Here is a 57,671-nt window from a genome sequence, read left to right on the forward strand (position 1 = left end):
CCCCAAACCCCAAACCCCCAAACCCCAAACCCCCAAACCCGTCCACCGGCGCGAGCGAACTAAACCACTCCGATACTCGCCCGCCGCGCCCGGCGATCCAACGACGCCGACAGCAACGTCAATCCAAACGCGCCACAGGCCATCACCACGCCAACCCACGGCAACATACTGAGCGAGGCACCCGCGCCAATCGTCATCCCGCCAAGCCACGCGCCCGTCGCATTGCCGAGATTGAATGCACCCTGATTCAACGTAGACGCAAGATTCGGCGCATCGCTCGCGCGATTCACGATCAACATCTGCAACGGCGGAACGATCGCGAAAGCGAGCACGCCCCATACAAAAATGGTGATCATTGCGGGAATGGCAGCGTGCATCGTAGCGGCGAAAATGGCCTGGACCAGGATGATCAATACCAGAAACGTCAGCAGCGAGCGCAGTAGCTTCCAGTCAGCGAGCTTGCCGCCGAGCGTGCTCCCAACAGTCAATCCAAGCCCGAACAACAGCAGCACCAACGTGACCGCGTGCGGTGAAAAACCGGTGACGTCCTCAAGGATCGGCGTGATGTACGTGAACACGGAAAAGAGACTCGCCGATGCCAGCACGCTGACGCCCAGCACCATCAGCACTTGCGGATTCTTGAGCACGTTGAATTCGCGCAGGATGCTCGATTCCCGCATCTCGATGTGCTTCGGCAGGCACACGGCGAGCGCACCCGCCGCACCCAAGCCGATCAGTGTCACCACCCAGAACGTCGCGCGCCAACCGGCCACTTGACCGAGCGCGGTGCCGAGCGGAACGCCGAGCACGTTCGCAAGCGTGAGGCCGGTGAACATCAGCGCAATAGCTTGCGCGCGACGGTTGGGCGCAACCAGGTCCGCCGCGACCACCGAGCCGATGCCGAAGAACGCGCCATGACAGAACGCGGTCAGGATGCGCGCGGCCATCAGCATCCAATAACCCGGCGCAACGGCGCACAGCAGATTGCCGACGATGAACACGCCCATCAGGCTCATCAGCGCTTTCTTGCGCGGCATTTTCGCGGTGACGATAGCGAGAATGGGGGCGCCAATCGTCACGCCCAGCGCATAACCCGACACCAGCATGCCGGCTGCGGGGATGGATACCCCGAGATCCCGCGCGACGTTGGGCAACAAGCCCATGATGACGAATTCGGTCGTGCCGATACCGAACGCGGCAATGGCGAGGGCTAGAAGGGGCAGAGGCATGGGGTAAGCGGTAACTGATGCTGGCCGGTCGCGCGTTATCGGGGTGAAGAACGCAGGCTCGGGCGAGCTGAAGGAATCAAATTGTACCGAACGTTGTCGGGTTTGCTTGGTGAAAACCCTGAGAGTTGTGCAGTTGATTCAACGAGTTGGGTTTTCAGGCTTGTGGGAGGCTCTCGGTGTTGCTTTTTGCCATCGGGCGGACTAGGTTGCGGGTTCCTGCTTTTCAACGAAGGACCTTCATGTCTGCATTCCGGCATTTTTTTCCGTTGATGGTTGCCGCGCTGATGGCATTCGCGGTCGTGCCGGAGGTGTTTGCTCAGGAAGCTGACGCGAGTGCGGGACCCATCCGCACCACCGGCGGCAGCGTGGTGTTCGTTCAGCAAGGCGCCACCTTCGAAGCTCAAATCGATGGCAAGCCGTTCGATCAGCTGAACGCCCGCCGCATTGCGCATTTTGACGAGCCGTCGGGGGCACGGATGATTGTCGAGGCATTCGAGACCGGCTCACCCGAACTTGTTCTCTACGATTTCACCAAGCGTCCGCCCACGGTTGAGCACATGACAAAGCGCATGAAACTCACCGGCGTGTTCTGGCAGCGCGATGAAGTGGTGCTGAAAAGTGCCGATGGCTGGTACAGGTTTCAGCGCGGGACGCTCACGAAACTGACGTCATCGAAGATGACTTATCACTAAGTCCGCACTGCCATCACCCGGTCGCCAGCGACTACGAAAATTCGCTCGCCGTGCGCGCTTGCGTTCACCTCGAAGCCGCCGGTAAACGCGCCGAATGCAGGAAGCACGCCCACATTCGCAGCAAAACGAAAACACGGCAATCGCGCGCTATCGAGCCGGGTCGCGACGCGGTACACCGGATGTTCATGTCCCGCCAACGCATACGCGCCCGTCACGCGCTGCGGGTAATGACACAGTGCCCAAGGCCCGAACCTGTACGGCTCTTCAACCACGTCGAGCGCGAGCACGTCGGGCGGCCCACCGGCATGGCGATCATGATTGCCTTCCACAAGGATCAGCCGCAAGCCGGCATGCCGCTCGCGCCACTCGGCCAACGCGCCGAGCGTAGTCAACGCGTGCGACTCACGTGCATGCAGCAGATCGCCGAGAAACACGATCGTCGCCGGCCGATGCATCAAGATCAAGGTGTCGAGCCGCGCAAGTGTTTCCCCCGTCGAACCTTCCGGCACGGGAATGCCGCGAGCGCGAAACACAGCGTCCTTGCCGATATGCGCATCGGCGACGAACAATGCTTGCCGCACCGGATCGAACGCCGCCCGCGCCGCCGACAACACCAGCGCATGGCCGCCAACATCCACTGTCAACGCCTCGAGCATCATGCGCGCGCCGCCTTTTCCAGATCGGCGAGCATGCGCGCGACACGATCAGACAACTTCTCGGTGCTCACCTTCTCGCGCAACCGCGCGATGATCAGTGGAAACGCAAACGGCGTCGGCTTCTTCGGGCGCGTCAGTGCGAGCCGGCTCGCGCTCATGCTTTTAAGCGCGGCTCGTATCCTGTCAAGTTCGAGTTCCTGCAACATGACCTCCTCTTCGGCCTGCGCAAGCAGCAGATTCCCGCTGTCATGCTGACGAAAAACTTCATAGAAAAGTCCGCTCGATGCCTGCAGTTGCCGCGCACTTTTTTGTTGTCCGGGATGCCCCTGAAAGATCAACCCGGACACCCGTGCGATCTCGCGAAAACGCCGCGCGGCAAGCTCGGACGAATTGAGGCTGGCGAGAATGTCGTGTTCGAGATTATCGGGCGAAAAAAGTCCGTCTTGTATGAGCGTCTCCCAGTCGAAGGGGCGCGCGGATAGCAACTCAAAGCCGTAATCGTTCATCGATATGGAGAACGTACTCGGCTGATCGCGCGCCACGCGCCAGCCGATCAGCGACCCAAGGCCAACATGCGCCATCCGTCCCGCAAACGGATAACAGAACAAGTGATGCCCCTCGCGCGAACGAATCAGCTCAACCAGCAACACGCCCGGCTCGGGCAGCGCCGACCACTTTGCCTGCAATTCGAGCAGCGGCCGCACGGCTTGCATCTCGGGTTCATCGTAGACGCCGTTCATGGCGCGCGCCAGCATCATCAGCGTGGCATCGGCCAGTTCGGACGACAGCGGCATCTTGCTGCCGGCCCATTGAGGCATGGCGCCTCGCGAAGACGTCGCGCGTTTCACGTACGCGGTCATCTCGCGCACCCGCACGAGTTCAAGCGCGCGGCCGCCGAACGTGAATACGTCGCCGGGCTTCAGACGCGAGACGAACGACTCTTCCATCGCGCCGATCCGGCCGCCCGTCATATACGCAATGTTGATGGTCGCGTTGGCCACAATCGTACCGACGTTGTTCCGATGGCGCCGGACCAGGTCCTCACGCGGCACGCGATACACCCCGTCAGCATCGAGCGTCACGCGGTGATAGTCGGGGTACGCCGCGAGCGACGTGCCGCCGCGTTCGACAAACGCCAGCGCCCAGTCGAACTCCTGCTGCGTCAGGTCGCGATACGCGTACGTCGTGCGCACTTCGTCGAAGAGATCGCGCGCCTTGAAGCCGCCGCCTATCGCAATGGTCACCAGATGTTGGACCAATACGTCGAGCGGCTTGGAAGGCATCTCGCGGCCTTCTATGCGCCGTTGTTCGACGGCCCACCGCGCTGCCGCTGCTTCCACGAGTTCGAGCGCGTGCGTCGGTACGATGGTCACCCGCGATGCCCGTCCCGGCGCATGGCCGGAGCGTCCTGCGCGCTGCATCAAGCGCGCGACGCCTTTGGGCGAGCCGATCTGGAACACGCGATCGACGGGCAGGAAATCGACGCCGAGATCAAGGCTCGACGTGCAGACTACCGCTTTCAACTGGCCGTTTTTAAGGCCGAGTTCGACCCACGCGCGGACTTCCTGATCCAGCGACCCGTGATGCAATGCGATCAAACCCGCCCAGTCGGGACGCGCCTCAAGCAGCGCCTGATACCAGACCTCGGCCTGCGAGCGCGTGTTGGTGAAGACGAGCGAGCTGCGCGCCTGGTCGATCTCGGCGGCGACCGGTTTAACCTGGCGCGTGCCGAGATGGCCGCCCCACGGAAAACGTTCAATAGTGCTGGGAATCAGCGTATCGACGATCAGCGTCTTCGGCTGCGCGCCGCGCACCACGACGCGCGTCGTTTTCACCGGAGCGAGCAACGCGTCGCGGGCGAGATCGAGATTGCCGAGCGTCGCCGATAACCCCCACACCTGCAAATCAGGCCGCCAGTGCGCAAGGCGAGCGAGGCCCAGCTGCGTTTGCGTACCGCGTTTATTCCCAAGCAGCTCATGCCATTCATCGACAACCACCAGCCGCACGTGTTTCATCTCGTCTTCGGCGTTCGCGCGCGTGAGCATCAGCGTGAGACTCTCAGGCGTGGTGACCAGCGCGCTTGGCATGCGCTTGTTTTGCCGCGCGCGCTCGGCTGAAGGGGTATCGCCGGTGCGCAAACCGATGCTCCACGGCACCGCGAGTTCCGTCACCGCGGTTTGCAACGCGCGGGCGGTATCGGCGGCGAGGGCACGCATGGGCGTGATCCATAGCACGGTGAGCGGCGCCGGAACGCCACGGCTTGGGAGCTTGTCAGAATAGGCCGCCAGCGCGCCCAACCACACCGCCCACGTCTTGCCCGCGCCGGTGGTCGCGTGGAGCATGCCGCTCGCTCCGCCTAAAATTTCGGTCCACACTTCGCGTTGAAACGGAAACGGTTGCCAGCCGTGGCGCTCAAACCATGCAGCGAGACGTGCTTCGAAAGGCGTGTCCGCAACGTCCTGGTCGATGACTATCGGCGCGGGCCGAAACAGCTCGGCGACCGCATCGGCTTTCGCCTGAGCCGCGCGTGTTTTCGGTATCCGACGCGGACGCGAGGCACGACGTTTCGTATCGCTAGTTGGTTGGGTATCCTGATTGTCTATGTCATCGTCATCGACGGGCGTGCTCATGGCGGCGCTCCTTCGAGAAAACCCTTGAGCATGCCGAGCGTGTCGGCGTCGTCAATTTGCTTGTCCGTGCGCCATCTCAGCATGCGTGGAAACCGCACGGCAATTCCCGACTTGTGGCGCGGACTCGCCTGGATCCCTTCGAAGCCGATCTCGAACACGAGCGTCGGCGTGACGCTGCGCACGGGCCCGAACTTTTCGATGGTCGTCTTGCGCACGACCGCATCGACCTTGCGCATCTCTTCGTCCGTCAAACCGGAATACGCCTTCGCGAAGGGCACCAAAGTGCGCACGCCATCGGCTTCGTCCCACACGGCGAACGTGAAGTCGGTGTACAAACTCGCGCGCCGGCCGTGGCCGCGTTGCGCGTAAAGCAAAACGGCGTCGATGGCGTAGGGATCGATCTTCCATTTCCACCATGTCCCGGATGCCTTCGTGCGCCCCACACCATAAAGCGATTCACGTCCCTTCAGCATCAAGCCTTCAACGCCTCGGCTGCGGCTTTCTTCGCGCAATGCGGCGAGGGTTTCCCAGTCGGGCGCGTCAACCATCGGCGACACCCGCAGCAAGTCAACGGCCAGTGTCTCGCCCAACGCGGTGGCCAATGCATCGAGTTGCGCGCGGCGTTCGATCAACGGCGTGACACGCAGATCGCGGCCATTGGCTTCCAGCAGGTCATAGGCGAGAAACGTAGCAGGCGAATCGGCGAGTACTTTCTTCGACAAGGTCTTGCGCGTGATGCGTGGCTGCAGTCGCGCAAACGGCAAGGGTGCATCGCCGCCGGGTTCCCACGCGAGAATTTCGCCGTCTATGACGGTGCCGTCGGCCAGCGCAGCACCGAGCGACGCGAGTTCGGGAAAGCGGTCGGTGATGAGATCTTCACCGCGCGACCACAGCCACGCCTGGCCGCCGCGTTTCACCAGTTGTGCGCGAATCCCGTCCCACTTCCACTCGATAACCCACTCCGACGGCGCGCCGAGCGTCGCCGGATCGGCTTGCAAAGGATGAGCCAGGAAAAATGGGTAGGGCAAGCCGAGATCGCTCTCATGCGGCGTGGCGGCGTTGTCATCGTCCGGGCTTTCCGGTGCGATCAGCCGCAGATAACGCGCCGCGCCCGGCGCTTGCTGCGAATCGGTCCAGCCGACCATACGCTGGGCAATGCGTTTGTGATCCACACCCGCGACTTCAGCGAGCGCGCGCACGACGAGTTGGCGCGCGACCCCCACGCGAAACCCTCCGCCTATCAGCTTGGTCAACAAAAAACGTTCGCTCCAGTCGAGTTCGTCCCAGTAGCCGAGCAAACGCGTTCGAAGCTCGCCGGGCTCCTTGCCGCGCAAAGTCAGTACGCGTTCCTCGATCCATTGCGCGAGGCCGAGTTCGGATGTGCGCTGCGCGGGCGGCAGGATATGCGCGATGGTTTCGGCCAGATCGCCGACCGCCTGATACGACTCGTCGAAGAGCCATTCCGGCAAGCCGGCGCGCTCGCGGGCGAACTCGCTGAGAAGGCGGGTGGGTACCGATTGGCGAGGTTTGCCGCCGCTGAGAAAGTACGACGCCCACGCGGCGTCCTCGGGTTCGGCCGCCGAGAAATACGCGATCAGCGCCTCGAGTTTTTCTTTCGTCGACGTGGTGCTGTCCAGAGCGGTGTAGAGCGCAGCGAAGCGTTTCATCGCGCGTCCGCCTCGGACGAAGAAGGAGGAGGAGGTTCGACGGCTTGTTGCTCTGACGAGCTCGCCTGGCCGGTTTCCGCCGCGTCGGCTTCGATTGCGTCATCGCCGTATTCGGTCGTGAACGCGCCCGCTTCCAGACCTTGTTCGCGCAGCCAGCGCACCATCGGCTCGATTTGTCCGTGCGTGACGATCACGCGTTGCGCGCCGGTTGCACCAATTGCTGTCTGCAAACCCGGCCAGTCGGCGTGATCGGACAGCACGAAGCCGCGGTCCAGGCCGCGTCGCCGGCGCGTGCCACGCAACCGCATCCAGCCCGATGCAAACGCGTCGCTATAGTCGCCAAAGCGACGCATCCACGCGCTGCCTTGCGCGGACGGCGGCGCGATGATCAGCGCGCCCTTGAACGCGGTCTTGTCTTTCGCGGCGATGTCGCTGACCGGCCGCGTCAGCGGCAGATCCACGCCCGCTTGCGCGTACGCCCGATTCAGCGGTTCCACGGCGCCATGGCAAAAGATTGGTCCGATGGCCGGATCGACGCCTGCAAGAATCCGCTGCGCCTTGCCAAACGAGTAGCAGAACAGCACGGAAGCCCGGCCTTCGGCCGCGTTATGCCGCCACCATGAATTGATGCCGTCGAAGACCACGCGGGACGGTTCCCATCGATAAATCGGCAGGCCGAAGGTGGATTCCGTAATGAATGTGTCGCAGCGAACCGGTTCGAACGGTGCGCAAGTGGGATCGGGCTCGACCTTGTAGTCACCCGAGGCGACCCACACCCGGCCCGCGTGTTCCACCCGCACTTGCGCGGAACCGAGCACGTGGCCGGCCGGATGCAGGGACACCGAGACGCCGTTTACGACCAGTCGCTCGCCGTAGGGGACACCTTGCAGGGAGATACCGGGCAACCGCGACAGCAACACGCCGACGCTCGCTTCGGCTGCGAGATAACTTGCATGCCCGAAGCGGGCGTGATCGGCATGGGCGTGAGTGATGATTGCCCGATCAACAGGGCGCCACGGGTCGATGTAGAAATCGCCCGGCGGGCAATAAAGGCCTTCTGGCCTCGCGACAATCAAGTCTTGCGATGCGTCCAACCAAATCCCCACTCGCGAAAAGAAAATAACGACAAAATAAAGAGGGCCAATACGCTGGAACGCAACGCATCGCAGCGGCTGAAATGGCATTGGACCATAGCAAATGGCATGCCGCCGCGCGGTAATAAAGATGGAATACGGTAGTAAATGTATTGGTATGAAGAATAAATTGAATATCGGAAAAACTGATTTATCGACGGAAAGTATAAAAACAACCCGTCAATAAATTCCGTATTCGAATCCTGCAATTGAATTGTTCAGGGAAATGCTTGATGGCGCGGGGAGCCGTCGAACCAGGCTTTTACATTGCCGAGCGTGGTGATGGCGATTTCGCTGAGGGCTTCGCGCGTGAAGAAAGCTTGATGCGAGGTGACGATAACATTTGGGAAGGACAATAGCCGCGCGAGCACGTCGTCTTGCAGCATGTGATTCGAATGGTCTTCGAAAAAGAGGCCGCCTTCTTCCTCGTAGACGTCCAAGCCAAGATGGCCGAGTTGCCCGCTTTTCAACGCGCCAATGAGCGCGCGGCTATCGATCAAACCGCCGCGGCCCGTATTAATCAGCATGGCGCCGCGTTTCATGCGGGCGAGTGCGGCGGTATCGATGAGGTGATAAGTGGAGGGTAAGAGCGGGCAATGCAGGCTGACAATGTCCGACTCCGCCAAGAGGATATCGAGCGGAACACAGCGCGCTCCGGCTTCGAGAAGATCGGCTGCTGGCGGTCCAGGATCAAACGCCAGCAGCGTCATCCCGAAACCGGCCATGATGCGGCCGAATACCCGCCCGATTACGCCTGTGCCAATAATGCCAAGCGTCTTGCCGTGCAGGTCAAAACCCAATAGTCCGTTAAGCGAAAAATCGCCGTCACGAGTCCGGGCATAAGCGCGATGCAACTTGCGATTCAGCGTCAGGATCAGTCCGGCCGCATGCTCAGCCACCGCATGCGGAGAATAAGCCGGGACACGCACCACGCCAATTCCGAGCCGGGCTGCCGCTGCCAGATCGACGTGATTAAAACCTGCCGAGCGCAGCGCCACGAGCTGCGTGCCGCCCTCGCGAAGGATTTCCAGGACTGCTTCATCAAGGATGTCATTCACGAAAGGGCATACCACTGCGCACCCGTAAGCAAGAATCGCCGTTTGCGCGTCAAGTTGTGATTCCTGGAACTGCAGAGAGTAACCAAACGCCGCGTTTGCGTCAGTGAATACATCGCGATCATATTGCCGGCTGCTGAAGACGATCATATGAATCGGCATCGGACGGTCTCCCTGCCAGTCAGTCAGGTAATCAATCAGTTAGCGATTGCGGTTGCCGGAGGCACCATGGAAAGTCGCGCGAGAATGGTTTCCGGCTGCGGCAGTCCGACTTCCCCGCCCGGGCCCATATGTTCGAGCGTGTAGTCAATGAAGGCGCGTGTCTTGGCCGGCAGATACTGCCGTCCCGGATAAACGATAGACACCTTCACGTCCGGATCATCAATAGCATAATCACCCAATACCCGTACCAGTGAGCCGTTCTCCAGATCCGCCGCGACAATGCCTTCCGGAATGATCGAAATGCCCATGTGCGCAAGCGTTCCGAGCCGCACCATCAATGCGCTGTTAACCGTATAAACAGGGGCGAGCGTGACTTGGTCGGCGCTGCCGTTGTTACGATGCCGGAAGTGCCAGGTGGCGCTGCGCATTTCGCTGGGGAGCGCCACGAACGCGTGGTGCAGCAAATCGGCCGGTGTGCTCGGCGAGCCGTGCTCTTCCAGATAAGCGGGCGTGGCGACGGGAATCAGCGTGTTGGTGGCGACCGGGCGCTCTACTAACGCGGTGCTCGTCACCATGAATGCCGTGACAATACCGACATCAAATCCGTCTTCCACCAGATCCACATGACGCTCTGATAAGGTGAGCCGTACGTTCACCTTTGGATAGACCTGCCGGAATCCATCAATCAATGGCGTCAGAGCCATGAGCGAAAGCGATCCGGATGCCACTACGCGCAATGTGCCGCTGGGGTCGCCCTCGGTATGCGCCACCATTGACTCGAGATGATCGAGTTCTTCAAGCAATGCGCGGCAGCCTTCGAGATAACGCGTGCCGGCTTCAGTAAGAGACAGGTTACGAGTAGTGCGATTGATTAACCGAGTGCGTAAATGCGCTTCCAGCATTGCAATTGCGCGAGTGACAAGCGCGTTTGATACATCGAGTTGCTGTGCGGCACGCCGAAAACTCTCGGTTTCTGACACCCGCACGAACACACGCATGGCATGAATTTGATTCATCGTCTCTTACCTCTCAGTGTCCAAAACAGCGTGGGACCGTATTACGCACCACCGCGCATACGGCATTTTTTGATCGGTGCCGAAAAGCGCATTGACACCCGTGCGGAATTGCAATATCTCGTTGATTTCTTGTTTGCATTCCGCATTAACCGCAAGACTTTCACATTTGCTAATTCATTGCAATGAAAAATTACACTTCCACGGATTTTGGAATGGATCGTCTGATTTATGCAGATTTTTGTTTCAAGAGTTGTGTTACCGCATTCGACTTTTGATGCGATCGATAAATGACTTGTCTATTGCATACAAACAGGCGATCCAGCTTGCCAAACCACGATAAGCTCTGCCGGACGTCGCCAATACACGCGTTTTATTGGATGGAACGGCGCTACTGACCTGCCAAAAATAACGATGGGCGTTAAATTCATACCGCGCTGACTTGACGGCTGGCAAACTGACATCTAAAAGATGCACTGTTCATTAATTCCGGAATTACGATCATAATTAATTGAATCCTTAATTGATCATTCCCGGTCGCTTGATAGTTGCAGTTAAATAATCAATGGAGGCGATAATTTCATGATCTGGAGCCTGCTGGCGAGTCAACCGGAAATTGCATTGTTTGCGAGCCTGGCACTTGGCTTTTTCATTGGCTCTTTCAAGTTCGGACCCATACAGCTCGGCGGAGTATGCGGCACCTTGATCGTGGCGCTGGTTCTCGGACAAAGCGGCGCGCGCCTGTGCCCCGATTTGAAAAACATTGCATTCGCCCTGTTCATCTTTGCGCTGGGCTTCACCGGCGGACCGCAATTCTTTGCGAATATCGGGCGCGGCTGGCGTTATGGGCTTCTTTCCGTCGTTGAGCTGGTCGTGGTGCTTGGGCTGGTGCTTGGGGCTGTCGCGCTCTTCAAGCTGGATCGCGGTACTGCGGCTGGCTTGCTCGCCGGCGCCGCGACGGAATCCGCCGTGGTCGGCACGGCGTCCGAGGCAATTGGCAAGCTCGCGCTGCCTGCTGCCGAGATTGCCCGGCTGCAGGCGAACATTGTCACCGCGTACAGCGTGAGTTACCTGTTCGGGCTCGTCACCATCGTGTTGTTCACCAGCCAGATCGCGCCGCTCATGCTGCGCGTGAATCTGCGCGACGAAGCGGAGCGACTCTGGCGCGCGCTGGGTGGCGACAGCGCGCTGGCGGAGGGCCAGCGGCTGGCGGCGCCGTCGCTTGTGGCGCGCGAGGTCCGCGTCACGGGCGCGGCGGATCTGAGTGTCGGCGCCCTTGAAAACCGCTATGGCAACGAAATCACAGTCGCACGGGTGCTGCGCGGCCGCTCGGTCGTCAAGGCGCAGCCCGGTCTCGTGCTGAAGAAGGATGACCGGATCGTGATCGGCGGGCGTCGCGCAGCGCTTGTGGAGGCGTTGCCTGCCATTGGTGAGGAAGTCACCGGTGGCGATGTCGCCGACGTCTATGCCACCTCGCTCGACGTCATGCTCACGCGCCGCGAAGTGCATGGCCTGACGGTGGCGCAGGTGCGCGCCCGCGCGACCCCTGCCGACGGCCACGGCGTTTATATATCGGCGGTTACGCGGCTGGACAGCACGATCCCGGCGTTGCCCGGGACGGAGTTGCATCGCGGTGACGTGCTGACGTTGATCGGCGCGGCCGACGACGTGCAACGCGGCGCCGCGAAGCTCGGCTACGTGATACGCGCCACGCTGAAAACCGACTTTGTGTTTCTGGGCCTGGGCGTGATTGCCGGGATCGTCCTGGGGCACTTCAGCGTGCGCCTGGGCGATGTGCAGGTCGCGCTGGGCACGGGCGGCGGGTGTTTGCTGGCCGGCTTGCTGTTCGGCTGGATCCGGTCGCGCTATCCCGTGATCGGTTCGCTGCCTTCCGCTGCCGCACAAGTGCTGAAGGATTTCGGCCTGTGCACGTTTATCGCCGCAGTGGGGTTGGGGGCGGGCGCGGACGCTGTTCGTCTGATTCGCGAATACGGTTTTGCGCTGCCGTTGGCAGGCGTGGTCATCACGCTCGGGCCGGCGCTGGTGTCGCTCGCGGTGGGCCGCTGGCTGTTGAAACTAGAAGTGCCGATGCTGCTCGGCGCGATCGCCGGCCAGCAATGCAGCACGCCGGCTATCAGCGCGCTGGTGGGTGTGACGGGCAATGCGACGCCGGTGATCGGCTACACGATCACGTACGCGTTGTCGAACGTGCTCTTGCCGCTAATGGGGCCGGTGATTGTCGGGCTCGCGGGCAAGGTGGGATGAACAGGTTTATGTCGTAGAAAGCCGGAATAGGCGCACGGTGAGAAGCGTCAGTGTCAGTATCAGTATTAGGTTCAGGTTCAGGTTCAGGTTCAGGTTCAGCGGGTCGGGCAAGGCATACGAAACTAGCGAGGGCACTATGGAATGGATACATCAGCTTTTCACGAAGTCACCGGAGATTGCGCTATTCCTCTCTCTGGCCGTGGGGTACTTCATCGGCCAGATCAACTTCGGCAAGTTCCAGCTTGGTGGTGTGGGCGGGTCGTTGCTGGCAGCAGTCGTCATCAGTCAGTTCGGTGTACAGATCGATAACGGCGTCAAGTCCGTCATGTTCGCGATCTTCATCTATGCAGTCGGCTACGACTCGGGGCCGCAGTTTTTCAACTCGCTGTCGCGCAAGACTTTGCGTGAGATTGCGATGGCGGTGTTCCTCGCGGTAACGGCGCTGGTGACGGTGCTGATCTGCGCGAAGCTGTTCGGCTTGAACAAGGGGATTGCGGCGGGACTGGCTGGCGGGGCGTTGACGCAATCAGCGATCATCGGCACGGCCGGTGACGCCATCGCCCGGCTCGGGCTGCCGGTTGCCGAAACCAAGGCGCTCCAGGGCGACGTGGCGGTCGCTTATGCCGTGACGTACGTATTCGGATCGCTGGGCGCGATCATCGTGTGCGTGAATATCTTGCCGAAGTTCATGGGGCAGGGTTTGAAGGAGGCCGCAGCGGAAGCGGAGAAAAGTTTGCTGGGCGGCGCGGTCGCACAGGGGGCCGGTCAGACAGCCGCAATGCCGGAGCTGGTCGGGCGGGCTTATCGCGTGACCGGCGGCAGCGGTGGGACGACGCGCGCAAGTGGCGGCGATGCCGGGTCGCTGGCAATCAAGAGCGCTTCAGGCGCAGGCGGCGCGAGCGGTGCGGCGGGCCGGACGGTCGCCGAGATCGAGATGGCTGAGTCCGACATGATCACCATCGAGCGAATTCGCCGGGCGGGTAAAGCGGTGGAGCCGCGGCCGGACGTGATGCTGCAAGTCGACGATATCGTGCTGGTCGTCGGCCGGCGTGAAGTGATGGTGACGGCCGCATCGAACCTGGGTGAAGAGGTGGCGGACACCGACGGCATCAGCGTCGTGATGCAGAACCGGCAGGGTGTGTTCACGCGCAAGGGCATGAATCACATGACGATTGCCGCGGTGCGTACGACGGTGGATCGCGACTTGCGCCACGGCGTATTCGTGCAGGAAATTCGCCGGGCGGACCAGCCGTTGCCGATCCTTCCCGAAACCAAGCTCGAACATGGCGATGTCATTACGTTCTACGGTTCGCCGCAGGATACGAAGCGCGCCGTGGATGCAGCGGGTTATGAGTTGCCGGTTACCAACAAGACCGATTTCATCTACATGGGCGTGGGGATTGTGATCGGCTTGCTGATCGGGTTGATCGTGGTGAATGTGGGCGGCGTGCCGTTGACGCTGGGTTCCGGTGGAGGCTGTTTGCTGGCCGGGCTGGTATTCGGCTGGATGCGCGGTAAGCATCCGATGTACGGCGTGATGCCGTCGGCGGCATCGCAACTGATGAAGGATTTCGGGCTCGCGGCGTTCGTGGCGGCGGTTGGCCTGAACTCCGGATTGGCGGCCGTGGTGACGGTGAAAAACAGCGGCCTCACGATCTTTCTGCTGGGAGCGATCGTGACCATCGTGCCGCTCGTGCTCACGATGCTGTTCGGTCGATACGTGTTGAAATACACCAACGCAGCGCTTTTGGCGGGCGCACTGACCGGATCGCGCAGTGCGAATCCTGCGTTCGGCGGCGTGCTGGATAAAGCGGAAAGCGCGGTGCCGACGGTTCCGTTCGCAATCACCTACGCGTTGGCGAATGTTTTGCTGACGCTGCTGGGACCGCTGGTGGTGGGATTGGTCTGACGAAGGGATGAGTGCACATGATCGGGCCGCCTCGGCTCTACTCGCGTGCACTCAAAAAGTTTGAACCGACAGCCATGGCGTGAGCCCAACGACATCGAGCATAAAAAAAGGGGCCGCCATGACTTCGCATCAGAAAACCGTTTCCCTCCCGACTGGAGAACAACTTCCCGCCTTGGGTCAGGGCACCTGGGAAATGGGTGACAGCGCCAGAAGCCGCAACGCGGAAATCGCCGCGTTGAAGACGGGCGTGGACCTGGGCATGACCGTGATCGATACCGCCGAAATGTATGGCGAAGGCGAGAGTGAAAAGCTGATCGCCGAAGCATTGAAAGACCGTCGTAACGAGCTTTTTATCGTCAGCAAGGTGTATCCGCATAACGGTAGCGAAGCCGGCGTGAAGGCCGCGTGTGAACGAAGCCTCAAGCGGCTACAGACTGACCGCATCGATCTGTATCTCTTGCATTGGCGCGGCGGTGAAGATCTTGAAGGGGTGATCGGCGGCTTTGAGGCCTTGAAAGCGCAGGGCAAGATCCGCCATTGGGGCGTGAGTAATTTCGACACCGACGACATGGTCGAACTCTTTGCCCTGGAAAACGGCAACCATTGTGCCACCAACCAGATTCTGTATAACGTCGCACGGCGCGGTCCGGAATTCGAACTCCTGCCGTGGCTGCGCGAACGCAATATGCCGGCGATGGCGTACAGCCCCGTCGATCACGCGCGCCTGCCCAAGCAAAGCGTACTCAACGACATCGCGAAGGCCCGCGGTTTGTCCGCGACGCAAATCGCGCTCGCGTGGGTCTTGCAACAACCGCAGGTCATGGCGATCCCGAAAGCGGGGACTGTCGCTCATGTGATTGAGAACGCGGCAGCGCGAGAGGTGAATTTGTCGACGGAAGAACTGAGTCTTATCGATACCCAGTTCAAACCGCCGAAAGCAAAACGCCCGCTGGAAATGCTTTAAACCGGCTTTAAACCGCCCTACATGCAGGCGTGATGCGAATGCACGGACCCCAGCACGGCGACCTCGGCCGGCGTGCGCTTGAGCGACGCTTCATCGACTTGCTTTGCATCGGCGAGGAATTCATCGACCAGTGTTGAGACCGGCGTATTGCTGAGGCATAGCGACACGCGCTGCGTTTCATTGGGCTGCAGTTGCGAGCGCTGACCCAGGAACAGCACGCCATATTGGTAGCCGCGCACAATGCCGCGAACGGCCCCCACGCACTGGCCCTGCGCGGTGTTATCGGACTTCTGCGAACACTCCTGCGCGAGCGTATAGGCGGAGAAACTCGGATCGACCGGGGGTGGCTGCGTGCTTGGCTGTGCGTGGGCAACGGAGGCGCAGCCCAGCGTGAAGAAAGCTGCGCACGCGAACGTCGCGGAGATGTTTCGCTTCATGTTGTGATCCCTCATGTCGAACGTTGAACTCGATATGAGGGAACGAGCGCCGAATGGTTCCTTCTGGTTCAACTTTAGCGCGCGGGTTTATTCGGTTTTTTGCAAGCGCTTGAGTTCGGCAACGGGGATGTGGCATCGAATCCTGTGTCCATCGGAGGCGTGTGCATACGGCGGTTCTTCCTGCTCGCAGATCGCTCCAATCTTGCGCGGACAACGCGTATGGAACACGCACCCCGACGGCGGGTTCGCCGCGCTCGGCAACTCGCCTGAAAGGCGGATGCGTTCGCGTGACTGCGGTTCATCGCTGATCGCCGGAATCGACGACAACAACGCCTCGGTATAAGGATGATGCGGCCCGTCGAACACGTCGGTCGCGCGGCCAATCTCCATCAGCCGGCCGAGATACAGCACAGCGATACGATCGGATAAATAACGCACCACGTGCAGGTCGTGCGAGATAAACACGTAACTCACGCCGCGTTCGCGCTGCAGATCGGCAAGCAGGTTCAGGATGGCGGCTTGCACGGAGACGTCGAGCGCGGACGTGGGCTCGTCGCAGACCACTACGCGCGGATCGCCAGCGAACGCGCGCGCAATCGCCACGCGTTGCTTCAACCCGCCCGACAATTGCCGCGTGCGCGAGCTCAGGTAACGTTCAGGCAAACGCACGGCGGCGGTCAGCGATTGCAGCCGCGCTTCCTTCGCGGCCCCACGCAACGCACCGAGCTTCGACAACGACCGTGCGATCAGCCGACGCACTGAATGCGCCCGGTTCAACGCAGAATCCGGATTCTGGAACACGATCTGCAGCGACTTGACCTGCTCGTCGTTACGGCTTGTCACGCGTGCGGGCAGGGCGGCGCCGTCGAGTTCTATGGAGCCGCCCGCATCCGGCGAGAGCAAGCCCAGCAACAACTTCGCGAGCGTCGTCTTGCCGCTGCCGGACTCACCGACTAGTCCAAGCGTTTCGCCTAGCGCCAGTTCCAGCGATACATCGTGCACCGCCCGCAGCGACTCGCCGCCAACATGAAACGTCTTCGATAAATTCTCCGCGCGCAAGGCAATGGGTGCATCCGTCCTGTCGATAGGCGCGCTCAATACTTCCGGCGTCGCACGCGGCAAGTCGATCGCACGTTCGTGATAATGGCAGCGCGCCATCTGATCGCCATGGGCGGCCGAGACCCGATACGGCGGCGGCGCGTCACGATGACAACGGTCATCGGCGAGCTTGCAGCGCTGCGCGTAGATGCACCCCTGCGTCACGGATCCAGGCAGCGGCAGCGAACCGGGGATCGTGTCGAGCCGCCCCGTGTCCTTGCTTCGCCCCGTGGTCGGCAAACAGCGCAGCAGGCCCACTGTGTACGGATGCCGCGGCCGCGCGAATACATCGCGTGTCGTGCCTTCTTCGACCAGTTTTCCCGCATACAACACGCCGACGCGATCACACATCCGTCCGATCACCGCCAGGTTGTGGCTGATGAACAGCACCGCCGTGCCAAGCTCTTCGCGCAGTTGCGCGATCAGGTCGAGCACCTCGGCCTCCACCGTGGCGTCGAGCCCGGTAGTGGGTTCATCGAGGATCAGCAACTCCGGATTGCACGCAAGCGCCATCGCGATGACCACGCGTTGCTGCATGCCGCCCGACAATTGATGGGGATACGACTCCATCACGCGCTCGGGCGACGAGATCCGCACGCGCCGCAAGATATCGACGGTATGTTCCAGCGCGTCATTCACCGACGAACCCGCGAGCTCGAATGCTTCGGACACCTGCCGAGCTATAGTCAGCGACGGATTCAATGCGCGGCCCGGATCCTGATACACCATCGATACCGCGTTGGCGCGCATGTGCCGCAACGTGTCGGCGTTCATCGAAGCGATGTCGTGGCCGGCGATCGAAATCTTTCCCGACTTCACGCGGCCGTTGCGCGGCAGATAACGCAATATCGCGAGCGCGGCGGTGGACTTTCCACAGCCCGATTCGCCTACAAGCCCGTACGCTTCGCCGCGTTTTATCCGCAGCGAGATGTCCTGCAACACTTCGCGGTCCCGCCCGCGCGAACGGTACGCGACCGTCAGGCCGACAAGGGTCAGCGCGTCGGCTTCTGCGCGCTTCGATCCATCGAAGATGGGGAAGGCCGATGGCGGCGGTCCGTTCATCGATCGAGCACTCCCTGAATACCATCGGCAACGAGGTTCACGCCCACGACCAGCGAGGCGATTGCCGCGGCGTCGAACACGACGGTCCACCATGCGCCGCCCGCCATCAGCGTGTAGCACTCCGACAACGCGAGGCCCCAGTCGGCTGATGGCGGCTGAATGCCGAAGCCTAGGAACGACAGCGTGGCGACCGCGAAAATGGCGTAACCGAGCCGCACGGTGGCTTCCACGATGATCGGCTGCAGTACGTTCGGCAAGATCTCCGCGAACATGATGTAGAACGCGTTTTCGCCGCGCAATTGCGCCGCCAGCACGTAGTCCAGATTGCGCTCGGCGAACACGGCTGCGCGCACGGTGCGCGCGGTGATCGGCGTGAAGGTGATGCCGATCACGAGAATCACGGTGACGTTGCTCGCACCGACTGCCGCGAGCGCGAGCAGCGCGACGATTACCAGCGGCAGCGCGAGCACCGCATCGATCAGCCGGCCGATCACGTTGTCCACCCATCCATCGAAATAACCCACGATCAAGCCAACCGCCGTCCCCGCCACTGTGCCGAGCAGCGTCGCCAGCGGCGCGATGGTGAGAATGTCGCGCGCGCCCACGATCACGCGCGCGAATACATCGCGGCCGAGTTGATCGGTGCCGAACCAGTGCGTGGCGTCGGGCGGGGTGAGAGAGTTCAACGGATCGGACGCGTACGGGTCCTGCGGCACGACCCAATGTCCGACCAGCGCGCACGCGACCCAGAACAACAGGATCAGCACGCCGACCACGAACGTGGGTGAACGCAGCAAGGCTTTGCTGCGTTCGAAACGCGGCGCCTTGCGCGGCACGGGCGCGACGGTTGCAGTGCTCATTGCGCGTTCCTCACCCGCAAGCGCGGATTCAACACGACATACAGCGCATCCGCGATCAGGTTCGCCCCCGTATAAATCACGCCGATGGTCAGCACGCCGGCTTCGAGCATGGGAAAGTCTTTGCCTTTGGCAGCGTTATAAATGAGCGAGCCAATGCCCTGATAGTGGAACAGCGTCTCCACGACCACCAGCCCGCCGATCATATAACCGAGCTGCGTCGCGGCAACGGTGACGGTCGGCAGCAGCGCATTGCGCAGCACGTGGCGCATGATCACCACGCGGCGCGGCAGGCCCTTGAGGATCGCGGTGCGCGTGTAGTCGGCATCGAGCGCTTCAACGGTCCCGGCGCGCGCCATTCGCGCGATGTAACCGAAGAACACGAGCACTAGCGGCAACACCGGCAGGATCAGATGCTGTAACTGGACCAGCACGTTCGACCCAGGCGGAAATGTTGCTTCAATCGGCAGCCATTGCAGCCAGATGCCGAACACGAGAATCAGCACAATGGAGGAGACGAACTCCGGCACGACCGTCGCCGATAACCCCGCAATGCTGATGGTCCGGTCGATCCAGCGCCCTTCGTGCAGCGCGGAATAAACGCCGCCTGCAATGCCCAACGGCACGACAACGATAAACGCCAGCGCGCCGAGCTTGGCCGAGTTCAACAACGCGTCGCCGATAAACGGTGCCACCGGCGCGCGATACGAATACGACTGACCCATGTCGCCGAGCAGGAAGTGGGCGATCCAGCCGGCGTATTGCGTGAACAAAGGCCGGTCGACACCCAGTTGATGATTGAGCGCGGCGACCGCGCGAGCATCGGCCAGAGGACCAAGGATGGCGCGGCCGACATCGCCGGGAAGCAACTGACCGCCCGCGAATACGATCACCGACAACAGCCACAACGTGATGACCGCGAGCAGCAGCCGCACGCCGATAAACCGCGCAATGCGCGCGACGCTTCCGGCGTTGCTGCGTGAGCTTACTTTCGGCGCGCCCGGCGCGGCGGGAGGCGAGACCGTGTTCATGATCGGAGCATCCTCGGGTCAGGCTTCAATGTGCGCGAGACTCAAAAAAACGGCTACGCGCCAATCGTCGCGCGTTGGAAATACAACTGCGAAATGGCATTGAAGCGCACGCCTTTCACGTTCGCCCGCGTGACGATCAACTGATCGTAGAAGTAGGGGATCACGACCGGGGTTTCATCGAGCAACAGGGTCTGGATTTGCCCTGAGAGTTTTTTCTGCGATGCCACGTCGAGCGCCGCTACGAAATCCGCTACCAGCTTGTCGTATTGCGGATTCTTGAAATGGGCCGCGTTCCACGTGCCTTCGCTGGTGAGCGGCGCGTTGAGGAACACGTTCGGCACGCCGCGATGGCCGTAATCCGTAATCCCGAGCGGTGAATCGAGCCAGTCCGATTTGCCGTACGTGCCCGCGCCGTAATACAACTCCTGGCTTTCCACCTTCAGCGTGATGCGGATGCCGACCGCCTTCGCGGCGTTCTGGATCACGACCGCGAGATCGGGAATCTCCATGTACTTTTCGGTCGTGAGCGTGACGTCGAAACCATTCGGCACGCCGGCCGCCGCGAGCAATTGCTTGGCCTTCGCAATATCCATCTTGCGTTGCGGCACGCTCAGATCGCTCGATGGAAACACCGGCGAGAACGGACTGTCATTACCAAGCGCAGCGTGACCCTTGAACAGCCCCTTCACAATCACATCGCGATTCACCGCCAGCGCCAGCGCCTGGCGCACGCGTTTGTCCTTGAACGGACCCGTGTCGGTGCGCATATGCATCTGCCGATGTGCGCTCGACTTCACGCCAAGCACCTTGAACTCGGGATTCGTCATCATGCTGAGCCCGCCCTGCACGGTGAAGTCGCCCATCACATCGGCTTGCCGGCCCTGCAGCGCGAGCAGTTCCGATTGTTCGTCGGCGTAGAACGCGAACGTCACCCGGTCGGGCAGCGCTTTATCGCCCCAGTAATCCGGGTTGCGGACAAACGATGCACCCACTTTCGGCGTGTACTTTTCGAACTTGAACGGGCCCGTGCCCGGGAACGACTTCTCGTACGTGCCGCTGAAATTCGCCGGCAGGATCACGGCGTTGTAGGTATCCGATGAAACGTAATACGGGAAGTTGCCGTTCGGGGCGTCGAGATGAAACTCGACCGTCATGTCGTCGACAACCTTCACCGAGCCCTTCGACAACACGCCCTTCAGCACCGAGAGCGCCGCCGAACCGCTGGCCGGATCGGCGAGCCGGTTGAAGGTTGCCGCGACGTCCTTGGCGGTCATCGACTGGCCGTCGTGGAACTTGACGTTCGGGCGCAGCTTGAAGGTCCATACATCGCCCTTGTCGTTCGGCTTCCACGACAGCGCGAGGGAAGGGCGGAGCTTGAGCTCCTGACCGTCATCGTCGATAAGAAATTCGCCCGTCTGATTGATCAGCGCGAGGCCGGCAGGGTCGGTGACGGTGAGCGGATCGACCTGGCCCGACGGCGTCAGGTGCGCCACGCGGATCGTGCCGCCGGGTTTGCCCGCAGGCGTTTGCGCGCGCGCGTGCGGCATGCCGATCAAACCGCCGGTGGCCATCGACAAACCCAGCAAGCTCGCATGCCGCAGCAACTCGCGCCGTGACAGCCGGCCGGCCTTGAATTCGTCGATAGCATGGTTGCCGAGTTCTCCTGCCGATCCCCTCGACTGTTCTAACGCGGCATTGAAGGGGGAAAGCGAGTCCAGATCGGTTGCGGTCTTTTTCATCGGGCTGTCCGGTTCGGGGTTCGGTTGTTGTTTTGACTCGACGATACTGCGCCATCCAACGAGGGACAGCGGCAGCGACGGAATCGGATGCGCTTTCAGTTTAGCGGAGCAAATCGTGTTCCGATTCCCGACGCGCGTTTCATGTGCCAATTAATTGCGCGTGCTGTGGGACAGCCGCGACGGTGCGGAAAAGCTTGCTGAACGCTGGCGGACCCGATCAGGAGGGCGGTAGAAAATGCCGCGCCTCCATGTAGTCCCGTCACTGCGTTCAATGCTGATGCGGATGTTTATGAATCGGATCGACCCAGAACACTTCCTCGGGTGCTTCCACCGCATCGATATTCAGATTCACCACCACCGCCTCATTGTCGCTGCGCACGAGTACGCATTCCAGCGGTTCATCGGTAAGCGCATTGATCTCCTGATGCGGCACGTATGGAGGCACAAAGATGAAATCACCCGGCCCGGCTTCAGCGGTAAATTCCAGATGATTGCCCCACTTCATGCGCGCCTGTCCGCGCACGACGTAGATCACGCTTTCCAACGCGCCGTGATGATGGGCGCCGGTTTTCGCATTCGGATGGATCGTCACCGTGCCGGCCCAGATTTTCTGTGCACCGACGCGTGCTGCGTTGATCGCTGCCGCGCGATTCATGCCGGGCGTCTGCGCGGTGTTGGTATCGAGTTGATCGCCCTTGATCACCTTGACGCCGTTCTCGCGCCAGTCAGTGTGCTCATGGTCAGGGTCGTGCTGATGTTCGTCGCTCATTCGCTTGTCTCCGCCGATCCGTGGAAAAGCCGCCGTCGATCTACGCTACCTTCAATCCGGCTAAAGTCAAAAAAAGTCCGTTGCCGCCGGGAGGCAACAACGGACTTCGTTACGTCGTTAAGTCGATAGATCGACCCCCGACCAAGTCTACTTGCCCTTCGAACTCACGATGGCTTCCGCGACGTTGTTCGGCGTCTCGGCATAGTGCTTGAACTCCATCGTGTACGTGGCGCGGCCCTGGGTGAGCGAGCGCAACGTGGTCGAGTAGCCGAACATTTCAGCCAGCGGCACCTCGGCGCGCACGATCTTGCCGCCACCGCCCGCGATGTCCTCCATACCCTGCACGATCCCGCGGCGTGACGACAAATCGCCCATCACGTTGCCCATGAAATCTTCGGGCGTTTCCACTTCTACGGCCATCATCGGTTCGAGCAGCACCGGCTTGGCTTTCCTCATGCCGTCCTTGAACGCCATCGATCCAGCCATGCGGAACGCGTTTTCGTTCGAGTCAACATCGTGGTACGAGCCGAAGGTCAGCGTCACCTTTACGTCCACCACCGGATACCCCGCCAGAACGCCGGCTTTCAGCGTTTCCTGAATACCCTTGTCGACCGCCGGAATGTATTCGCGCGGCACGACGCCGCCCTTGATGGCATCGACGAATTCATAGCCCGTTCCCGGTTTTTGCGGTTCCAGCTTGAGAACCACGTGACCGTATTGACCGCGTCCTCCTGACTGCTTGACGAACTTGCCTTCAATATCTTCGACCGGAATGCGGATCGTCTCGCGATACGCAACCTGCGGTTTACCGACAGTCGCTTCCACACCGAACTCGCGACGCATCCGGTCCACCAGAATTTCAAGGTGCAGCTCGCCCATGCCCGAAATGATCGTCTGGCCGGATTCCTCATCGGTCTGCACGCGGAACGACGGATCTTCCTGAGCCAGCCGGTTCAACGCGATACCCATCTTTTCCTGATCGGGCTTCGTCTTCGGCTCTACGGCCTGGGAGATCACCGGTTCCGGGAAAATCATGCGTTCGAGAATGATCGGATGAGCCGGATCGCACAGCGTGTCGCCGGTCGTGGCTTCCTTCAAACCCACGGCCGCGGCGATATCGCCGGCGCGCACTTCCTTGATTTCCTGGCGCTCGTTCGCGTGCATCTGGAGGATCCGGCCGAGCCGCTCCTTCTTCTCCTTGATCGCGTTGTAGACGGTATCGCCGGAATTCACCACGCCCGAATACACGCGGAAAAAGATCAACTGGCCGACAAACGGGTCCGTCATGATCTTGAAGGCGAGCGCGGAGAACGGATCTTCGTCGGTCGGATGACGTTCCGCGTGTTTGTCATACTCGTCCACGCCATTGATGGCAGGAATGTCCGCCGGTGACGGCAAGTAGTCGATCACTGCGTCCAGCATGGCTTGCACGCCCTTGTTCTTGAATGCGCTGCCGCAGAACATGGGGACGATCTCGCTCCTGAGCGTGCGCGCGCGGATGGCTGCCTTGATCTCGTCTTCGCTGATCGCCTCACCGCCGATGTACTTGTCCATCAGCGCTTCGTTCGCGTCCGCTGCCGCTTCGATCATCTTCTCGCGCCATTCTTCGGCGGTTGCGAGCAGGTTATCGGGGATTTCCTGATATTCGAACAGCACGCCCTGGCTGGCTTCATCCCAAATGATCGCCTTCATCTTGACCAAGTCGATGACGCCCTGGAAGTGCTCTTCAGCGCCCACGGGAATCTGCATAGGCACAGCGACGCCCTTCAGCCGCTCGCCAATCTGCCGTTGCACGCGGAAAAAGTCGGCACCCACGCGGTCCATCTTGTTGACGAACGCAATGCGCGGCACCTTGTACTTGTTGGCCTGGCGCCAGACCGTTTCAGATTGCGGCTGAACGCCGCCGACCGAGTCATAGACCATGCAGGCGCCATCGAGCACGCGCATGGAGCGTTCCACTTCAATGGTGAAGTCGACGTGTCCCGGCGTATCGATGATGTTGATCCGATGTTCCGGATAATTCCCCGCCATGCCTTTCCAGAAGGCCGTGGTGGCGGCGGAGGTGATCGTGATGCCGCGCTCCTGCTCCTGCTCCATCCAGTCCATCGTGGCCGCGCCGTTGTGAACCTCACCAATTTTGTGATTCACGCCGGTATAGAAAAGAATGCGTTCGGTGGTGGTGGTCTTGCCGGCATCGATATGGGCGCTGATACCAATATTCCGATAGCGGTCGATGGGAGTCTTGCGGGGCACTTGAACCTCCTGTTGATTGGTTGGAGCTAAAAACCCGAACCGGGCACGATGGCCCGGCCGGCGGCTCCGGAGCGAAGCATTGCTTTGTCGTGCTTGGTGAGCATTGGCGAGCGCTTCGCTGGTTTATTAGGATAGCGCGTCGACAGGGTCTTTGCAGGATTCTTGCCAGCTCGGCAAAAAAGATGAATTTGTGATGACGCGCGTGCGGCGTTCCAGCGCGGTCTGCGCTGGTTTTCGCGCTGGTTCCCAAAGCGATAAGCAAAAAAGCCGACGCGCGCAAAAAGCGGGCGGCCGGCTTCGGGCACGAATGGCGGGACAGGCGCGGGGGCGAACGAGAGCGTGAAGAAACTAAGCCGCTCGCTCAACGCACAGATTATTGCACTGCAGGCAACCCCTTGATCTGCATGCCGGGCTGAAGCCCTTTCGATGCAAACCAGCCTTTGCTCATTTCCAATGCGTACACACCATTATTGCGCGGGCAGTGGTTGTTTTCCGTCTCGGCCTGCATTTCGTCGATATCCGTGATCGTTCCATCGGCACGCATGAACGCGATCGACAGCGGGATCAGCGTGTTTTTCATCCAGAAACAGTGCACGGCCGTTTCGTTGAAGACGAACAGCATGCCTTCGTTGGGTTCGAGCTTCGTGCGATACATCAGGCCTTGTTCGCGATCGGCATCGTTCGCGGCAACGGCGGCGTCGATCACATACATGCCCGCGGTGAGTTTCGTGTGCGGGAAATCGGCGGGCTTTTTCGCGCCCGGCGGCATTTGTCCTGCTTCTGCGGCCAGCGGTTGGGCGTGCGCGGCGAGCGGCGCGACTGCAATCAATGAAACGAGCGGAACGGAGAACGCAACAAGCGCGCGGCGCACTAGACGCCCAAGGTCAAACGATGAAACCGAACGGGGCGAGAGCCATGAAAGACGCACGGCGAAACTCCTGGTGAGATGAAGCCGGTTAGCTAAAGAATCAACGAAGACTGGCGCATGTTACTTGAGCGCGCGCACGCCGACAAAAAGTGGCGGTGCGTAGTGTGCGCATACGACAACCCGCACAACCCGCGTAGATGACCCAACCGATCCGAAGACCCAAAGAAAAAGGCAGAAACCTTTGCAGGTGTCTGCCTTTCAATGCCGCTTTCACGGCAGTACTGCTTGGTGTAGCGTCGCGTTACCGCGATCTAATACCAACTTACTCCGACGCGGCCGAAGCAGCTGCAGCCGAAGCTGCCTTCTTGTGCGTAGCCTTCTTGTGCGTCGTCGACTTCTTGTGCGACGCCTTGTGAGCGGTCGAAGCAGCTGCAGGAGCCGATGCTTCCGGAGCCGAAGCTTGTGCAAATGCAGCCGTTGCGAACAGGCCAGCGACGAGAGCAGCGATCAGTTTGTTCATGTTGTGAATCCTCAGCTTTAGTTTGATTTAACCTTGTGACCCGGTCGATGGAGTCATGTCGGTAAACGAGCCATCCACCTTTTGGTTGACAGGAGATCCGAACAAAACTTCGATCTCGCTGCGAGCGCTTGAACCTTACATAAAGCCTTCGTGCGCTGGCTATGTGTTGCGGTCCTTCGCTAATGCCGGATGGCGGTTTTAAGGCATCTGCAGCGAATAACGCCGCATGAAGGAAGTCCGTTGACGTCTATTTTCGGAATCGTGCAAGTGGTAATTATTTGGAAGCCGAAATGAATTTGTAATGTCGAGGCTTCAGCGTGGGCTTTAGTGCGGGCTTAAGTGAAACGTAACGCTTAAACAATACCGTTCCATGGCGCGCGCGGCGGTAGTTCGATCGATGCGCCCGGTGCCAGTCCGAGACTGAATATATCCAGCGCACCGATACCCACACGCACCAGCCGCAATGTTGGATATCCGACCGCTGCGGTCATTCGACGCACCTGCCGGTTACGTCCCTCGCTGATCGACAGTTCGATCCAGGTGGTTGGAATGGCGGCGCGGTATCGGATGGGCGGGTTACGCGGCCATAGTTGGTCTACCCATTCCACAGGCTCAACCCGCTTCACATCGCACGGCCGCGTCACGAATTCCCCCAGGTCCACGCCCGCCGCCAGACGTTCGAGAGCCTGTGCGTCGGGCGCGCCGTCCACTTGTGCCCAATACCGCTTGACCAGCTTGTGACGCGGTTCGGTAATACGCGCCTGGAGCGCGCCATCGTCGGTGAGGAGCAGCAGGCCTTCGCTGTCTGTGTCCAGGCGGCCCGCCGGATAAACGCCGGGCGTCTTCACCCATTCAGCCAGCGAAGGGTGCTTCTCGTGCGCCGAAAATTGACAGATCGTGCCGAACGGTTTGTTAAGAGCAAGCAGCGGCATGAAAAAATAGATGAAGAAACGCGATGAGAAAACGCGATTAGGAAACGAGGCGGCGCTCAAGCGCAGCGCGGGAATCCGGCTATGGCGGATGGCGCGATATTAATGCATAATCCGAAACATTAGGTCTCAAGTCTTATATAAGACATAAGACTTGAGTCGAGCAACGGCCGGTCACCCCATGACTGCGGCAACACCATCAACGGACGGTCCTTGAACCATGTCCACGTGCACCGTTTTGCTGCAATGCGGCGAAACGGGTGTCGGGCAGGCCCTCTGCACGGTGGGCTAGAATAGCCTTCCGGTCGCCTCGGGCGCCGCGCCGGCATTGGCAGCGGCGGCCCGGTCACCGTTCGCTCATCCGATTTTTCGCCGAATTTCCGAACGCATTCTGCGCATTTCTGTTTTAGCTAGCCCAGCCATCTTTGGAGTCGACCATGCCGTATCAGCACATCAAGGTTCCGACGGGCGGTGACAAGATCACCGTTAATGCGGATTACTCGCTCAACGTTTCCGATCAGCCGATCATCCCTTTTATCGAAGGCGATGGTACGGGTGTGGACATCACGCCGGTGATGATCAAGGTCGTGGACGCAGCGGTCGAAAAAGCCTACGCAGGCAAGAAGAAGATCCACTGGATGGAAATTTTCGCCGGCGAGAAGGCCACCAAGGTCTACGGCCCCGACGTGTGGCTGCCGGATGAAACGCTGGACGTGCTGAAGGAATATGTCGTCTCTATCAAAGGACCGCTTACCACGCCGGTCGGCGGCGGCATCCGTTCGCTGAACGTCGCGCTGCGCCAGCAACTCGACCTATACGTCTGCCTGCGGCCGGTGCAGTATTTCAAGGGCGTGCCGTCGCCTGTGCGCGAGCCGGAAAAGGTCAACATGATCATCTTCCGCGAGAACTCGGAAGACATCTACGCCGGCATCGAATGGCCAGCCGAGTCGGAAGAGGCGAAGAAGGTCATCAAGTTCCTGCGCGAAGAAATGGGCGTGACGAAGATCCGCTTCCCGGAAACGTCGGGTATCGGTGTCAAGCCGGTGTCGCGTGAAGGCACGGAGCGCCTGGTTCGCAAGGCAATTCAGTACGCCATCGACCACAATCGCAACACCGTCACGCTCGTGCATAAGGGCAACATCATGAAATACACGGAAGGTGCATTCCGTGATTTCGGCTATGCGCTGGCGCAGAAGGAGTTCGGTGCGGAACTCATCGACGGTGGTCCGTGGATGAAGATCAAGAGCCCGAAGGGCGGTGACATTGTGCTAAAGGACGTTATTGCAGATGCGTTCCTCCAGCAGATCCTGCTGCGCCCGGCTGAGTACGACGTGATCGCCACGCTGAACCTGAACGGCGATTATGTGTCGGACGCGCTGGCGGCTCAGGTTGGCGGTATTGGCATTGCCCCGGGTGCGAACATGTCGGATTCGGTGGCCATGTTCGAAGCCACGCACGGCACCGCGCCGAAGTACGCGGGCAAAGACTACGTGAACCCGGGTTCGGAAATTCTGTCGGCGGAAATGATGCTGCGCCACCTCGGCTGGACCGAAGCGGCGGACATCATCATCAAGTCGATGGAAGCGTCGATTCTGAAAAAGCGCGTGACGTATGACTTCGCACGGTTGATGGAAGGCGCGACGCAGGTTTCATGCTCGGGTTTCGGACAGGTGCTGATCGAGAATATGTAAGTACGGTCAAGCTTCAAGGAAAGCCCCGACGCGATGAGCTCGCCCGGGGCTTTTTTTATGGGCAGTGCGAACGCGATCGGGTCACTCCGCGCAGATCTGTCAAAACTTGTCGCAAGTGACCGCATCACTGCAGCGCGGTGCTACTCTCGATTCGCTGGACAACATATGTGTTTTTATACAGTTCACCTTACGTTGGACACGGCTATGCCTTACCAAAATTCGCACCTGACTGCGTTGTTCGCTCGCTGGCTCGCGAAAGAAACGCGCGGTTTGCTTGGCGGCCTTGCTGGCGGCGTGGTCGGAGGTGTTGTGGCGTTCACGCTGATAAACCATTTCAGTTCACCAAGCCTGGCGAGCGGCGCTGACGCAATTTCCATTGCGAATACATACATCGTCTATTCAACACTCATGATCGCGGCGGTTGCCGTGTTCCTGACCATGGCGGGTTTGATTTTCACGCAGCATTTCGCCATGGAGAAAGAACGCCACGTCGCGGACGCCTTCGCGGCGTTGGTGCGTGAAATGGCGCGTACTAACGGGTGCGCTGTCGCAGTCGTTAAAGAAGTCATGAAGAACGCCGAAGTGGTCCAACATTTCGACGATCAGGTAAAGGAAAAACTCAGGGAAGTGATGCGTGCGCAACTGGACAACGCGGACCAGCGTAAGGCGCGCGCGCGCAGCGAACATGATGCGTTATCTCGCATCGCCAGCGATTTGGAAAGTGCCTAGACCGTTTGGAAGGGGCGATTATGACAATGGTTTCCGCAATACCTGTCCTGCGAACCACAGCAGCACTGGCGGCATTTTTGATGGCCGAGCGCCGTTACGACATGGTGGAGTCCGCACCACCCGTCGACGTCGACGAAATCGCGAGGTTGCTCCAGATCCAGGTGACCGAGCATGCGGATCCCGGCGCTGCGAACACGATCGGCAAGATAACGCTAAGTCAACAAGGGCCGGCAGAGGTCTGGATCAATCCGGTGGAAAATGCCTATGGTCCAAGGCGTCGATTCACTCTGGCTCACGAAATAGCGCACTTTTGCATGCACAGATCCAGCGATCGCCATGAATTTATCGACGACAAAAGCACTATGAATCGCAGCGAATCCTATTGGAACAGTTACGAATCCGAGGCAAATCGGTTTGCTGCCGAGTTGTTGATGCCGCAACAGCTCATTGAATCGTTGGGGCGGCGCGTAATCGATGCCTACAAGGCGGAGCACAATACCGAAAAAATGCCGCTGACGCGCTTTATCGATGTAATGGCGGCCAAATTTCGTGTTTCCCATCCGGCCATGGAGTTCCGGTTGAGGAGTGTCGGAATTGGCAAACACAAATAGGTAAAGGGCCAGGGCGCGTCCCGGTTTTTTCCATTCACGATTCAAAAATAAAAAAACCCGGCGCAATGCCGGGTTTCGAGGGCAGCGCGCTATCGAACGGTCAGGCGGCAGATTCCTGGATGTTCGATGCCTGTTTGCCCTTGGGTCCCTGGACGATCTCAAAGCTGACCTTCTGGCCTTCCTTGAGTGTCTTGAAACCATTCATCTGTATCGCCGAGAAATGAGCAAACAGATCCTCGCCGCCTTCATCGGGCGTGATGAATCCGTAGCCTTTCGCGTCGTTGAACCATTTGACGGTACCAGTTGACATCACTTCCCCTCTCACTCTCGTCGCTACCACGAGCACGCTCGAAAAGCTTGGCAACCCACAATGTGGACCGCCCCCTCCTCACAAGCTCACCGCGGCCTTTCTTCACCTGAAACGCTTCGGAAAAAAGTGCCAATTTGATTGTTTAATCTCTTAAATCGAGTGTCAAGAAAATTTTGAGATGGTCGTAAAGACGTTGTAAAGACCGCATTTCAAGGGTTTTTCCCGCTTTGCGCGTATCCCGCCGCACAAGCACGCCATCTTGAAAAGTCGCATAATCGACGCACATGAGGAGTACCGGCAGTAGGCGGCTGGTGCTAGCCGCCGCAGCGGGTTGCAGGAGTAGGTGGTACGAGTGAGTCGAATAGCAGGGTTGCTTAAGGGTTGATTCAGGGATGGTTAAGTCACGCAGCGGGGAATGGCCCAATGCGGCTCCCCAGACAGGCCGCGTCCGAGTCGACAATTCGTTTTTTTGAGAGCTGTGCGATACTGGATTCAACGATGTTTCAAGAGGGCTGGTCTGTGTCACAAGGCTGGCAGAATTCAGCAAGCGACAGGTTGCGCGAAGTGTGCGGCGACACCGTTCGGTTTTCATGGCGAATGGAGTTTTGGCGAGATGGCGAGCCTGTCCGAGTTGTTTAGAATGGGCGTATGGCGATCAATCCCAACAAGCAGGATGGCACCGTACTGGAGCGGCAGGAACAAAAGCTGAAACAGCCGTCCATGTACAAAGTGGTGCTGCTGAATGACGACTTCACGCCGATGGAATTTGTCGTGTTCGTCGTGCAGGAACATTTCAATAAGGATCGTGAGACTGCGACGCAAATCATGCTGAAGGTTCATCGCGAAGGCAGGGGAGTTTGTGGGGTCTATACGCGGGACATCGCGTCGACCAAAGTTGAGCAAGTCGTTAGCCACGCGAGGCAAGCGGGTCATCCGCTGCAGTGTGTGATGGAGGAAGCATGATTGCCCAGGAACTGGAAGTCAGTCTGCACATGGCGTTTATGGAAGCACGTCAGGCGCGGCACGAGTTCATTACGGTCGAGCATCTTTTACTGGCCTTGTTGGACAACCCGACCGCGGCTGAAGTGTTGCGCGCATGCGCAGCAAATATTGAAGATTTGCGTCAAAACCTGCGCAATTTCATTCACGACAACACCCCGACCGTGCCCGGCACGGACGATGTCGACACGCAACCGACGCTTGGTTTTCAGCGCGTGATTCAGCGCGCGATCATGCACGTGCAATCGACATCAAACGGCAAGAAGGAAGTGACCGGCGCGAACGTGCTTGTCGCTATCTTCGGTGAAAAGGATTCACATGCCGTCTACTACCTGCAACAGCAGGGAGTGACGCGCCTCGATGTCGTCAATTTCATCTCGCATGGCATCGCGAAGACGAATACGGGCGACGCCGCGAAGGCCAGCAGCGACGCGAATCCCGAAGCGGAAGACGCGGCTGCGCAAAAGGAAACCCCGCTTGCGCAGTTCACGCAGAACCTGAACCAGCTCGCAAAAGACGGCAAGATCGATCCGCTGATCGGCCGTGAACTGGAAGTCGAGCGTGTCGTGCAGGTGCTGTGCCGTCGCAGAAAGAACAATCCGCTGCTGGTCGGTGAGGCCGGCGTGGGTAAGACCGCCATCGCCGAAGGGCTTGCGTGGCGCATCACGCGCGGCGAAGTGCCGGATATTCTGGCGGACGCCCAGGTGTATTCGCTCGATATGGGCGCATTGCTGGCCGGTACTAAATACCGGGGTGATTTCGAGCAACGCCTCAAGACGGTGCTGAAAGAGTTGAAGGAACGCCCGCACGCGGTGCTGTTCATCGACGAAATTCACACGCTGATTGGCGCGGGCGCGGCGTCAGGCGGCACGCTGGATGCATCGAATCTGCTGAAGCCGGCGTTGTCGTCCGGTCAGTTGAAGTGCATCGGCGCGACGACGTTCACGGAATATCGCGGGATCTTCGAAAAAGACGCCGCGTTGTCGCGTCGTTTCCAGAAGGTCGACGTCGCCGAGCCGACGGTCGAGCAGACTATCGCCATTCTGCGTGGTCTCAAGTCGCGTTTCGAAGAGCATCACGGCGTGAAGTATTCGTCGGGTGCGCTGTCCGCGGCGGCTGAATTGTCGGCACGCTTTATTACCGACCGTCATCTGCCGGACAAGGCTATCGACGTAATCGATGAAGCGGGCGCAGCGCAACGCATCCTGCCGAAGTCGAAGCAGAAGAAGACTATCGGCAAGAACGAGATCGAAGAGATCATCTCGAAGATCGCGCGCGTCCCACCGCAAAGCGTGTCGCAGGACGATCGCAGCAAGTTGCAGACGCTGGATCGCGACCTGAAGAGCGTGGTGTTTGGTCAGGACCAGTCTATTGACGCACTCGCCGCCGCCATCAAGATGGCGCGAGCGGGTCTCGGCAAGACGGACAAGCCAATTGGCGCGTTCCTGTTCTCAGGCCCGACGGGCGTCGGCAAGACGGAAGTGGCGAAGCAACTGGCGTTCACGCTGGGTATCGAATTGCTGCGCTTCGACATGTCCGAGTATATGGAACGTCACGCGGTCAGCCGGTTGATTGGCGCGCCGCCGGGATATGTCGGGTTCGACCAAGGCGGTTTGCTGACTGAAGCCGTCACAAAGAAGCCGCATTGCGTGCTGTTGCTCGATGAAATCGAAAAAGCGCATCCGGATATCTACAACGTGCTGCTGCAGGTGATGGACCACGGCACGCTGACCGACAACAACGGTCGCAAAGCGGATTTCCGCAACGTCATCATTATCATGACGACGAATGCGGGTGCCGAAGCGATGCAGAAGTCGGCGATTGGCTTCACGAACCGTCGGGAAACCGGCGACGAAATGGCCGATATCAAGCGGATGTTCACGCCTGAGTTCCGCAATCGTCTGGACCAGATCATCAGCTTCCGCTCGCTGGATGAAGAAATCATCATGCGTGTGGTCGACAAGTTCCTGATGCAACTGGAAGATCAGTTGCATGAGAAGAAGGTCGATGCGGTCTTTACCGACGGCTTGCGCGCGCATCTGGCGAAGCACGGTTTCGACCCGCTGATGGGCGCACGTCCCATGCAGCGCCTGATCCAGGACACGATTCGTCGTGCGCTGGCGGACGAGTTGCTGTTCGGCAAGCTGATGTCGGGCGGTCGCGTGACGGTTGACGTGGACGAGAACGACAAGGTCGCGCTCACGTTCGACGAAAGTCCGGTGCCGCGCAATCCGAATCCGGAAGCGGTCGAGGTCGAGTGACGTAGCAGTAGCGATGACTGAAGTCAGATGACACGCGCTTGAGGTGTGTCATCATCAGCGAGGCGGCGCGGGGAAGTTTCCCGCGCCGCCTCGCTTTTTTGCGTCCGCGTTCGTTGCGGATAATGACTTCAAGAGGTTGATTTGAGCTTTGAACGTGGGTCGTTCGAGACTATCGTCGAACGGGAAAAGGGGCTGCACCGGAGTTTGACCGCCGGACAGATGTCGATGATCGCTATTGGCGGGGCGATTGGAACGGGGCTTTTCTTAGGCAGTGGTTTTGCGATTGGTTTCGCTGGGCCGAGTGTGCTGGTGAGCTATGCGATCGGCGCGCTGATCGCCTTGTTACTGATGGGCGCGCTGGCCGAGATGACCGTTGCGCATCCGACCTCCGGATCATTTGGCGCGTACGCGGAGTTTTATATCGGGCCGCTCGCGGGATATCTGGTCCGCTACGCGTACTGGTCGGCCGTTGTATTTGCGGTCGGCACCGAGGTCAGCGCGGTCGCCGTGTTCATGAAGTACTGGTTCGCGAACGTGCCGGGCTGGTATTGGATCGTTGGTTTTTCAGCCGCGCTGATTGGCGTGAACGCGGCGAGCGTCAAGGTGTACGGCGTGATCGAATACGCGTTTTCGATGCTGAAAATCGTGGCGATTGTCGGGTTCATCCTGCTCGGCGCAGTGTTCGTGTATGGCGCGCCGGTGTCGTCAGGCGTCGGGCTGAACAACTTCACGGCGCACGGCGGGTTCTTTCCGCATGGCGTGAAGGGCATGTGGTTCGCGGTCATTGTTTCCATCTTCAGCTACCTGAACATCGAGACGATCGCGGTCGCGGCCGGCGAAGCGCGCGATCCGCAACGCGCCGTGGCCCAGGCTTTTCGCTCGACCGTGTTCCGGCTCGTGCTCTTCTATTTGCTCACGTTGGCGTTGATGCTCGCGATCGTCCCGTGGACGCAGGCCAGCACTGACGAGAGCCCGTTCGTCAAAGTGATGGCCGCCACGCACGTCCCGTTCGCTGCGGGCGTGATCAACTTCGTGGTGCTCATTGCGGCGCTTTCCGCGATGAACAGCCAGCTCTACATCACCACACGCATGATGTTCAGCCTGTCGCGGGCGGGTTACGCGCCGGCGCGATTCGGGCGTTTGAGTGCGAACGGCGTGCCCACCGCCGCGCTGTCCTTGTCGACCAGCGGCATTGCGCTCGCGACCGTCCTCACCGCGTTCTGGCCGGCGATGGCGTTCGGCTTGATGATGTCGCTGGCAATCTTTGGCGCGATGTTCGCCTGGCTGATGATCTTCGTCACGCACCTCTTTTTCCGCGTCCGGTATGACGGGCCTGCACTGTCTTTCCGGATGGTGCTGCACCCATTCGGAAGCTTGTTGGGCGCTGGTTTGATGGCCGCGATCATGATCACCACGGCTTTCACGAACGAGTTCCGGATGACGCTCGTCTATGGGTTCGCGTTCATGGTCGTGCTCGTCGCGACCTACCTGCTTTGGTATAGAAAGCGATAAGAAGCGCGGGTAAACACCGAACAGAAACTCCTTTGCATGACTTTCGTTTCGAAACTAAAATCTTTCGAAACGAAAGTGCAAAGGTGGTGCTGCCTGTGTTGGCTAACAAGAATTCGCTTCATCGGCGTCTGCGTATCGTCGAACTTGTCCGCAAGCGCGGGGAAGTATCGGTCGATGAACTCGCTACGGCGTTCGACGTCTCCAGCGTCACGATCCGCTCGGACCTGAACTATCTGGAGCAGCAGCGCTATCTGATCCGGGCGTTTGGCAAGGCGCGGTACGTCGCGCAACGGCCCGGCGAGAACTTGCTCGCTGCGGTGCCTGCGAGCGCGACGCGGCAGGCGGCAGACATGGCGATTGCGCGAATGGCCGCGGATTTCATCGATGACCACGCGTCGGCGTTCATTGGCGCGGGACTGATCACCCACAAACTGCTGCCGCTGCTTGCCGATCGCGCAAACCTCGCGCTGACGCTTAACGACATCGCCATGGTGCCGACTGTTCAGCGCTTCATGCGCTGCGAATTGCGCCTCACCGGCGGTTCGCTGGACGACGATTCCACGGTGCTGCTTGGGCCGGACGCCGAGCGATCGCTCTCTGCGCTGTCGCTGGATCTGGTGGTGCTGGAGGCAAGTGGCATTGATCGAGAGGGCAATTTGCTTTGCGCCGATCCGCGTCTGGCAGGTGTGTACAAAGCCGCGTTAAAAAACGCCAAACGCATCGTGGTCGTGGCTTATCAACCGACGTTACAAGGCGAGGGTGAGGCCTTCTGCCACGTCAGCCACTTGGGCGGACTCGTGCTGGATGACGCGATCGACCCGCCGACACTCGACCTGATTCTCAAAGCCGGACTGGATGTGCATCGGCGAGAAGAGGGAATCCTTGAATTTCGTAGTCAGTAAACCTAAACAATAACTGGAGACAATCGCATGTTTCGTCGTCGTTCATTTTTTGCTGTTCTCGTTACCGCGTTTGCTGCAACCGCAACTGCCGCTCACGCCGCCGATATCAAGATTGGCGCGTCGCTGCTCACGCAACAACACCCGTTCTACGTCGAACTCGCCAACGCAATGAAGGCGGAAGCCGCGAAGGATCACGCGCAGATCGATATTGCGATTGCGAATCAGGACTTGAGCAAACAGATCGCCGACGTCCAGGATTTCGTGACGAAGAAGGTCGATGTGATCGTGATTTCACCGGTCGATTCCAAGGGCGTGAAAGCCGCCGTCCTGACGGCGCAGCGCGCAGGAATTCCGGTGATTACCGTCGATATCAGCGCGCAAGGCGTGGAAGTCGCGTCGCACATTGCCACCGATAACTACGCGGGCGGCCTGCAAGCCGGCGCGTTGATGTGCAAGGTGCTGGGCGGCAAGGGCAAGGTCGGTGTGATCGATTATCCGACGATTCAATCGGTGATCGACCGTGTGACGGGTTTCAAGAAGGCACTGGAAGCATGTCCCGATGTGAAGATCGTCGCGGTGCAACCAGGCATCACGCGCGCCGATGCATTGAGCGCCGCGCAGAACATGCTGCAGGCGAATCCTGATCTCGCGGGCATCTTCGGTTTCGGCGACGACGCTGCCATGGCCGCAGCGGTGGCAGGCAAGTCGGCGGGCAATCACGTGAAAGTGATCGGCTTCGACGGCATGCCGGAAGCACGTGCAGCGGTGGACAAGAATCCGAACTTCGTCGGCGTGATCCGCCAGTACCCGGACAAGATGGGCGCGCTCGCCGTGGACACCGCGGTCAAGGTCGCAGAAAAGCAGGCGGTGCCGAAGCTGCAACCGGTGACGCCGGGTCAGTACCTGAATGCGTCGGTGAAATGAATACGGTTTTAAAACCGCGCGCTACGGTGCCGCTGCTTGAGTTGCGCGGTATCGCGAAATCGTTCGGTCCGGTGGAGGCGATTAAGGACGTCTCGCTCTCGATCCTGCCGGGCCGCGTGCATACGCTGCTCGGCGAGAACGGCGCGGGCAAGTCCACGCTGATGAAGATTCTCGCGGGCGTTCATGCGCCTACGCGTGGCGAGATTTTCCTGAACGGCTCGTTGGCCACGTTTGCAAATCCCGGTGAGTCGCAGAAGGCGGGCATCGCGATCATCTATCAGGAACTCAGTCTCGCGAAGAACCTGAGCGTGGCCGAAAACATGTTCGCGGGGCACGAGCCGCGACGGTTTGGTGTCGTCGATTTCAAGCGCTTGTATGCGCAAGCCCAGGCGCTGCTGGATGACTTGGGTATCGATATTGACGCTACTGCTGCTGTCTCGCGACTCTCCATGGCGCAGCGGCAGCTCGTTGAAATTGCCAAGGCGCTGAGCCGCGATGCATCGCTCGTGATCATGGACGAACCGACGTCCTCGCTGAGCGATCGTGAAGCGGAGATTCTTTTTCATATCGTCACGAAGCTGACGGCGAAGGGCGCGGCGGTCGTGTATATCTCGCATCGGATGGACGAGATCATGCGCATCTCCGACGACATTTCGGTCATGCGCGACGGCCGTTATATCGCGACATTGCAGAAGGACCAGACGACTATCGGTTCATTGATCGCGATGATGGTAGGCCGTGAAATGAGCGACGTGTATCCGCGTCGCGAGGCGCCGTACGTTCGTCCTTCGCTGCCCTTGCTGAAGGTCAGCAACCTCACGCTGCCTGGTCAATTCGAAGACATCAGTTTCCAGATTCACGCGGGCGAGATCCTCGGTTTCTTCGGACTGATCGGCGCGGGACGCTCCGAGGTGATGAAGGCGCTATTCGGCATCGGACGGCCAAGCGGCGAGATCACGATGAGCGGCAAGCGCCTGAAGCTGCGCAATCCGGCGCATGCCATTCGTGAAGGCATTGCGTTCGTCACGGAAGACCGCAAGCACGAAGGCCTCGTGCTGATGCATTCGATTGCCAACAACGTGACGATGGCGAGTTTCGAAGAACACGGTTCGCGCTTCGGCATCCTGAACCGCCGCTTCGAACGCGATGAAACCGCGAACGCAATGACGCGCATGAACATCCGTGCATCGGGGCCGTTTCAGGCGGTTGGAAACCTGAGCGGCGGCAATCAGCAGAAGGTCGTGTTCTCGAAATGGCTGGCGTTGAAACCCAAGGTCCTGATCCTCGATGAACCCACACGCGGCGTCGACGTCGGCGCGAAGTTCGAGATTTATCGCGTGATCCGTGAACTGGCTTCGACCGGGACCGCGATCATTCTTGTCTCATCGGAATTGCCGGAAGCGCTCGCCATGAGCGATCGCCTTGTCGTGATGCGCGAGAAGCGCGTCGTCCATGAATTTGACGCGAGCGGTGGATTGTCCATCACACAGGAAGAAGTGATGTCGTACGCAACAGGAGCCACAAAAGCATGAACCCGACTCAACTCAGCGGCGCCGCATCCACGCGCCGCTCGCACGCAAGCGGTGCGCTGCAACGCGCGGTCCGGCATTACGGCGGGATTGTCGTAGGGCTGATCGTGCTGTGCGGGTTTTTCTGGGCGTTGTCGCCCAACTTCATGTCGGTGAACAACCTCGTGAACGTGGTGATGCAGGTTTCGATCATCGCGATACTGGGTTTCGGCATGACGTACGTCCTTCTGCTCGGCGATATCGACCTGTCGGTCGGCGCGACGATGGCGCTGGTCGGCACCGTCTGTGCATTTGCGTTGGAGCACGGCGCGTCGCCGCTCATGGCTGTGCTCGCCGCCATGGTCACGGGGCTCGTCCTGGGCGCCGTGAACGGCTCGCTGTCCGCGTTGCTCACAATCCCCTCGTTTATTGTCACGGTCGCCACCATGGGCGTTTTTCGGGGTTTGGCCTACCTGACGTCGAACGGCGTGCCCATTTCCATCGACGACGACCGCTTCGCTTTCCTCGGCAACGGCCTCGTGCTGGGCATTCCGCTGCCGATCTGGATTCTCGCGGTCCTGCTGTTGTTGAATCACTTCGTGCTCTCGCGTACCGTATTCGGACGCAAGGCGTATCTCGCGGGCGGAAATCGCGAAGCGGCGCTGTATTCGGGTATCGATGTAAACAGGCTGCGAATCATGATTTTCATGATCTCGGGCTTGCTCGCAAGTATTGGCGGCGTGCTGATGACGTCGCGGCTTTACTCCGCGCAGCCGAATGCGGGCATTGGCTATGAACTCGATGCCATCGCCGCCGCCGTGCTCGGCGGAACGAGTCTCTCGGGCGGTTACGGAACGATCACCGGGACGCTGATCGGCGCGCTGATTATCGGCGTCATCAACAACGGGATGAACCTGCTCAGCGTTCCGTATTTCTATCAACTCATCGTGAAAGGCATCGTGATTCTGGTCGCGGTGTGTATCGATGTTCAAACGAAGAAACGTCATGCCTAACTCAAACGGTGTTCCCTCCAAGAAGCCCGGCACTATTGTCGCGATGGGCGAGATCCTGGTCGAAATCATGGCCACGCGCGTGGGCCAAAGCTTTCGTGAACCGGGCACGCTCATTGGCCCGTTCGCGAGCGGCGCGCCGGCCATCTTCATCGATCAGGTCGCGAAGCTCGGTAGCCCGTGCGCGATGATCGGCTGCGTGGGCGACGACGATTTCGGCGTGCTCAACGTCGAGCGCTTGCGCGGCGATGGCGTGGATGTTTCCGGTATCGCGGTGCTGAAAGACGCAACCACGGGCAGCGCGTTCGTGACGTATCGCGAGGACGGCGATCGCGATTTCATCTACAACATTACGAACAGCGCGTCGGCGCAGTTGTCGGTGGCAAATTTGCGTGATGACTTGCTGGCGAAGTGCGGCAATTTTCACGTGATGGGGTCGTCGCTATTTTCGTTCAGGATCATCGAGGCGATGAAGCAGGCGATTGAAACGGTGAAGACGAACGGCGGCACGGTGAGTTTCGACCCGAACATCCGCAAGGAAATGCTGCGGATTCCGGAGATGCGCGACGCGCTCGACTTTATCCTCGACTACACCGATGTCTTCCTCCCGAGCGGTCACGAAGTGACTTTGCTCGCGAGTGCGACGTCCGAGCGCGGTGCGATCGATGAACTGCTCAAGCGCGGCGTGAAAGAAGTGATCGTGAAGCGTGGCGCTGAGGGTTGCAGTTACTTCGATGCCAACGGCGAGACGCATCGACCTGCATTCAAGGTTCAGGAACTCGATCCGACTGGCGCCGGGGATTGCTTCGGCGCGACATATATCAGTTGCCGCGCGCAAGGCATGGACGTGGACGCCGCGTTGAAATACGCGTGCGCAAGCGGCGCGCGCGCGGTTGGCGTAAAGGGTCCAATGGAAGGCACCGCGACGTTCGCCGAATTGGACGCGTTTTTAGCAACCGCAACCACGGAGTGATGTCATGAACTCGATCGTCTCGCGTTTAAGCAATGCGCATCCGGCGTCGGCGTGGCTTGCCGGTATCTATTCGATCTGCTCCGCGCATCCGTGGGTGCTGGAAGCGGCCATGCGGCAGGCGCTGGAAGATGAGACGCCGTTGCTGATCGAATCGACATCGAATCAGGTCGATCAATACGGCGGTTATACGGGCATGACGCCGGCGGATTTTGTGGGCTTCGTTCGGGGGATTGCCGAGCGCGTTGGCTTCCCGCATGAACACCTGATTCTCGGGGGGGATCATCTTGGGCCAAACGCCTGGCGCCATCTTCCCGCCGAAGAAGCGATGCAACGGGCCGATGCGTTGATCGACGCGTATGCATCGGCGGGCTTCACGAAGATTCACCTCGATACCAGCATGTCGTGTGCTGATGATCCTGAGCGGTTATCGGATGCGGTGGTTGCTGCAAGGGCTGCGCGTTTGTGCGCGGTAGCGGAGGCCGCGGTGAAACGCGCTGGGCTGGGCGTGAGTCCCGTGTACGTGATCGGCACCGAAGTACCGGTGCCGGGCGGCGCAGCGGAAGAGCTGGATATCGTGGAGCCGACCTCGCGTGAAGCGGCGATCGAAACGGCTTTGGTCCACAGACAAGCGTGGCAAGAACACGGCGTGCAAGACACATGGCCGCGCGTGATTGCTCTCGTTGTGCAGCCCGGCGTGGAGTTTGATCACACGAAGGTGATCGACTATGTGCCGGCACGTGCCGAGTCGTTAAAGAGTGCGCTCGATGATCTGCACGGCATGGTCTTCGAGGCGCATTCCACGGATTACCAAACGTCTGAAGCGCTGACAGCTTTAGTCCGCGATGGCTTCCGTATTCTCAAGGTCGGTCCAGGCGTGACGTTCGCATTGCGCGAGGCGTTGTACGCTTTGGCGGATATCGAAACGCAGTTGGTCGACGAGAACAAGCGCTCAAATCTACGCGCTGTGGTCGAACGCGTGATGCTGAACAAACCAGGTCACTGGGAAAAGTATTATCACGGCGATGCTGAGCAGCAACGCGTGTTACGCACCTATAGCTATAGCGACCGCGTGCGTTATTACTGGGCGGATTCGGAAATTAACGAGGCCGCGCAAACGCTGCTCGACAACCTGAATGATCTGAAAATTCCGGAGAATTTGCTCAGCCAGTTCTTGCCCGAGCAGTATTGGTCGGTGCGCCGCGGACAGCTGAAAAACGAGCCGCTCGCGTTAGTGCAAGATCGCGTGCGGCAGGTTATTCGGACGTACGCGGCGGCTTGCCGCGCTTAACTTATAGGGCAAGCCGAAAGCTCAGTGCTTGCCCGTGCTGCCGAAACCACCGGCGCCGCGCTCGCTCTGGGTGAAGTCATCGACAATATTGAACGTTGCCTGCACCACCGGCACGATCACCAACTGCGCGAGGCGTTCAAACGGGTTCAGCGTGAACGCCGTCGCGCCGCGATTCCACGTCGAGATCATCAGTTGACCTTGGTAATCCGAGTCGATCAGCCCGACCAGATTCCCCAGCACAACGCCATGCTTATGGCCCAGCCCCGAACGCGGAAGAATCACCGCCGCATATCCCGGATCTTCGATATGAATCGCCAAGCCCGTGGGCACCAGCACCGTCTGGCCGGGTTCGAGCGTAATGGCTTCGTCAAGGCACGCACGCAGGTCGAGTCCGGCGCTGCCGGGCGTGGCGTAGGCGGGCAGATAGTCGCGCATGCGCGCATCGAGGATCTTGATGTCGAGTTTCATGGGGTCTGTTTGTTGAGTTCGAATGCTTCAGCCAGCAATTCATACGAGCGCATGCGCGCCGGGTAACTTCCTGCAACGGTCAACACGATCAGTTCGTCGGCGTCGAAACGTTGTTGGAGTTCATGCAGTTGTTCGGTCACGCGTTCCGGCGTGCCAATGATGCTGCGATTCTTTTCCCGCGCAATTACGCTGAGTTCGCGTTCGCCGTACGCTTGCCCCGCGCCCTGAGCAATCGATGGGATCGGCATGTTCAGCCCGTACGCCATCTGTACGCGGCGTAAGTCGACCGCGCGTTCCAGTGCGGCGGCTTCCGACTCGGTATCGGCGCAAATCACGAACACAGCCGCCGCGAGATAAGGCTTCGAGCCATTACGCGGTACAAACCGCTCGCGATACGCCTCCGCCACCCGATGCCCATACTGCGCGTTAATAAAATGCGCGAACGCGAAACGAATGCCGAGCTGCGCGGCGAGCAGGCCGCCGAAATCGCTGGAACCTAGCATCCACAACTCGGGACGGGTTGCGATTTCCGGCTGCAACAACACGCCATGCGCGAGGTGATCCTCGGGCAGCGTGCCGTCGAACAGGCCAACGAGTTCGCCCACTTGCTGGGGGAAAATATCGCCGCGATTGTAGTCGCCAGCAGCCACCGCTTGCGCGGTGCGCATGTCGCCGCCGGGTGCACGTCCAACACCTAGGTCCACGCGATTCGGGAACAGCGCTTCGAGCATCAGGAATTGCTCTGCCACCTTGAACGAGCTGTAGTAGGGCAGCATGACGCCGCCCGAGCCGATCCGGATTTGCTGCGTGATGCTGCCGATTCGCGCGAGCAAAACCTCAGGGCATGGATTCGATACCCCGTGCAAACCGTGATGCTCGGCGCACCAGTAGCGCGTATAGCCGAGGTCATCGGCGAGGCGCGCGAGATCGAGCGTGGCCGCGATCGCGTCGGCGGTGCTATGGCCGTGAATGACCGGCGTTTGATCGAGTACGGAAAGTTTCGTCGTCATGGTCTCGGCAACAGCAATGGACTAAACCAGCAGGCTAAGACAGCAGCGAACCGCCGCGCGGCGCGCGCTTTGCGATCTCGCCGATCAGCAACTTCGCGAGCAGTTTTTTATCGGCACGAGGCAGGCGCGTGATACCCGATGCTTCAAACAGGATGACTTCATTGTCATCGAGGCCGAACGTCAGCGGCCCGAGATTACCGATCAGCAGCGGTACATTCTTGCGCGCGCGTTTCTCCTCGCCATGTACTTCGAGATCGCCGCTCTCCGCCGCGAAACCCACGCAATACGGCGGGTTTGGCAAACGCGCGACGGTTGCGAGGATGTCGGGATTTTCGACGAACGTGAAGGAGGGCAACGGCTGATCGGCGGTCTTCTTGATCTTGTGCTCGCTGAGGTGCTCCACGCGCCAATCCGCGACCGCCGCCACCGCGATAAAGATGTCCGCATCCACCGTGGCGTGCATCACGGCATCGTGCATTTGCTGCGCGGTCTGCACGTCTTCGCGAACCACACCCCAAGGCGTTTCCAGCGCAACCGGACCCGCTACGAGATGCACATCTGCGCCGGCCTGCGCCGCCGCGCGCGCAAGCGCGAAGCCCATTTTGCCGGAGGAGCGATTCGTAATGCCACGAACGGGATCGAGCGGTTCGAAGGTCGGACCGGCCGTAATCAGCACGCGAAGCCCTTGCAGAATCTTCGGCTGGAAGAACGCGCAAATAGCTTCAAATGTCGCTGATGGCTCGAGCATCCGGCCGTCGCCCACTTCGCCACACGCTTGCGCGCCGGAGTCGGGGCCGAGTACTTGCACACCATCGCCACGCAGCTGCGTGACGTTGCGTTGCGTTGCCGGGTTCTGCCACATCTGGCGGTTCATCGCGGGCACGACGAGCAGCGGACAATCGCGTGCGACGCACAGCGTGGAGAGCAGGTCATCGCAATGGCCATGCGCGAGCTTGGCGATGAAGTCAGTCGATGCGGGTGCGATCACGATTGCATCGGCTTCACGCGACAAATCGATATGCGCCATGTTGTTCGCAATCCGCGCGTCCCATTGCGATGTGTACACGGGACGGCCGGACAGCGCCTGCATGGTGACGGGCGTGATGAACTGCGTGGCGGCGTCCGTCATGACGATCTGCACGGTCGCGCCGGCTTTCACCAGCAGACGCGTGAGTTCGGCGATCTTGTAGCACGCGATACCGCCTGACAGCCCAAGTACGAGATGCTTCCCTGCGAGTTCTGCCGTGTCCAACGATGCCTCCGTCAAGCTGGTTATTTCGCCCCGCGCACGCGCCGCAACTCGTCGAAAACGAGCAGCACTGCGCCGATAGTGATCGCGCTGTCGGCGAGATTAAACGCTGGCCAGTGCCACGTATTGACGTGAAAATCCAGAAAGTCGATCACGTGGCCATACGCAATCCGGTCGATCACATTGCCGATCGCGCCGCCCATGATCAGCGCCAGCGCCGTGCAGAACAGCCGCTGCGTGCCATGGCGTTTCAGCAAGTAGCAGATCACGATAGCCGCGACCACGCCGAGCGCCGTGAAACCCCAACGCTGCCAGCCGCCGGCGGTGGCGAGAAAGCTGAACGCCGCGCCGCGGTTGTAGATCAGGAAGAGGTTGAAGAACGGCGTGAGCGCGTGCGGTTCACCATAGGTGAACACGCGGGCGACGGCGATCTTCGACAACTGGTCGAAGAGAATCACGATCAACGCCACGCCCAGCCACGGCGCGAGTGAACCGCTACTGCTTTGTTTCGACATCGTTCTTGCCATTATGCTGCGCTCCGCGTTTCGCCGTTACCGAAGAGATTGGTGATGCATCGGCCGCACAATCCAGGATGTTCCGCTGACGCTCCCACATCGTCGCAATAGTGCCAGCAGCGCTCGCATTTCAGATACGTCGATGCCATCACGTCGACGCCTTCCTCCGCTTCGCTCGCGACCTTCACCAACCGCGCCGCCGATGTAATCATCACGAAGCTGAGGTCATCGCCGAGACTGGTCAACGCGTCATAACGCGCGCCGCTCGCCCGTACATCCACTTCGGCCTGCAGCGATGAACCGATCAAGTTGGCCGTTCGCGCTTCTTCCAGCGCCTTCGTGACGTCGCTGCGCGCCGAGCGGATCAGCGTCCACTTGTCGAGCAACTCGCCGGCGTCGGGCACTTGCGGATAGGTGTGATACACCTCGGTGAAAATGGTGTCGCGGCCAGGTTGCAGGATCTTGTACGCCTCTTCCGCCGTGAACGACAGATACGGCGCGACCAGTCGCAGCAAACCATGCGCGATGTGATGCAGCACCGTTTGCGCCGCGCGGCGTTCGCGCGAATCGGGCTTCATGGTGTAGAGCCGATCCTTCAGCACGTCCAGATAGAAACCGCCAAGGTCTTCCGAGCAGAACGTCGCGAGCTTGGACACCACCGGATGGAACTCGAATTTCTCGTAATGCGCGAGCACATCGTCCTGCAGGTTCTGCGCGAGGGCGACAGCGTATTTATCCATGTCGAGCCAGTCTTCGACCGGACGCGCATCTTTCTCGAAGTCGAAATCGGAGAGATTGGACAAGAGGAAACGCAACGTATTGCGAATCCGCCGATACGTCTCCGTCACGCGCTTCAAGATCTCTTCAGAGATCGCGAGCTCGCCCGAATAATCCGTCGATGCAATCCACAAGCGGATGATTTCCGCGCCCAGCCGGTTCGACACTTCATGCGGATCGACGCCGTTACCGAGTGATTTCGACATCTTGCGGCCTTCGCCATCGACGGTGAAGCCGTGCGTCAGCAGCGCGTTATACGGCGGACGGCCATCGAGCATGGAGGCGGTGAGCAGCGACGAATGGAACCATCCGCGGTGCTGGTCCGAGCCTTCCAGATACAAATCCGCCGGGAATTGCAGCGAATCCTTGTGCGAGCCGCGCAGCACGTGCCAATGCGTCGTGCCTGAATCGAACCACACGTCGAGCGTGTCGCGGTTCTTCTCGTACATGTTGGCTTCATTGCCGAGCAGTTCCGCCGGATCGAGCGTTTGCCACGCTTCAATGCCGCTCACTTCCACGCGCTTGGCCACTTCCTCGAGCAATTCCAGCGTACGCGGATGCAGTTCGCCGGTTTCCTTGTGGACGAAGAACGCCATCGGCACGCCCCACTGGCGTTGACGCGACAGCGTCCAGTCCGGCCGGTTCGCGATCATGCTGTAGAGCCGCTGTTTGCCCCATGCCGGGAAGAACGCGGTGTTTTCGATGCCTTCCAGCGCCGTCTCACGCAACGTGCGCGATGTATCGTTGGGCTTCACGTCCATGCCGGCAAACCACTGCGACGTCGCGCGATAGATGATCGGCGTCTTGTGGCGCCAGCAGTGCATGTAGCTGTGCTTGTACTTCTCGGTTTTCAGCAGCGTATGTGCGCCGCGCAAGGCTTCCACGACCTGGTCGTTGGCTTCCCAGATCGACAGTCCGCCAAACAAAGGCAACGACTCGATATACCGACCATCGCCCATGACCGGGCTGATGATGTCCGAGTCCGTCATGCCATGTGCCTTGCATGACACAAAGTCTTCTACGCCATACGCTGGCGACGAATGCACGATTCCCGTGCCGCTCTCGGTCGTCACGTAATCGCCGAGATACACAGGCGCCGTGCGCTTATAACCGGGGTGCGCCGCGCTCAACGGATGATGAAACCGCAGGCCGCTCAACTTCTCGCCCGTCGTGGTCGCGATGGTCGACCCGTTGAGGTCGTACTGTTTCAGGCATTCTTCCACGCGATCTTCGGCCAGGATCAGCAGACCCTTCTCGGTATCGACGAGGCTATAGACGATCTCCGGATGCACATTGAGCGCCTGGTTCGCGGGGATGGTCCACGGGGTCGTCGTCCAGATCACGACGCCGCCTTCCTGCTTCGGCAACGCGTTCAGGCCAAACGCCTGCGCGGTCTTTTCCGGATCGGCAAACGTGAACAATACGTCGATAGTCGGATCGACCTTGTCCTGGTATTCAACTTCGGCTTCAGCCAGTGCTGAACCACAATCGAAACACCAGTTCACCGGCTTCAGTCCGCGATACACATAACCCTTCTCGAGGATCTTTCCCAACGCGCGGATTTCGCCCGCTTCGTTGGTGAAATTCATCGTCTTGTACGGATTGTCCCAGTCGCCGAGCACACCGAGGCGCCGAAAGCCGAGCTTTTGCTTTTCGATCTGCGCGCTCGCGTAGGTGCGCGCTTTTTCCATCACTTCGCGTGCCGGCAATGACTTGCCGAACTGCTTCTCGATCTGGATTTCGATCGGCATGCCGTGGCAGTCCCAGCCGGGGACATAGACCGCGTCGAAGCCCGCCAGATTGCGCGCCTTCACGATCATGTCCTTCAGGATCTTGTTCACCGCGTGGCCGAGGTGGATGTCGCCGTTCGCATACGGCGGCCCGTCATGCAGGATGAACTTCTTGCGGCCCTTGCTGGCGGCGCGGATTTTTTCGTAGATCTTGTTGTCTTGCCATTCCTTCACCCACTGCGGCTCGCGCTTGGGCAAGTCACCCCGCATGGGGAACGGTGTATCCAGCAAGTTGACCGGATATTTCGACTGGGGCTTGGCTTCTTTCTTGTTGCTCATGGATGACTCGATATCTGTTCGATGATGCGGCGGTGAGGCGGCGGTTCCAAGCGGACAAGCTCGGGAACGGGCTCGAAGGTGCGTGTTTAGCGAGGCAGCGGGCAGCGCGTCGGAAGCTTGATTGGAAACCTTATCGAATCTTCAAGCACCCGGCGCCACGCGCTCACCTAATTCGATCGGTGGCCGAGGTGGCGAAACCGCTGTCGCGGCCACTCGAGTTCACGTCTGCAGCGAAATAAGCGCGGGCGTTGGTGACGTCGCGCGCGATGGCCTTCGTGAGCGTCTCGAGGTCCACGTACTTCTCCTCGTCACGCAGCTTTTTCAGGAATTCGATACGCACGAGCTTGCCGTACGCATCGCCATGCCAGTCGAGCACGAAGGTTTCGAGCATCACGCGGCCGGAATCGTCCACGGTTGGGCGCAGTCCGAGGCTCGCCACTGCCGGCAGCGGCTCGGGTCCGAGCCCATGCACGCGCACGACGAAGATGCCTGCGAGCGCCGGCCGCTTGTGGGCGATCGGCATGTTGAGCGTGGGAAAGCCGAGATCGCGGCCGAGTTTCTGCCCGTGGACCACGTGGCCGCTAATCACATAGGGCCGGCCGAGTGCGAGGCGGGCGGCATCGAGATCACCGGCTACCAGCGACGCCCGCACGCCTGAACTCGAAATACGCGCGCCGTTCAGGTCCGCGACCGTTGCCATTTGCTCGACTTCGAAGCCGTGCTTGCGCCCGGCGTCTTGCAGCGATTCGAAATCGCCGGCACGTTTTGCGCCGTAGCGGAAATCGTCACCGATCATCACCCAGCGTGCGTGCAGGCCGTTCACGATCACGTTTTCGACAAACGTATCTGGCGGCTGGCCGGCGAAGGTGTGATTGAAATGTTCGACCACGACGCGATCCACGCCGTTTGTGCGTAGCGCTTCGAGTTTGTCGCGCAGCATGGCGATGCGGGGCGGCGCGCCGGCGGGATTGAAGAATTCGCGGGGATGCGGCTCGAAGGTCATCACGCAGACCGGCAGGCCGCGGGCGTCCGCGGCGGCGCGCACGTGGGCGAGCAGCGCCTGATGGCCACGGTGGACACCGTCGAAATTGCCGATGGTCAGCGCACAGGGCGCGCGGCTTTCGGCATTGGGTAGGCCGCGAAAGACTCTCACGATATCGGTTGGGTCGGCGGTTGGCGGTTAAATGGGCGTATGCAGTGGTGCAGGGCTGATGCAGCGCGAGGCTGGCAAAGCCGCAAAGCGTTCGATTATAAACGCTCACAGCACAGGACGGAGGCCGAGCCCGCTACGGGCCGGGCGGATTCGCCGGGTTTTGACGGCATCGAATGATAAAATCCGCGGATGAAAAAAATCGTCATCCTGATTTCCGGGCGGGGAACCAATATGGAAACCGTCGTGCGGGCTTGCGCGCGCGACGGCTGGCCGGCCCAGGTGGCGGCTGTCATATCGAATCGCCCAGACGCCGCCGGGCTTGCGTTCGCGGCGGAAAACGGCATTCCTGCAACTGTTGTAGATCACCGTGATTTCACCACGCGCGACGCCTTCGATCAGGCGCTTGCACGCGTAATCGACGGCTTCGAGCCAGATCTCGTCATGCTTGCAGGCTTCATGCGCGTACTGACCGACGCTTTTGTCGATCGATACGCGGGCCGCATGCTCAATATTCACCCGTCGCTGCTGCCGTGCTTTCCGGGCCTCAAAACCCACCAGCAAGCGCTCGATGCCGGCGTGCGCGTGCACGGCGCAAGCGTCCATTTTGTCACGCCGACGCTGGACCATGGCCCCATCGTCGCGCAAGCAGCGGTGCCGGTCATGGCCGGCGACGACGCCGCCACGCTCGCTTCGCGGGTGCTGGCTGTCGAACACATTATTTACCCACGCGCGGTGCGCTGGTTCGTCGAAGGGCGTCTTGCCATCGACGGCGAGCGTGTCGTGCTCACGCCACCAGAGCCGCAATGGCTCTTTGCCGACATTGCCGGGGAGGGCGTATGAGGCTTCATGGATTTTTGATAGGACAAACAGAGACGTTGCTGGCCGATGTTTTACGCTTCAGCGGCCCAGCGGACGCGGCCACCAGCCGCTTTTTCCGCGCGCATCCGAAGCTCGGGCACAACGAACGCGGCGTGATAGCCGAAGCGGTGTTCGCAGTGTTGCGCCGCAAGATGGAGTTTTCGCATCTCGCCGAAAGCGGCAGCGGCAACCTGGCGCGGCGTCTCGCCTTGCTGGGCTTGATGCAGACGGCGGGTTTGTCGGCGGTAAAGCCGTTCATTTCCGCCGATGAATACCAGTGGCTCAACCAGGTGTCGAAGATCGATCCGGGCAGCTTGCCGGTGCGCGTGCGGACCAATTTGCCGCAGTGGATCTACGACGCCATGACAAAGCGCTTCGATACCGACGAGCTCGCGTTGCTGGCCGCGTCGCTGAACTACCCGGCTCCGCTCGACTTGCGCGCGAACCCGATTAAAGCGTCGCGTGAACTGGTTATCAAGACACTGACCGAAGCCGGTATCGATGCAGGCGAAATGCCGTTTGCGCCGTTTGGCGTGCGGGTGGACGGCAAGCCGGCGTTGACACGCCTGCAACCGTTCCAGGATGGCTGGATCGAGGTGCAGGACGAAGGCAGCCAGCTTCTGTGCTCGCTGGTGGCGCCCCGTCGCGGCGAGATGATTGTCGATTTCTGCGCGGGCGCGGGCGGCAAGACGCTGGCGCTCGGTGCAATGATGCGTTCCACGGGCCGTCTCTACGCCTTCGACGTGTCGGATCGCCGGTTGGCAAAACTCAAGCCACGCCTGGCTCGCAGCGGTTTGTCGAATGTGAATCCGGTACTGATCGACAGCGAGCACGACGCCAAGATCAAGCGTCTCGCCGGCAAGATCGATCGCGTTCTCGTTGATGCGCCGTGTTCTGGCCTCGGCACGTTGCGCCGTAATCCGGACCTGAAATGGCGCCAGTCGCCGGAATCGGTGGCGGAATTGACGCCGAAGCAGTTGTCCATCCTGACCAGTGCGGCGCGGCTGGTGAAAGTGGGCGGCCGTCTCGTCTACGCAACATGCAGCATGCTGGAAGCGGAAAACGAGGGCGTGGTCAATCAATTCCTCGCAACGCATCCGGGGTTCAAGCTGGTTCCGGCGCGCGAGGTGCTGGCTGAACAACGGATTGACCTCGACACGGGCGACTACCTGCAACTTTGGCCGCACAAGCACGGTACGGATGGTTTCTTCGCCGCCGTACTGGAACGGTTGCCGGTTGCCGCGAAGGAAGCCGCTGTTGAGGAAGCAGCGGAGGAATAAGTAATATTTGCTCGCGTTGGCCGGCGGAATCGGAAGCGATCCCCGGCCAAAGCTTTCAAAAGCGGGAAATTCGTGTTTACCGCACTAAACAGCAACGCGACTTAGCGGTCAAAATTCCTGCTGACCCTGCGCGAAATCAAAATTTTCCCTAATCGACACAAAGACTTGGAACGCATGACGTAAAATGCCGTCGAACCACGTGCATAATCCTTTCATGCACCCAACAGCCGTCGATCCGGTTTTCGTTCGGCTATTTTTTCCGCCTTTTAGGTAAATTGCCTTGCTGAATTCATCGCTTCAATTTCTCGCCAACGGATTGCTCGACCTTTCGTGGTGGCAGATCTTGCTGTTCACTCTCGTGATGACGCACATCACGATCATCGGCGTGACCGTCTATCTGCATCGTTGCCAGGCGCATCGCGCGCTGGAGCTGCATCCGGCCGTCAGCCACTTTTTCCGCTTCTGGCTGTGGGCCACGACCGGCATGCTGACCGGACAATGGGCCGCAATCCACCGCAAGCATCACGCCAAATGCGAGACCGAAGAAGATCCGCATAGCCCGCAAACGCGCGGCATCTGGAAAGTCTTGCTCGAAGGCGCTGAACTTTATCGTTCGGAAGCCAAGAACGAAGAAACCATGCGCAAGTTCGGTCACGGTACGCCGAATGACTGGATGGAACGCAACGTCTACACGCGTTATCCCATTCTCGGCATCAGCATCATGATGGTCATCGACATTGCGCTGTTCGGCTTTGTCGGGCTGACGGTCTGGGCCGTGCAGATGATCTGGATTCCGTTCTGGGCAGCAGGCGTGGTCAACGGGCTCGCGCACTGGTGGGGTTACCGGAACTTCAATTCGTCGGACGCCAGCACGAACATTTTCCCGCTCGGCATCCTGATCGGCGGTGAAGAACTGCATAACAATCACCACACGTATGCAACGTCGGCCAAGCTCTCGAACAAGTGGTACGAATTCGATATCGGCTGGATGTATATCCGCATCATGTCGGCGTTCAAGCTGGCCAAGGTCAAGAAAATTGCGCCCACGCCGCGTCTGTCAGCTTCCAAGCCGGTGCTCGATCACGACACGCTGCAAGCCGTGCTGTCGAACCGCTATGAAGTGATGGCGCGTTACGGCAAGGCGATGAAGCGTGCGTATCGGCAGGAATTGTCGAAGCTGAAGGAAGGCGGTTCCGCCGACAAGTACCAACTGATGCGCGGTGCCCGCAAGTGGGCGCACAAGGAAGAGGCGGGTCTGGATGAGCCGCAACGCCAGCAGTTGCCGGCGCTTTTCTCCGACAACCACAAGCTGCGCACGTATATTGAATTGCGTCAGGATCTGGCCGCCATGTGGGACCGCTCCAATGCGTCGCGCGAACAACTGCTCGCGCAACTGCAGGACTGGTGTCACCGGGCCGAGCAAAGCGGGATCAAGGCGCTGCAGGACTTCGCATCACGCCTGCGACGCTACGCCTGACGGCAGCAACCCTGCCGACCTTCGTCATCGATATCCGTTAAAATTTCATGACGTCACAAGACCCCGCTCTGGCGGGGTTTTTGCGTTTTGGGACGCAGTATGCGCGGCGTAACCACGACGTATTCACGACGCATTCACGGGACATGGAGACGAGGAAGCGATGGAGCACGCGATTAAAAGCGTCGAGTACGACCGGCCGCAGGGACTGACATGCGGCATCGGCCAAGCGTGGGCGAAAGTGCCGGATGCCCCGTCGCGCGAGGAAAAGCGCGAGTTGAAGGAGCGCATTCGAGCGTTGCTCGTGCGTGAGAAAGCGGTGTTGGTCGCGCATTATTATGTCGATGCCGAGTTGCAGGAACTCGCCGATGAAACCGGCGGTTGCGTGGCGGATTCACTCGAAATGGCGCGTTTCGGGCGCGATCACGCGGCACAGACGCTGATCGTGGCCGGTGTTTGTTTCATGGGCGAGACCGCGAAAATCCTCAGCCCCGAAAAGCGCGTGCTCATGCCCGACCTGGACGCGACCTGTTCCCTCGACCTGGGTTGCCCTGCCGATGAATTTTCCGCTTTCTGCGATGCCCATCCCGACCGCACGGTCGTGGTGTACGCAAACACCAGCGCTGCGGTGAAAGCGCGGGCGGACTGGATGGTGACATCGTCAATCGGGCTGGAGATCGTTGCGGATCTGCATGCGCGCGGCGAAAAGATCCTCTGGGCGCCCGACCGGCATCTGGGCGGTTATATCCAGAAGAAAACCGGTGCCGACATGCTGTCGTGGCAGGGTTCGTGTCTCGTCCACGATGAATTCAAGGGCATCGAACTCGACCTGCTGCGCGTCGAATATCCCGACGCAAAAATCCTCGTTCATCCGGAATCGCCGGAAGCGGTGGTCGCGTTGGCTGACGTGGTGGGTTCCACCACGCAATTGATCGACGCGGCGGTGAGGCTTGAGGCGAAGCGATTTATTGTCGCGACGGATCTCGGGATCCTGCACAAGATGCGGCTTGCGGCGCCGGGCAAGGAGTTCATCGAAGCACCGACGGCCGGTAACAGCGCCACCTGCAAGAGTTGCGCGCATTGCCCGTGGATGGCGATGAACGGCCTGACGAACCTGGCGGCCGTATTGGAACGTGGCCACAACGAAATTTTCGTCGACGCTCAAATTGCGGCGCGTGCACGGCTGCCGATCGACCGCATGCTCGATTTCGCTGCCCGTCACAAGAAGCGCGTCCAGGCGAGCGGTGATCTCGCAAAGGATGTTTCGTTGTTTTCAAACGTAGGAGCGGCGTGATGGTGGCGACGGTGGCAAGTCAGTTGGTTTCTCCCTTACTTGAAGAAATCCGGGCGCTGTACGGCGAGGCATTCGATCAGGCGCTTCAGCGCAACGTCACCGATGCGCTGGCGGAAGATATCGGCGACGGCGACCGGACCGGGCTTCTCGTACCTGCCAACGTGCGGCGTACGGCGCGCATCACGGTTCGCGAAGAGGCGGTGTTGTGCGGCGTTCCATGGTTCGAGGCGGTAATGCGCCGAGTGGATGAATCGATTCGCGTGGAATGGCTGTATGGCGAAGGGGCGCGGATGATCGCCAATACGCCCGTGGTTTTGCTGCATGGGCCGGCGCGCGCGCTGTTGACCGCGGAGCGCAACGGGCTGAATTTTCTTCAGCTGTTGTCGGGCGTGGCAACCGCGACGCGCCGTTATGTGGACGCGATTGAAGGAACGCGAGCGCGGATCCTTGACACGCGCAAGACCTTGCCCGGTTTGCGTCTGGCGCAGAAGTACGCGGTACGGGTGGGCGGCGGCGCGAACCAGCGGCTGGCGCTTTACGACGGCATTCTGATCAAGGAAAACCACATTGCCGCGGCGGGCGGCGTAGGCGCGGCGATGGACGCTGCGCTTGCGTTGAATGTCGGGGTGCCGATCCAGATTGAAGTGGAGACGCTCGAACAGCTTGAAACGGCGCTGGCGCATCGGGCGGAATCGATCCTGCTCGATAATTTCGCCTTCGATGCCATGCGCGATGCCGTGCGGCTGACTGCCGGCCGGGCGGTGCTGGAAGTCTCAGGCGGGGTGAACTTTGATACCGTGAGGACCATCGCTGAGACAGGCGTGGACCGGATTTCCATCGGCGCGTTGACTAAAGATGTGCGGGCCACGGATTATTCGATGCGGCTCGAGTAAAGCGCGGTGGGCAGCAAGCGGGCTTCCGGTCTGATGCCCGCTTGCTGCTTTCAGGCGTGGTGGAATATCGGAAAGGAATATCTGAAGGCAGCGACCCCGCACTGACTCCGGCCATTGAGTCCAAAACCAACCCGCGACTTAACATCGCGACCGGCTACCGCATCTCGTACGTCTCCCTCTTCGTGTCTAGACAACTTCGATAAATTTCCATAAAAGTTGAACGACCGATCGTCAAATCCCACGCCTCAATTGTAGTAAAGCCCCTGTAAGCCTTACCCACCAAGCCAATCAGTATTTTCCCTAACTTCCCCGGTTAGGCGCTGAAAAACATTGCCAGTCATTTTTGTTCATTGCATTCTTGTCTATACAAGTTGGCGTTCGCCACTTGGTCCAACACAACCTTCTTGGAAAAGTGGCTCAACAATGACAGGCAAAATGAAGTTGCTCGCCCGGCTGGCTGCATCGGTGGCCGTCGGTGTAATCGCTCTGGGCGCTGTCAGCGCCCAGGCAAAAGACTGGAAATCCGTCACGATCGCTACCGAAGGCGCGTACGAACCGTGGAACCTGACGCTTCCCGGCGGCAAGCTCGGCGGCTTCGAGCCGGAACTGATCGAGAACGTCTGCGCCCGCATCAAGATCCAGTGCACGCTGGTGACGCAAGATTGGGACGGCATGATCGCCGGCCTGCAAGCGGGTAAGTTCGACGTGCTGATGGACGCGATCTCGGTCACGCCGGAACGCGAAAAAATCATCGCTTTCTCGACGCCGTATGCATCGACGCCCGCCGCTTTCGTGTCTGCCGATCAAAGCCCCGCCACGCTCGCGAAGCAACCCGGCGCAGGCCAGATCGTCAAGCTGACGGGCGACACCGCCCACGACAAAGCCACGGTCGATGCACTGCGCGTCGCGCTGAAGGGCAAGACCATCGGCATCCAGTCGGGCACGGTCTACACCAAGTTCATCGATACGAACTTCAAGGACGTCGCGACCATTCGCGAATACAAGACCGCGCCGGAGCATGACCTCGACCTGGTTGCAGGCCGCATCGACGTCGCCTTCGACGACAGCACCTACTGGGCTTCCGCATTCACCAAGCCGGAAAACAAGGGTCTCGCCTTCACCGGTCCGAAGATCGCCGGAACGGTCTGGGGTCCCGGCGAAGCGCTGGCATTCCGTCAGTCCGACAAGGACCTGAAGGCCAAGTTCGACCAGGGCATCCAGGCGGCACTCGCCGACGGCACGGTCAAGCGCCTCTCGCTGAAGTGGCTGAAGGTCGACGCCACGCCTTGAGGCGTTGCTGATTTACCCAGCCCTGCGAGCGCACCTCTATAAGCGGGCGCGCTCGACGATGTGTCACCGTTGGAGATAAAAGATGAGTCTGGTTCAACTACTCGGCTTCGGCGAGCAAGGGTGGGGCACCACGTTGCTGCTCGCGTTGCTCATGACCGTAATGCTGACGATCGCTGCGCTGGCTGTGGGCGCGGTTTTCGGTGCGATGGTCGCCGCCGCGAAACTGTCGCGCAGCCGCACGCTAAGAATTATCGGCGATGCCTACACCACGCTTTTTCGCGGCATCCCCGAGCTGCTGATCATCTATCTCTTCTACTTCGGCGGCTCGTCGGTGATGACCGCCGTCGGCCACTTCTTTGGTGCCGACGGGTTTATCGGCGTGCCGCCTTTTGTTGTCGGCGCACTCGCCATTGGCCTGATTTCCGGATCGTATCAAGCTGAGGTATATCGCTCGGCCGTGCTCGCAGTGTCGCGCGGTGAGATCGAGGCGGCACGGGCCATCGGCATGTCGACGGCAACGCTTTGGCGGCGCGTGCTGATTCCGCAGGTCATCCGTTTTGCGTTGCCGGGTATCGGCAACGTGTGGCAATTGAGCCTCAAGGATTCTGCGTTGATCGCCGTGACAGGACTCGCCGAACTGATGCGTACGAGCCAGGTCGCCGCCGGATCGACTCATCAATACTTCACGTTTTATATGGTTGGCGGGGCGCTGTATCTGGTCCTTACCAGCCTGTCGAATCGCGTCTTCGACCGCGCCGAAGCACGTGTCGGCCGATCATTTCGCGGCACGCTCGCGCGCCACTGAGCCACCGAGCCACTAATACGATCCCCAAGCGAATCCGACCATGAATATCGATTTCGAATTTCTCGGCGATACGTTGTCGAAACTACTAGCCGCTGTCCCCACCACGCTCGGGTTGTTCTTCGCCTCGCTGATCGTGGGCGGCATGCTTTCTCTTGTGATTGTCGCGATGCGGGTGAGCCCGAACTGGGCGCTTAACCGTTTTGCGCGCGGCTACATCCTGGTGTTCCGTGGCTCACCGCTGCTCATCCAGATGTTCCTTGTGTACTACGGCCTGGGCCAGTTCCCGGCCGTGCGCGAGAGTTTCCTCTGGCCGCTGCTGCGTGTGCCGTATGTGTGCGCGATCGTCTCGCTCGCGCTGTGCACAGCCGGATATACCGCCGAGATTATTCGCGGCGGTTTGCAGTCGGTGCCGCACGGACAGATCGAAGCGGCGCTCGCGGTCGGCATGTCGCGCTGGACCGTGTTGCGCCGGATTATCGCGCCGATCACGCTGCGTTACGCGTTGCCGGCGTACTCGACTGAAGCCGTACTGCTCGTCAAGTCGACAGCGTTGGCCAGTCTTGTCACGGTGTGGGATGTGACGGGCGTCGCGCAGCAGATCATCCAGCGAACCTACCGGACGATGGAAGTTTTCATCTGCGCGGCCGCTATCTACCTCGTGCTGAATTTCATTATCGTGCGGGCGCTGGGCATGCTCGAAAAGAAGCTCTCGCCGCACCTGCGCGATCGCAATGCCACTGCGGCCACTGCGCCGAAGAAGCGTTCACAACCCACGCTCAAAGCGGCGACCGTCCCCGACAGCCAGCATATCGATTCCTGAATCCAAGGGAGAAAACCTCATGAACACAAGCACTTCCATTGCGCTGTCCGCGACCAACAT

Annotated in this window: 50 protein-coding genes (1 of these 50 running past the window's edge); 25 read left to right on the forward strand and 25 right to left on the reverse strand. The window is 60.1% G+C overall.

Annotation, left to right across the window (positions count from 1 at the left end):
• Positions 1–59: 59 nt before the first annotated feature.
• The gene (locus GSQ93_RS13900; protein ID WP_158936272.1) at positions 60–1,229 is read right to left on the reverse strand and encodes an MFS transporter; all 1,170 of its coding nucleotides are present in this window, start codon (positions 1,227–1,229) and stop codon (positions 60–62) included.
• Positions 1,230–1,468: 239 nt separating this feature from the next.
• On the opposite strand from GSQ93_RS13900, the gene GSQ93_RS13905 reads away from it, so the two are divergent.
• Positions 1,469–1,921: a hypothetical protein gene (locus tag GSQ93_RS13905; RefSeq protein ID WP_158936273.1), complete on the forward strand. Its 453-nt coding sequence runs from the start codon at positions 1,469–1,471 to the stop codon at positions 1,919–1,921.
• Here GSQ93_RS13905 and pdeM read toward each other — a convergent pair.
• From pdeM to GSQ93_RS13935, 6 genes are all read right to left on the reverse strand, one after another.
• Positions 1,918–2,580: a ligase-associated DNA damage response endonuclease PdeM gene (gene pdeM / locus GSQ93_RS13910; RefSeq protein WP_158936274.1), complete on the reverse strand. Its 663-nt coding sequence runs from the start codon at positions 2,578–2,580 to the stop codon at positions 1,918–1,920. The two genes, GSQ93_RS13905 and pdeM, sit on opposite strands and share 4 nt — an antisense overlap.
• On the reverse strand, positions 2,577–5,207 hold the full coding sequence (locus GSQ93_RS13915; RefSeq protein WP_158936275.1) for a ligase-associated DNA damage response DEXH box helicase: 2,631 nt from the start codon (positions 5,205–5,207) through the stop codon (positions 2,577–2,579). The genes pdeM and GSQ93_RS13915 overlap by 4 nt, the downstream gene beginning before the upstream one ends.
• Positions 5,204–6,874: an ATP-dependent DNA ligase gene (locus GSQ93_RS13920; RefSeq protein WP_158936276.1), complete on the reverse strand. Its 1,671-nt coding sequence runs from the start codon at positions 6,872–6,874 to the stop codon at positions 5,204–5,206. The genes GSQ93_RS13915 and GSQ93_RS13920 overlap by 4 nt, the downstream gene beginning before the upstream one ends.
• Complete coding sequence (locus tag GSQ93_RS13925) at positions 6,871–7,968, reverse strand: ligase-associated DNA damage response exonuclease (RefSeq protein ID WP_158936277.1); 1,098 nt, start codon at positions 7,966–7,968, stop codon at positions 6,871–6,873. Before GSQ93_RS13925 ends, GSQ93_RS13920 begins: the two co-directional genes overlap by 4 nt.
• A gap of 257 nt (positions 7,969–8,225) precedes the next feature.
• Positions 8,226–9,218 (reverse strand): 2-hydroxyacid dehydrogenase, encoded by a 993-nt coding sequence (locus GSQ93_RS13930; protein WP_158936824.1) that lies wholly within the window; start codon positions 9,216–9,218, stop codon positions 8,226–8,228.
• A gap of 41 nt (positions 9,219–9,259) precedes the next feature.
• Entirely contained in the window at positions 9,260–10,240 is a 981-nt protein-coding gene (locus GSQ93_RS13935) for a LysR family transcriptional regulator (protein WP_158936278.1), read from the reverse strand.
• A gap of 579 nt (positions 10,241–10,819) precedes the next feature.
• Here GSQ93_RS13935 and aspT point away from each other — a divergent pair.
• The 3 genes from aspT (at position 10,820) to GSQ93_RS13950 (ending at position 15,375) form a co-directional block, all read left to right on the forward strand.
• Complete coding sequence (gene aspT / locus GSQ93_RS13940) at positions 10,820–12,502, forward strand: aspartate-alanine antiporter (protein WP_158936279.1); 1,683 nt, start codon at positions 10,820–10,822, stop codon at positions 12,500–12,502.
• Positions 12,503–12,638: 136 nt separating this feature from the next.
• Entirely contained in the window at positions 12,639–14,411 is a 1,773-nt protein-coding gene (locus tag GSQ93_RS13945) for an aspartate-alanine antiporter family protein (RefSeq protein WP_158936280.1), read from the forward strand.
• Positions 14,412–14,529: 118 nt separating this feature from the next.
• Positions 14,530–15,375, forward strand: coding sequence for an aldo/keto reductase (locus GSQ93_RS13950; protein ID WP_158936281.1), 846 nt, complete (start codon positions 14,530–14,532; stop codon positions 15,373–15,375).
• A 17-nt stretch (positions 15,376–15,392) separates the two neighbouring features.
• Here the strand turns inward: GSQ93_RS13950 and GSQ93_RS13955 are convergent, their stop codons facing one another.
• The 11 genes from GSQ93_RS13955 to GSQ93_RS14005 form a co-directional block, all read right to left on the reverse strand.
• The gene (locus GSQ93_RS13955) at positions 15,393–15,812 is read right to left on the reverse strand and encodes a hypothetical protein (RefSeq protein WP_158936282.1); all 420 of its coding nucleotides are present in this window, start codon (positions 15,810–15,812) and stop codon (positions 15,393–15,395) included.
• Between the two features lie 87 nt (positions 15,813–15,899).
• Complete coding sequence (locus GSQ93_RS13960) at positions 15,900–17,972, reverse strand: ABC transporter ATP-binding protein (RefSeq protein WP_158936283.1); 2,073 nt, start codon at positions 17,970–17,972, stop codon at positions 15,900–15,902.
• Positions 17,969–18,832 carry an ABC transporter permease gene (locus tag GSQ93_RS13965; RefSeq protein ID WP_158936284.1) on the reverse strand — a complete coding sequence of 288 codons (864 nt, stop codon included), beginning with the start codon at positions 18,830–18,832 and terminating at the stop codon, positions 17,969–17,971. Before GSQ93_RS13965 ends, GSQ93_RS13960 begins: the two co-directional genes overlap by 4 nt.
• Positions 18,829–19,860, reverse strand: coding sequence for an ABC transporter permease (locus GSQ93_RS13970; protein WP_158936285.1), 1,032 nt, complete (start codon positions 19,858–19,860; stop codon positions 18,829–18,831). Before GSQ93_RS13970 ends, GSQ93_RS13965 begins: the two co-directional genes overlap by 4 nt.
• A gap of 53 nt (positions 19,861–19,913) precedes the next feature.
• Positions 19,914–21,599, reverse strand: coding sequence for an ABC transporter substrate-binding protein (locus tag GSQ93_RS13975; RefSeq protein ID WP_158936286.1), 1,686 nt, complete (start codon positions 21,597–21,599; stop codon positions 19,914–19,916).
• A gap of 268 nt (positions 21,600–21,867) precedes the next feature.
• Positions 21,868–22,368: a cupin domain-containing protein gene (locus GSQ93_RS13980; protein WP_158936287.1), complete on the reverse strand. Its 501-nt coding sequence runs from the start codon at positions 22,366–22,368 to the stop codon at positions 21,868–21,870.
• 147 nt (positions 22,369–22,515) lie between these two features.
• Positions 22,516–24,621 (reverse strand): elongation factor G, encoded by a 2,106-nt coding sequence (gene fusA / locus GSQ93_RS13985; RefSeq protein WP_158936288.1) that lies wholly within the window; start codon positions 24,619–24,621, stop codon positions 22,516–22,518.
• 26 nt (positions 24,622–24,647) lie between these two features.
• Entirely contained in the window at positions 24,648–24,986 is a 339-nt protein-coding gene (locus GSQ93_RS13990; RefSeq protein WP_158936289.1) for a hypothetical protein, read from the reverse strand.
• Between the two features lie 8 nt (positions 24,987–24,994).
• The gene (locus GSQ93_RS13995) at positions 24,995–25,450 is read right to left on the reverse strand and encodes a DUF192 domain-containing protein (protein ID WP_254073901.1); all 456 of its coding nucleotides are present in this window, start codon (positions 25,448–25,450) and stop codon (positions 24,995–24,997) included.
• Between the two features lie 361 nt (positions 25,451–25,811).
• Positions 25,812–26,009 carry a hypothetical protein gene (locus GSQ93_RS14000; protein ID WP_097261289.1) on the reverse strand — a complete coding sequence of 66 codons (198 nt, stop codon included), beginning with the start codon at positions 26,007–26,009 and terminating at the stop codon, positions 25,812–25,814.
• A gap of 353 nt (positions 26,010–26,362) precedes the next feature.
• Positions 26,363–26,941 (reverse strand): pseudouridine synthase, encoded by a 579-nt coding sequence (locus GSQ93_RS14005; RefSeq protein ID WP_158936825.1) that lies wholly within the window; start codon positions 26,939–26,941, stop codon positions 26,363–26,365.
• A gap of 434 nt (positions 26,942–27,375) precedes the next feature.
• On the opposite strand from GSQ93_RS14005, the gene icd reads away from it, so the two are divergent.
• The 3 genes from icd to GSQ93_RS14020 are packed head-to-tail and all read left to right on the forward strand — an operon-like array spanning position 27,376 to position 29,969.
• Positions 27,376–28,629 carry an NADP-dependent isocitrate dehydrogenase gene (gene icd, locus GSQ93_RS14010; protein ID WP_158936291.1) on the forward strand — a complete coding sequence of 418 codons (1,254 nt, stop codon included), beginning with the start codon at positions 27,376–27,378 and terminating at the stop codon, positions 28,627–28,629.
• Between the two features lie 33 nt (positions 28,630–28,662).
• Complete coding sequence (locus tag GSQ93_RS14015) at positions 28,663–29,358, forward strand: hypothetical protein (RefSeq protein ID WP_158936292.1); 696 nt, start codon at positions 28,663–28,665, stop codon at positions 29,356–29,358.
• Positions 29,359–29,378: 20 nt separating this feature from the next.
• The gene (locus GSQ93_RS14020; protein ID WP_158936293.1) at positions 29,379–29,969 is read left to right on the forward strand and encodes an ImmA/IrrE family metallo-endopeptidase; all 591 of its coding nucleotides are present in this window, start codon (positions 29,379–29,381) and stop codon (positions 29,967–29,969) included.
• Positions 29,970–30,069: 100 nt separating this feature from the next.
• Here the strand turns inward: GSQ93_RS14020 and GSQ93_RS14025 are convergent, their stop codons facing one another.
• Entirely contained in the window at positions 30,070–30,279 is a 210-nt protein-coding gene (locus tag GSQ93_RS14025; protein ID WP_031359827.1) for a cold-shock protein, read from the reverse strand.
• 648 nt (positions 30,280–30,927) lie between these two features.
• On the opposite strand from GSQ93_RS14025, the gene clpS reads away from it, so the two are divergent.
• From clpS to GSQ93_RS14070, 9 genes are all read left to right on the forward strand, one after another.
• On the forward strand, positions 30,928–31,242 hold the full coding sequence (clpS, locus tag GSQ93_RS14030; RefSeq protein ID WP_031359828.1) for an ATP-dependent Clp protease adapter ClpS: 315 nt from the start codon (positions 30,928–30,930) through the stop codon (positions 31,240–31,242).
• The gene (gene clpA, locus GSQ93_RS14035; RefSeq protein WP_089163433.1) at positions 31,239–33,539 is read left to right on the forward strand and encodes an ATP-dependent Clp protease ATP-binding subunit ClpA; all 2,301 of its coding nucleotides are present in this window, start codon (positions 31,239–31,241) and stop codon (positions 33,537–33,539) included. The genes clpS and clpA overlap by 4 nt, the downstream gene beginning before the upstream one ends.
• A gap of 141 nt (positions 33,540–33,680) precedes the next feature.
• Positions 33,681–35,051 carry an amino acid permease gene (locus GSQ93_RS14040; RefSeq protein WP_158936294.1) on the forward strand — a complete coding sequence of 457 codons (1,371 nt, stop codon included), beginning with the start codon at positions 33,681–33,683 and terminating at the stop codon, positions 35,049–35,051.
• A gap of 95 nt (positions 35,052–35,146) precedes the next feature.
• Entirely contained in the window at positions 35,147–35,953 is an 807-nt protein-coding gene (locus GSQ93_RS14045) for a DeoR/GlpR family DNA-binding transcription regulator (protein WP_158936295.1), read from the forward strand.
• Between the two features lie 27 nt (positions 35,954–35,980).
• The gene (locus GSQ93_RS14050) at positions 35,981–36,877 is read left to right on the forward strand and encodes a substrate-binding domain-containing protein (protein ID WP_158936296.1); all 897 of its coding nucleotides are present in this window, start codon (positions 35,981–35,983) and stop codon (positions 36,875–36,877) included.
• The gene (locus GSQ93_RS14055; protein WP_158936297.1) at positions 36,874–38,409 is read left to right on the forward strand and encodes a sugar ABC transporter ATP-binding protein; all 1,536 of its coding nucleotides are present in this window, start codon (positions 36,874–36,876) and stop codon (positions 38,407–38,409) included. Before GSQ93_RS14050 ends, GSQ93_RS14055 begins: the two co-directional genes overlap by 4 nt.
• The gene (locus tag GSQ93_RS14060; protein ID WP_158936298.1) at positions 38,406–39,398 is read left to right on the forward strand and encodes an ABC transporter permease; all 993 of its coding nucleotides are present in this window, start codon (positions 38,406–38,408) and stop codon (positions 39,396–39,398) included. The genes GSQ93_RS14055 and GSQ93_RS14060 overlap by 4 nt, the downstream gene beginning before the upstream one ends.
• A complete protein-coding gene (locus GSQ93_RS14065) occupies positions 39,391–40,368 on the forward strand; it encodes a sugar kinase (protein ID WP_158936299.1) in 978 nt (325 codons plus the stop codon). Before GSQ93_RS14060 ends, GSQ93_RS14065 begins: the two co-directional genes overlap by 8 nt.
• A gap of 4 nt (positions 40,369–40,372) precedes the next feature.
• Entirely contained in the window at positions 40,373–41,656 is a 1,284-nt protein-coding gene (locus tag GSQ93_RS14070; protein ID WP_158936300.1) for a D-tagatose-bisphosphate aldolase, class II, non-catalytic subunit, read from the forward strand.
• A 21-nt stretch (positions 41,657–41,677) separates the two neighbouring features.
• On the opposite strand, the gene dut is transcribed toward GSQ93_RS14070, so the two are convergent.
• From dut to GSQ93_RS14100, 6 genes are all read right to left on the reverse strand, one after another.
• Positions 41,678–42,124 (reverse strand): dUTP diphosphatase, encoded by a 447-nt coding sequence (gene dut / locus GSQ93_RS14075; RefSeq protein WP_158936301.1) that lies wholly within the window; start codon positions 42,122–42,124, stop codon positions 41,678–41,680.
• The gene (locus GSQ93_RS14080; protein ID WP_158936302.1) at positions 42,121–43,134 is read right to left on the reverse strand and encodes an LLM class flavin-dependent oxidoreductase; all 1,014 of its coding nucleotides are present in this window, start codon (positions 43,132–43,134) and stop codon (positions 42,121–42,123) included. The genes dut and GSQ93_RS14080 overlap by 4 nt, the downstream gene beginning before the upstream one ends.
• Before the next feature lie 34 nt (positions 43,135–43,168).
• Positions 43,169–44,386, reverse strand: a complete 1,218-nt coding sequence (gene coaBC / locus GSQ93_RS14085) for a bifunctional phosphopantothenoylcysteine decarboxylase/phosphopantothenate--cysteine ligase CoaBC (RefSeq protein WP_158936303.1) — start codon at positions 44,384–44,386, stop codon at positions 43,169–43,171.
• Between the two features lie 20 nt (positions 44,387–44,406).
• Positions 44,407–44,910 (reverse strand): signal peptidase II, encoded by a 504-nt coding sequence (lspA, locus tag GSQ93_RS14090; protein ID WP_158936304.1) that lies wholly within the window; start codon positions 44,908–44,910, stop codon positions 44,407–44,409.
• Positions 44,910–47,744 (reverse strand): isoleucine--tRNA ligase, encoded by a 2,835-nt coding sequence (ileS, locus tag GSQ93_RS14095; protein ID WP_158936305.1) that lies wholly within the window; start codon positions 47,742–47,744, stop codon positions 44,910–44,912. The genes lspA and ileS overlap by 1 nt, the downstream gene beginning before the upstream one ends.
• Positions 47,745–47,907: 163 nt before the next feature.
• Complete coding sequence (locus tag GSQ93_RS14100; RefSeq protein WP_158936306.1) at positions 47,908–48,897, reverse strand: bifunctional riboflavin kinase/FAD synthetase; 990 nt, start codon at positions 48,895–48,897, stop codon at positions 47,908–47,910.
• A 189-nt stretch (positions 48,898–49,086) separates the two neighbouring features.
• Here GSQ93_RS14100 and purN point away from each other — a divergent pair, with 189 nt between their 5' ends.
• The 9 genes from purN to GSQ93_RS14145 all read left to right on the forward strand — a co-directional run.
• On the forward strand, positions 49,087–49,737 hold the full coding sequence (gene purN, locus GSQ93_RS14105; RefSeq protein WP_158936307.1) for a phosphoribosylglycinamide formyltransferase: 651 nt from the start codon (positions 49,087–49,089) through the stop codon (positions 49,735–49,737).
• Positions 49,734–51,035 (forward strand): RsmB/NOP family class I SAM-dependent RNA methyltransferase, encoded by a 1,302-nt coding sequence (locus GSQ93_RS14110; RefSeq protein ID WP_158936308.1) that lies wholly within the window; start codon positions 49,734–49,736, stop codon positions 51,033–51,035. The genes purN and GSQ93_RS14110 overlap by 4 nt, the downstream gene beginning before the upstream one ends.
• Before the next feature lie 280 nt (positions 51,036–51,315).
• Positions 51,316–52,512, forward strand: a complete 1,197-nt coding sequence (locus tag GSQ93_RS14115) for an acyl-CoA desaturase (protein ID WP_158936309.1) — start codon at positions 51,316–51,318, stop codon at positions 52,510–52,512.
• A gap of 160 nt (positions 52,513–52,672) precedes the next feature.
• Positions 52,673–53,803, forward strand: coding sequence for a quinolinate synthase NadA (nadA, locus tag GSQ93_RS14120; protein WP_158936310.1), 1,131 nt, complete (start codon positions 52,673–52,675; stop codon positions 53,801–53,803).
• Positions 53,803–54,696: a carboxylating nicotinate-nucleotide diphosphorylase gene (nadC, locus tag GSQ93_RS14125; protein WP_158936311.1), complete on the forward strand. Its 894-nt coding sequence runs from the start codon at positions 53,803–53,805 to the stop codon at positions 54,694–54,696. Before nadA ends, nadC begins: the two co-directional genes overlap by 1 nt.
• Positions 54,697–55,131: 435 nt before the next feature.
• Positions 55,132–55,986 carry a transporter substrate-binding domain-containing protein gene (locus GSQ93_RS14130; RefSeq protein WP_367889755.1) on the forward strand — a complete coding sequence of 285 codons (855 nt, stop codon included), beginning with the start codon at positions 55,132–55,134 and terminating at the stop codon, positions 55,984–55,986.
• 82 nt (positions 55,987–56,068) lie between these two features.
• The gene (locus tag GSQ93_RS14135; RefSeq protein WP_158936313.1) at positions 56,069–56,791 is read left to right on the forward strand and encodes an ABC transporter permease; all 723 of its coding nucleotides are present in this window, start codon (positions 56,069–56,071) and stop codon (positions 56,789–56,791) included.
• Between the two features lie 40 nt (positions 56,792–56,831).
• Positions 56,832–57,611 (forward strand): ABC transporter permease, encoded by a 780-nt coding sequence (locus GSQ93_RS14140; protein ID WP_158936314.1) that lies wholly within the window; start codon positions 56,832–56,834, stop codon positions 57,609–57,611.
• Between the two features lie 19 nt (positions 57,612–57,630).
• Positions 57,631–57,671, forward strand: partial view of an ABC transporter ATP-binding protein gene (locus GSQ93_RS14145; RefSeq protein WP_158936315.1) — the beginning only. 751 nt of this gene lie beyond the right edge of the window; 41 of the gene's 792 nt are visible here — the first part of the coding sequence; it begins with the start codon at positions 57,631–57,633; the stop codon falls past the right edge of the window.

The sequence above is a fragment of the Burkholderia sp. S171 genome (assembly GCF_009766085.1).
GTDB lineage: Bacteria > Pseudomonadota > Gammaproteobacteria > Burkholderiales > Burkholderiaceae > Caballeronia.

Bases quoted from the DNA above. Each gene is read 5' to 3' on its own strand.
- pdeM (WP_158936274.1), bottom strand. From the start codon at position 2,580: ATGATGCTCGAGGCGTTGACAGTGGATGTTGGCGGCCATGCGCTGGTG.
- GSQ93_RS13945 (WP_158936280.1), top strand. From the start codon at position 12,639: ATGGAATGGATACATCAGCTTTTCACGAAGTCACCGGAGATTGCGCTA.
- GSQ93_RS14065 (WP_158936299.1), top strand. From the start codon at position 39,391: ATGCCTAACTCAAACGGTGTTCCCTCCAAGAAGCCCGGCACTATTGTC.
- GSQ93_RS13970 (WP_158936285.1), bottom strand. From the start codon at position 19,860: ATGAACACGGTCTCGCCTCCCGCCGCGCCGGGCGCGCCGAAAGTAAGC.
- GSQ93_RS13955 (WP_158936282.1), bottom strand. From the start codon at position 15,812: ATGAAGCGAAACATCTCCGCGACGTTCGCGTGCGCAGCTTTCTTCACG.
- nadC (WP_158936311.1), top strand. From the start codon at position 53,803: ATGGTGGCGACGGTGGCAAGTCAGTTGGTTTCTCCCTTACTTGAAGAA.
- clpS (WP_031359828.1), top strand. From the start codon at position 30,928: ATGGCGATCAATCCCAACAAGCAGGATGGCACCGTACTGGAGCGGCAG.
- GSQ93_RS13950 (WP_158936281.1), top strand. From the start codon at position 14,530: ATGACTTCGCATCAGAAAACCGTTTCCCTCCCGACTGGAGAACAACTT.
- GSQ93_RS14025 (WP_031359827.1), bottom strand. From the start codon at position 30,279: ATGTCAACTGGTACCGTCAAATGGTTCAACGACGCGAAAGGCTACGGA.
- GSQ93_RS14060 (WP_158936298.1), top strand. From the start codon at position 38,406: ATGAACCCGACTCAACTCAGCGGCGCCGCATCCACGCGCCGCTCGCAC.
- GSQ93_RS14000 (WP_097261289.1), bottom strand. From the start codon at position 26,009: ATGAACAAACTGATCGCTGCTCTCGTCGCTGGCCTGTTCGCAACGGCT.
- purN (WP_158936307.1), top strand. From the start codon at position 49,087: ATGAAAAAAATCGTCATCCTGATTTCCGGGCGGGGAACCAATATGGAA.
- GSQ93_RS13980 (WP_158936287.1), bottom strand. From the start codon at position 22,368: ATGAGCGACGAACATCAGCACGACCCTGACCATGAGCACACTGACTGG.
- GSQ93_RS14005 (WP_158936825.1), bottom strand. From the start codon at position 26,941: ATGCCGCTGCTTGCTCTTAACAAACCGTTCGGCACGATCTGTCAATTT.
- GSQ93_RS14140 (WP_158936314.1), top strand. From the start codon at position 56,832: ATGAATATCGATTTCGAATTTCTCGGCGATACGTTGTCGAAACTACTA.
- GSQ93_RS14020 (WP_158936293.1), top strand. From the start codon at position 29,379: ATGACAATGGTTTCCGCAATACCTGTCCTGCGAACCACAGCAGCACTG.
- ileS (WP_158936305.1), bottom strand. From the start codon at position 47,744: ATGAGCAACAAGAAAGAAGCCAAGCCCCAGTCGAAATATCCGGTCAAC.
- GSQ93_RS14130 (WP_367889755.1), top strand. From the start codon at position 55,132: ATGAAGTTGCTCGCCCGGCTGGCTGCATCGGTGGCCGTCGGTGTAATC.
- GSQ93_RS14070 (WP_158936300.1), top strand. From the start codon at position 40,373: ATGAACTCGATCGTCTCGCGTTTAAGCAATGCGCATCCGGCGTCGGCG.
- GSQ93_RS14050 (WP_158936296.1), top strand. From the start codon at position 35,981: ATGTTTCGTCGTCGTTCATTTTTTGCTGTTCTCGTTACCGCGTTTGCT.
- GSQ93_RS14135 (WP_158936313.1), top strand. From the start codon at position 56,069: ATGAGTCTGGTTCAACTACTCGGCTTCGGCGAGCAAGGGTGGGGCACC.
- GSQ93_RS14080 (WP_158936302.1), bottom strand. From the start codon at position 43,134: ATGACGACGAAACTTTCCGTACTCGATCAAACGCCGGTCATTCACGGC.
- GSQ93_RS13905 (WP_158936273.1), top strand. From the start codon at position 1,469: ATGTCTGCATTCCGGCATTTTTTTCCGTTGATGGTTGCCGCGCTGATG.
- GSQ93_RS13965 (WP_158936284.1), bottom strand. From the start codon at position 18,832: ATGAGCACTGCAACCGTCGCGCCCGTGCCGCGCAAGGCGCCGCGTTTC.
- aspT (WP_158936279.1), top strand. From the start codon at position 10,820: ATGATCTGGAGCCTGCTGGCGAGTCAACCGGAAATTGCATTGTTTGCG.
- nadA (WP_158936310.1), top strand. From the start codon at position 52,673: ATGGAGCACGCGATTAAAAGCGTCGAGTACGACCGGCCGCAGGGACTG.
- GSQ93_RS14055 (WP_158936297.1), top strand. From the start codon at position 36,874: ATGAATACGGTTTTAAAACCGCGCGCTACGGTGCCGCTGCTTGAGTTG.
- GSQ93_RS14110 (WP_158936308.1), top strand. From the start codon at position 49,734: ATGAGGCTTCATGGATTTTTGATAGGACAAACAGAGACGTTGCTGGCC.
- dut (WP_158936301.1), bottom strand. From the start codon at position 42,124: ATGAAACTCGACATCAAGATCCTCGATGCGCGCATGCGCGACTATCTG.
- clpA (WP_089163433.1), top strand. From the start codon at position 31,239: ATGATTGCCCAGGAACTGGAAGTCAGTCTGCACATGGCGTTTATGGAA.
- GSQ93_RS13975 (WP_158936286.1), bottom strand. From the start codon at position 21,599: ATGAAAAAGACCGCAACCGATCTGGACTCGCTTTCCCCCTTCAATGCC.
- GSQ93_RS13935 (WP_158936278.1), bottom strand. From the start codon at position 10,240: ATGAATCAAATTCATGCCATGCGTGTGTTCGTGCGGGTGTCAGAAACC.
- GSQ93_RS13915 (WP_158936275.1), bottom strand. From the start codon at position 5,207: ATGAGCACGCCCGTCGATGACGATGACATAGACAATCAGGATACCCAA.
- GSQ93_RS13920 (WP_158936276.1), bottom strand. From the start codon at position 6,874: ATGAAACGCTTCGCTGCGCTCTACACCGCTCTGGACAGCACCACGTCG.
- GSQ93_RS14015 (WP_158936292.1), top strand. From the start codon at position 28,663: ATGAGCTCGCCCGGGGCTTTTTTTATGGGCAGTGCGAACGCGATCGGG.
- GSQ93_RS13900 (WP_158936272.1), bottom strand. From the start codon at position 1,229: ATGCCTCTGCCCCTTCTAGCCCTCGCCATTGCCGCGTTCGGTATCGGC.
- icd (WP_158936291.1), top strand. From the start codon at position 27,376: ATGCCGTATCAGCACATCAAGGTTCCGACGGGCGGTGACAAGATCACC.
- GSQ93_RS13960 (WP_158936283.1), bottom strand. From the start codon at position 17,972: ATGAACGGACCGCCGCCATCGGCCTTCCCCATCTTCGATGGATCGAAG.
- lspA (WP_158936304.1), bottom strand. From the start codon at position 44,910: ATGGCAAGAACGATGTCGAAACAAAGCAGTAGCGGTTCACTCGCGCCG.